The organism is Streptomyces sp. A18, from assembly GCF_059026065.1.
In genome coordinates this window covers 57228-114242 of sequence record NZ_JBWLKL010000025.1, presented here as the reverse complement: position 1 = coordinate 114242, position 57015 = coordinate 57228, and the positions used below count along the sequence as shown (strand labels likewise).

54 protein-coding genes and 1 tRNA gene (2 of these 55 running past the window's edge) are annotated in these 57015 nt (G+C 69.6%); 38 read left to right on the top strand and 17 right to left on the bottom strand.

Annotated features, from left to right (window positions below; all coding sequences use genetic code 11):
- Positions 1-911: the 3' portion of a HAMP domain-containing sensor histidine kinase gene (locus tag AC5P1C_RS30280; protein WP_493869122.1), read on the top strand. Its footprint begins 70 nt before the window's first position; only the last 911 of its 981 coding nucleotides appear in the window; the start codon falls outside the window, past its left edge; its stop codon occupies positions 909-911.
- Complete coding sequence (locus AC5P1C_RS30275) at positions 908-1579, top strand: response regulator (protein WP_493869121.1); 672 nt, start codon at positions 908-910, stop codon at positions 1577-1579. Before AC5P1C_RS30280 ends, AC5P1C_RS30275 begins: the two co-directional genes overlap by 4 nt.
- Before the next feature lie 110 nt (positions 1580-1689).
- Here the strand turns inward: AC5P1C_RS30275 and AC5P1C_RS30270 are convergent.
- A tRNA-Arg gene (locus tag AC5P1C_RS30270) sits at positions 1690-1761 on the bottom strand.
- A gap of 176 nt (positions 1762-1937) precedes the next feature.
- Here AC5P1C_RS30270 and AC5P1C_RS30265 point away from each other — a divergent pair.
- The 25 genes from AC5P1C_RS30265 to AC5P1C_RS30145 all read left to right on the top strand — a co-directional run bounded on the left by AC5P1C_RS30265 (position 1938) and on the right by AC5P1C_RS30145 (position 28091).
- The gene (locus tag AC5P1C_RS30265) at positions 1938-2462 is read left to right on the top strand and encodes a response regulator (RefSeq protein ID WP_493869120.1); all 525 of its coding nucleotides are present in this window, start codon (positions 1938-1940) and stop codon (positions 2460-2462) included.
- Positions 2463-2695: 233 nt separating this feature from the next.
- Entirely contained in the window at positions 2696-3817 is a 1122-nt protein-coding gene (gene nrtL / locus AC5P1C_RS30260; RefSeq protein WP_493869119.1) for an ArgS-related anticodon-binding protein NrtL, read from the top strand.
- 44 nt (positions 3818-3861) lie between these two features.
- On the top strand, positions 3862-5253 hold the full coding sequence (gene lysA / locus AC5P1C_RS30255) for a diaminopimelate decarboxylase (RefSeq protein ID WP_493869118.1): 1392 nt from the start codon (positions 3862-3864) through the stop codon (positions 5251-5253).
- Between the two features lie 137 nt (positions 5254-5390).
- On the top strand, positions 5391-6683 hold the full coding sequence (locus AC5P1C_RS30250; protein ID WP_493869117.1) for a homoserine dehydrogenase: 1293 nt from the start codon (positions 5391-5393) through the stop codon (positions 6681-6683).
- 6 nt (positions 6684-6689) lie between these two features.
- Positions 6690-7748 (top strand): threonine synthase, encoded by a 1059-nt coding sequence (gene thrC / locus AC5P1C_RS30245; protein WP_493869116.1) that lies wholly within the window; start codon positions 6690-6692, stop codon positions 7746-7748.
- Positions 7749-8036: 288 nt separating this feature from the next.
- On the top strand, positions 8037-8954 hold the full coding sequence (gene thrB / locus AC5P1C_RS30240; protein WP_493869115.1) for a homoserine kinase: 918 nt from the start codon (positions 8037-8039) through the stop codon (positions 8952-8954).
- A 372-nt stretch (positions 8955-9326) separates the two neighbouring features.
- Positions 9327-11381, top strand: a complete 2055-nt coding sequence (gene rho / locus AC5P1C_RS30235) for a transcription termination factor Rho (RefSeq protein ID WP_493869114.1) — start codon at positions 9327-9329, stop codon at positions 11379-11381.
- A 311-nt stretch (positions 11382-11692) separates the two neighbouring features.
- Entirely contained in the window at positions 11693-12814 is a 1122-nt protein-coding gene (locus tag AC5P1C_RS30230) for an LCP family protein (protein ID WP_493869113.1), read from the top strand.
- A gap of 148 nt (positions 12815-12962) precedes the next feature.
- Positions 12963-13181, top strand: a complete 219-nt coding sequence (gene rpmE / locus AC5P1C_RS30225) for a 50S ribosomal protein L31 (protein ID WP_361833600.1) — start codon at positions 12963-12965, stop codon at positions 13179-13181.
- 135 nt (positions 13182-13316) lie between these two features.
- On the top strand, positions 13317-14393 hold the full coding sequence (gene prfA / locus AC5P1C_RS30220) for a peptide chain release factor 1 (RefSeq protein ID WP_493869112.1): 1077 nt from the start codon (positions 13317-13319) through the stop codon (positions 14391-14393).
- A 36-nt stretch (positions 14394-14429) separates the two neighbouring features.
- The gene (prmC, locus tag AC5P1C_RS30215) at positions 14430-15275 is read left to right on the top strand and encodes a peptide chain release factor N(5)-glutamine methyltransferase (protein WP_493869111.1); all 846 of its coding nucleotides are present in this window, start codon (positions 14430-14432) and stop codon (positions 15273-15275) included.
- Between the two features lie 46 nt (positions 15276-15321).
- Positions 15322-15969, top strand: coding sequence for an L-threonylcarbamoyladenylate synthase (locus AC5P1C_RS30210; protein WP_493869110.1), 648 nt, complete (start codon positions 15322-15324; stop codon positions 15967-15969).
- The gene (locus tag AC5P1C_RS30205) at positions 15966-16607 is read left to right on the top strand and encodes an arsenate reductase/protein-tyrosine-phosphatase family protein (protein WP_493869109.1); all 642 of its coding nucleotides are present in this window, start codon (positions 15966-15968) and stop codon (positions 16605-16607) included. Before AC5P1C_RS30210 ends, AC5P1C_RS30205 begins: the two co-directional genes overlap by 4 nt.
- A 108-nt stretch (positions 16608-16715) precedes the next feature.
- Positions 16716-17996 (top strand): serine hydroxymethyltransferase, encoded by a 1281-nt coding sequence (gene glyA, locus AC5P1C_RS30200; protein ID WP_493869108.1) that lies wholly within the window; start codon positions 16716-16718, stop codon positions 17994-17996.
- Positions 17997-18126: 130 nt separating this feature from the next.
- Complete coding sequence (locus AC5P1C_RS30195) at positions 18127-19449, top strand: MraY family glycosyltransferase (RefSeq protein WP_493869107.1); 1323 nt, start codon at positions 18127-18129, stop codon at positions 19447-19449.
- 260 nt (positions 19450-19709) lie between these two features.
- Positions 19710-20147: a Cg1360 family ATP-synthase-associated protein gene (locus AC5P1C_RS30190; protein WP_493869106.1), complete on the top strand. Its 438-nt coding sequence runs from the start codon at positions 19710-19712 to the stop codon at positions 20145-20147.
- Positions 20148-20375: 228 nt separating this feature from the next.
- Positions 20376-21194, top strand: coding sequence for a F0F1 ATP synthase subunit A (atpB, locus tag AC5P1C_RS30185; RefSeq protein WP_493869105.1), 819 nt, complete (start codon positions 20376-20378; stop codon positions 21192-21194).
- Between the two features lie 73 nt (positions 21195-21267).
- Entirely contained in the window at positions 21268-21513 is a 246-nt protein-coding gene (gene atpE / locus AC5P1C_RS30180) for an ATP synthase F0 subunit C (protein WP_016643250.1), read from the top strand.
- Positions 21514-21554: 41 nt separating this feature from the next.
- A complete protein-coding gene (locus AC5P1C_RS30175) occupies positions 21555-22103 on the top strand; it encodes a F0F1 ATP synthase subunit B (RefSeq protein ID WP_493869104.1) in 549 nt (182 codons plus the stop codon).
- Positions 22100-22921, top strand: a complete 822-nt coding sequence (locus tag AC5P1C_RS30170; protein WP_493869103.1) for a F0F1 ATP synthase subunit delta — start codon at positions 22100-22102, stop codon at positions 22919-22921. Before AC5P1C_RS30175 ends, AC5P1C_RS30170 begins: the two co-directional genes overlap by 4 nt.
- A 127-nt stretch (positions 22922-23048) precedes the next feature.
- Positions 23049-24647: a F0F1 ATP synthase subunit alpha gene (gene atpA / locus AC5P1C_RS30165; RefSeq protein WP_493869102.1), complete on the top strand. Its 1599-nt coding sequence runs from the start codon at positions 23049-23051 to the stop codon at positions 24645-24647.
- Positions 24648-24667: 20 nt separating this feature from the next.
- A complete protein-coding gene (locus tag AC5P1C_RS30160; RefSeq protein WP_493869101.1) occupies positions 24668-25585 on the top strand; it encodes a F0F1 ATP synthase subunit gamma in 918 nt (305 codons plus the stop codon).
- Complete coding sequence (gene atpD, locus AC5P1C_RS30155; RefSeq protein WP_493869100.1) at positions 25585-27027, top strand: F0F1 ATP synthase subunit beta; 1443 nt, start codon at positions 25585-25587, stop codon at positions 27025-27027. The genes AC5P1C_RS30160 and atpD overlap by 1 nt, the downstream gene beginning before the upstream one ends.
- Positions 27028-27136: 109 nt before the next feature.
- Entirely contained in the window at positions 27137-27511 is a 375-nt protein-coding gene (locus tag AC5P1C_RS30150) for a F0F1 ATP synthase subunit epsilon (RefSeq protein WP_160507238.1), read from the top strand.
- Between the two features lie 130 nt (positions 27512-27641).
- Positions 27642-28091 (top strand): DUF2550 domain-containing protein, encoded by a 450-nt coding sequence (locus tag AC5P1C_RS30145; RefSeq protein ID WP_135331165.1) that lies wholly within the window; start codon positions 27642-27644, stop codon positions 28089-28091.
- A gap of 73 nt (positions 28092-28164) precedes the next feature.
- Here the strand turns inward: AC5P1C_RS30145 and AC5P1C_RS30140 are convergent, their stop codons facing one another.
- From AC5P1C_RS30140 to AC5P1C_RS30130, 3 genes are all read right to left on the bottom strand, one after another.
- A complete protein-coding gene (locus AC5P1C_RS30140; protein ID WP_493869133.1) occupies positions 28165-30000 on the bottom strand; it encodes a glycosyl hydrolase family 18 protein in 1836 nt (611 codons plus the stop codon).
- A gap of 190 nt (positions 30001-30190) precedes the next feature.
- Positions 30191-30847 carry a response regulator gene (locus AC5P1C_RS30135; protein WP_493869099.1) on the bottom strand — a complete coding sequence of 219 codons (657 nt, stop codon included), beginning with the start codon at positions 30845-30847 and terminating at the stop codon, positions 30191-30193.
- Positions 30844-32034, bottom strand: a complete 1191-nt coding sequence (locus AC5P1C_RS30130) for a sensor histidine kinase (protein WP_493869098.1) — start codon at positions 32032-32034, stop codon at positions 30844-30846. Before AC5P1C_RS30130 ends, AC5P1C_RS30135 begins: the two co-directional genes overlap by 4 nt.
- Positions 32035-32187: 153 nt before the next feature.
- On the opposite strand from AC5P1C_RS30130, the gene AC5P1C_RS30125 reads away from it, so the two are divergent.
- Positions 32188-32763: a hypothetical protein gene (locus AC5P1C_RS30125; protein WP_493869097.1), complete on the top strand. Its 576-nt coding sequence runs from the start codon at positions 32188-32190 to the stop codon at positions 32761-32763.
- Here AC5P1C_RS30125 and AC5P1C_RS30120 read toward each other — a convergent pair.
- Genes AC5P1C_RS30120 through AC5P1C_RS30110 form a run of 3 tightly spaced genes read right to left on the bottom strand, consistent with a single transcriptional unit; the run spans position 32760 to position 34918 of the window.
- On the bottom strand, positions 32760-33332 hold the full coding sequence (locus AC5P1C_RS30120) for a cob(I)yrinic acid a,c-diamide adenosyltransferase (RefSeq protein WP_493869096.1): 573 nt from the start codon (positions 33330-33332) through the stop codon (positions 32760-32762). The two genes, AC5P1C_RS30125 and AC5P1C_RS30120, sit on opposite strands and share 4 nt — an antisense overlap.
- Positions 33333-33345: 13 nt before the next feature.
- Positions 33346-34101 carry an ABC transporter permease gene (locus tag AC5P1C_RS30115; RefSeq protein WP_493869095.1) on the bottom strand — a complete coding sequence of 252 codons (756 nt, stop codon included), beginning with the start codon at positions 34099-34101 and terminating at the stop codon, positions 33346-33348.
- A 34-nt stretch (positions 34102-34135) separates the two neighbouring features.
- On the bottom strand, positions 34136-34918 hold the full coding sequence (locus AC5P1C_RS30110) for an ABC transporter ATP-binding protein (RefSeq protein ID WP_493869094.1): 783 nt from the start codon (positions 34916-34918) through the stop codon (positions 34136-34138).
- 84 nt (positions 34919-35002) lie between these two features.
- On the opposite strand from AC5P1C_RS30110, the gene AC5P1C_RS30105 reads away from it, so the two are divergent.
- The 4 genes from AC5P1C_RS30105 to AC5P1C_RS30090 all read left to right on the top strand — a co-directional run bounded on the left by AC5P1C_RS30105 (position 35003) and on the right by AC5P1C_RS30090 (position 39805).
- Positions 35003-35644 carry a TetR/AcrR family transcriptional regulator gene (locus AC5P1C_RS30105; protein ID WP_493869093.1) on the top strand — a complete coding sequence of 214 codons (642 nt, stop codon included), beginning with the start codon at positions 35003-35005 and terminating at the stop codon, positions 35642-35644.
- A 147-nt stretch (positions 35645-35791) separates the two neighbouring features.
- Complete coding sequence (locus AC5P1C_RS30100; RefSeq protein WP_344530689.1) at positions 35792-36640, top strand: 3-hydroxyacyl-CoA dehydrogenase family protein; 849 nt, start codon at positions 35792-35794, stop codon at positions 36638-36640.
- 163 nt (positions 36641-36803) lie between these two features.
- Positions 36804-37127, top strand: a complete 324-nt coding sequence (locus AC5P1C_RS30095) for an STAS domain-containing protein (protein ID WP_160507247.1) — start codon at positions 36804-36806, stop codon at positions 37125-37127.
- Between the two features lie 215 nt (positions 37128-37342).
- Complete coding sequence (locus AC5P1C_RS30090) at positions 37343-39805, top strand: ATP-binding protein (protein ID WP_493869092.1); 2463 nt, start codon at positions 37343-37345, stop codon at positions 39803-39805.
- An 87-nt stretch (positions 39806-39892) separates the two neighbouring features.
- On the opposite strand, the gene nucS is transcribed toward AC5P1C_RS30090, so the two are convergent.
- Positions 39893-40564, bottom strand: a complete 672-nt coding sequence (gene nucS / locus AC5P1C_RS30085) for an endonuclease NucS (protein ID WP_493869091.1) — start codon at positions 40562-40564, stop codon at positions 39893-39895.
- Between the two features lie 211 nt (positions 40565-40775).
- Here nucS and AC5P1C_RS30080 point away from each other — a divergent pair, with 211 nt between their 5' ends.
- Entirely contained in the window at positions 40776-41168 is a 393-nt protein-coding gene (locus tag AC5P1C_RS30080) for an SCO5389 family protein (RefSeq protein WP_493869090.1), read from the top strand.
- Positions 41169-41238: 70 nt separating this feature from the next.
- On the opposite strand, the gene AC5P1C_RS30075 is transcribed toward AC5P1C_RS30080, so the two are convergent.
- Positions 41239-42291 carry an LLM class flavin-dependent oxidoreductase gene (locus AC5P1C_RS30075; protein WP_493869089.1) on the bottom strand — a complete coding sequence of 351 codons (1053 nt, stop codon included), beginning with the start codon at positions 42289-42291 and terminating at the stop codon, positions 41239-41241.
- 211 nt (positions 42292-42502) lie between these two features.
- Between AC5P1C_RS30075 and AC5P1C_RS30070 the strand changes: the two genes are divergently transcribed.
- Complete coding sequence (locus AC5P1C_RS30070) at positions 42503-42835, top strand: Rv1322 family protein (protein WP_493869088.1); 333 nt, start codon at positions 42503-42505, stop codon at positions 42833-42835.
- Between the two features lie 13 nt (positions 42836-42848).
- Here the strand turns inward: AC5P1C_RS30070 and AC5P1C_RS30065 are convergent, their stop codons facing one another.
- The 7 genes from AC5P1C_RS30065 to mce all read right to left on the bottom strand — a co-directional run bounded on the left by AC5P1C_RS30065 (position 42849) and on the right by mce (position 52777).
- Positions 42849-43685 (bottom strand): ABC transporter permease, encoded by an 837-nt coding sequence (locus AC5P1C_RS30065; RefSeq protein ID WP_493869132.1) that lies wholly within the window; start codon positions 43683-43685, stop codon positions 42849-42851.
- Positions 43686-43810: 125 nt separating this feature from the next.
- Positions 43811-44971: an ABC transporter ATP-binding protein gene (locus AC5P1C_RS30060; protein WP_493869087.1), complete on the bottom strand. Its 1161-nt coding sequence runs from the start codon at positions 44969-44971 to the stop codon at positions 43811-43813.
- Positions 44972-45224: 253 nt separating this feature from the next.
- On the bottom strand, positions 45225-45995 hold the full coding sequence (locus AC5P1C_RS30055; protein ID WP_493869086.1) for an ABC transporter permease: 771 nt from the start codon (positions 45993-45995) through the stop codon (positions 45225-45227).
- A 3-nt stretch (positions 45996-45998) separates the two neighbouring features.
- A complete protein-coding gene (locus AC5P1C_RS30050; protein WP_493869085.1) occupies positions 45999-46988 on the bottom strand; it encodes an ABC transporter ATP-binding protein in 990 nt (329 codons plus the stop codon).
- Between the two features lie 113 nt (positions 46989-47101).
- Positions 47102-48037, bottom strand: coding sequence for a coiled-coil domain-containing protein (locus AC5P1C_RS30045; RefSeq protein ID WP_361833664.1), 936 nt, complete (start codon positions 48035-48037; stop codon positions 47102-47104).
- A gap of 182 nt (positions 48038-48219) precedes the next feature.
- Positions 48220-52104, bottom strand: coding sequence for a polarized growth protein Scy (gene scy / locus AC5P1C_RS30040; RefSeq protein WP_493869084.1), 3885 nt, complete (start codon positions 52102-52104; stop codon positions 48220-48222).
- A gap of 232 nt (positions 52105-52336) precedes the next feature.
- Complete coding sequence (gene mce, locus AC5P1C_RS30035) at positions 52337-52777, bottom strand: methylmalonyl-CoA epimerase (RefSeq protein ID WP_135330222.1); 441 nt, start codon at positions 52775-52777, stop codon at positions 52337-52339.
- A 137-nt stretch (positions 52778-52914) separates the two neighbouring features.
- Between mce and AC5P1C_RS30030 the strand changes: the two genes are divergently transcribed.
- Positions 52915-54117 carry an acetyl-CoA C-acetyltransferase gene (locus AC5P1C_RS30030; protein WP_493869083.1) on the top strand — a complete coding sequence of 401 codons (1203 nt, stop codon included), beginning with the start codon at positions 52915-52917 and terminating at the stop codon, positions 54115-54117.
- Positions 54118-54178: 61 nt separating this feature from the next.
- Entirely contained in the window at positions 54179-55135 is a 957-nt protein-coding gene (gene meaB / locus AC5P1C_RS30025) for a methylmalonyl Co-A mutase-associated GTPase MeaB (RefSeq protein ID WP_493869082.1), read from the top strand.
- Between the two features lie 147 nt (positions 55136-55282).
- Here meaB and AC5P1C_RS30020 read toward each other — a convergent pair whose 3' ends face one another.
- Positions 55283-55996, bottom strand: coding sequence for a PepSY domain-containing protein (locus AC5P1C_RS30020; protein ID WP_493869081.1), 714 nt, complete (start codon positions 55994-55996; stop codon positions 55283-55285).
- Positions 55997-56146: 150 nt separating this feature from the next.
- Between AC5P1C_RS30020 and AC5P1C_RS30015 the strand changes: the two genes are divergently transcribed.
- Both AC5P1C_RS30015 and AC5P1C_RS30010 read left to right on the top strand, forming a co-directional pair.
- Positions 56147-56815, top strand: coding sequence for a response regulator transcription factor (locus tag AC5P1C_RS30015; protein WP_493869080.1), 669 nt, complete (start codon positions 56147-56149; stop codon positions 56813-56815).
- Positions 56812-57015 carry the beginning of a sensor histidine kinase gene (locus tag AC5P1C_RS30010; protein WP_493869079.1) on the top strand. Its footprint extends 1245 nt past the window's final position, so 204 of the gene's 1449 nt are visible here — the first part of the coding sequence; its start codon is at positions 56812-56814; the stop codon falls past the right edge of the window. The genes AC5P1C_RS30015 and AC5P1C_RS30010 overlap by 4 nt, the downstream gene beginning before the upstream one ends.

Below are 57015 nucleotides of genomic sequence, written 5' to 3'. Positions count from 1 at the left end.
GGGCCCCGGTGACCGTCTCCGTGCCGGTGGTCCTGACCGAGGCGGTCATCCTCGTGGCCGGCCTGGCCGTCATGCTGGTCGCCAACGCGGCCCTGCTGCGGATCGGCCTCACCCCGCTCGACCGCCTCACCCGGCTGATGACCACCGTCGACCTGCTGCGCCCCGGCCACCGCCTGCCGGAGCAGGGCGGAGGCGAGACCGCCGAGCTGATCCGCACCTTCAACGCGATGCTCGAACGGCTGGAGCAGGAGCGGGCGGCAAGCAGCGCCCGCGTCCTGCTCGCTCAGGAATCCGAACGACGCCGCATCGCCCAGGAACTCCACGACGAGGTCGGCCAGACCATGACCGCGGTCCTCCTGTCCCTGAAGCGGGCGTCGGACGAGGCGGAAGAACCCCTGCGCGGCGAGCTGCAGCAGGCGCAGGAGATCACCCGGGGGAGCCTGGACGAAGTACGCCGCCTGGTACGCAGACTGCGACCGGGCGTCCTGGACGACCTCGGCCTGATCAGCGCCCTGACGTCCCTGACCACAGAGTTCGCCACGCACGCGGGGCTGCGCGTGACGCGCAGCTTCGACTCGGACCTGCCCCCACTGGACCAACAGACGGAACTGGTCCTCTACCGGGTGGCGCAGGAAGCCCTGACCAACGCGGCCCGCCACGCCGAGGCGACCCGGGTCGACGTGACCCTGCGCCGGGCCGACGGCGCGGTGGTGCTGTCGGTCGCGGACGACGGCCGGGGCACCGGGGTCGCCCACGAGGGGGCGGGCATCAGGGGGATGCGCGAACGGGCACTGTTCATCGGGGCGACGCTGGACGTCACGCCGCGCCCGCAGGCGGGTACGGAGGTCAGGCTGAAGGTGCCGAGGCGTGACCCCAACCACATGAGCACGAACAAAATGAGTGCGAAATGAGTACGACCACTGACACGAGGCCCAGGATCCGCATCCTCCTCGCCGACGACCACGCGCTGGTGCGTCGCGGGGTGCGGCTCATCCTCGACCGCGAGCCGGACCTCGAGGTCGTGGCGGAGGCCGGGGACGGCGCGGAGGCCATCGCCCTGGCGCGCACGCACGAGGTCGACCTGGCGGTCCTGGACATCGCGATGCCCCGGATGACCGGACTGCAGGCGGCACGCGAACTCGCCGCGCTGAAGCCGGGCGTACGCGTACTCATGCTCACGATGCACGACAACGAGCAGTACTTCTTCCAGGCTCTGAAGGCGGGCGCCAGCGGCTACGTCCTGAAGTCGGTGGCCGACCGCGACCTGGTCGCAGCCTGCCGAGCAGCGATGCGAGACGAGCCTTTCCTCTACCCGGGCGCGGTCACCGCGCTGATCCGCAACTACCTGGACCGCGTACGCCAGGGCGAGGAGCCGCCCGACCAGGTACTGACGGCACGCGAGGAGGAGGTCCTCAAATTGGTCGCCGAGGGCCACTCGTCGAAGGAGATCGCCGAGATGCTCTTCATCAGCATCAAAACGGTCCACCGCCACAGAGCGAACCTGCTCCACAAACTGGGCCTGCGCAACCGCTTGGAACTCACACGCTACGCAATCCGAGCGGGCCTCATAGAACCCTGACGCGGTGACCCGGTGACGCATGAGGCGGACGACTGCCCGCGAGGAGATACGCGAAGACCCCGGCCTCAGCGTTTCCGCTGCTGACGGGGTCTTGGACACCCAATACAAGGTGCCCCCGGCAGGATTCGAACCTGCGCACACGGCTCCGGAGGCCGTTGCTCTATCCCCTGAGCTACGGGGGCGTGTCGGCGCGGTTGCCCGGCGACGTGTAGAACCCTACCAGCTCCTAACGGCTCCCCATGAACAGGTATTTCCGCACTCCGTGGCCGTGAGCGCGGGCGCATCCGCACCCTGTGTCCCAGGGGTCACCTTTGGCGCCACGCCGGGCCCCCGGTCGACTCCCCCGCACGGGGCGGAAGTGGGGAAAACCCGGACGCGGTGGCGGGCGCGGACCTACTCTCGAGTTGTGTCAGGCGTGTCCGGCCGCGTGCTTGTTGTGGACGACAACAAGGTCATCCGGCAACTGATCAGGGTCAACCTCGAGCTGGAGGGCTTCGAGGTCGTGACCGCGGCCGATGGTGCCGAATGCCTGGACATGGTGAACCAGGTCAGGCCCGATGTCGTCACGCTCGACGTGGTGATGCCCCGTCTTGACGGGCTCCGTACCGCGGCCCGGCTGCGTTCCGATCCGCGGACCCGGAATCTCCCCATCGTCATCGTCAGTGCCTGCACCCAGTATGAGGTGGAGAGCGGGCTCGAGGTCGGGGTGGACGCGTTCCTCGCCAAGCCCTTCGAACCTGCCGAACTACTGGGCATCGTAAGGCAGTTGATGGAGTTCGGTCGTGACGGAGGTGAGAGCGAGGGTGTGGTCGGGCGCAGTGCCCTCGGCCGTGATCTCGGCGCCACCGGAGAGGCCGAGCGCGCGGGCCGCCCCGGCGGCTGACCCGCGGCCGTCACCACAGCTGTCGGAGCTGTCGGAGCTGTCGGAGCTGTCGGGGCTGTCGGGGCTGTCGGAGCAGTCGGGGCCGTCGGAGCCGCCGACCGGCCCGCCCCGAAAGCCACCTCCCCCTGGAGCTCGGAACCTGGAACCCGGAACCCGTCCCTCCCCGTCCACATCCCGGACCATCGGGGAAACCAGGTCGCGTCCCTACCCCCCTCCTCCCATACGCTTGTCCCGTGACCCCCGTCGAGCTCTCCCGCACCGTGCTGCGCGCCATGCGCCGTGCCGTCGACGACGGCGAGCTCAGTGGCCTCGGTGACCTCGGTGACCTCGGTGACCTCGGTGACGAGGGCGTGGACCGGCGGGTCGTCGTCGAGCGGCCGCGGGCCGGTGGGTGCGGGGACTACGCCACCAACGTCGCCCTTCAGGTCGCCCGTGCCGCCGGGCGGTCACCCCTGCAAGTGGCCGAAGTGCTGTCGCCGCGGCTCGCCGGGGAGCCCGGCATCGCCGCCATCGACATCACCGGGCCCGGCTTCCTCAACATCACCCTCGAACGAGGCGGCCCCTCCGCCGACCTCGTCCGTGACGTCCTCACCCGCGGCGCCGCCTACGGCCACGTCCACCCCGGCACCGGCGAAGCCCACCAGCTCCACTTCCCCCGCGAAGTCCGCGCCGCCGTCATCGCCGACTCCCTGCGCCGCATCCTTCGCTCCCAGGGCGCCCTCGTACGCAACACCTGCGACGAAGCCCCCGACCCCGCCTGGGAAGCCCTGGGCGTCCAGGTCGACGCGTACGGGAAGCCCCCCGCGGAGATGGCGGAGATGGCGGAGATGCACACCCTCCGCCCTGTCCCCGCCCCTGCCGACCCCATCCCCCTCGGCCCCGACGCCGCCCGCTGGGCCCTTCTGCACCCTGCCGCCCATGACCGGCCCCGCATCGGCGACGAGCACCTCGTCCAGCGAGAGGCCAACCCCCTCTTCCGCGTGCGGTACGCCTACTCCCGTACCCGCGCCCTCACGCGCAACGCCGCCGCCCTCGGTTTCCACAGCACCCCCGGCCAGATAGGCGAAGAGGCGCAGACACAGACGCAGGCGGAGGCGCAGGCCCTTCTCGACGCCCTCGCCGATCATCCCCGCGTCCTGGCCGCCGCCGCCCGCCACCGCGCACCCGACCGCCTCGCCCGGCATCTCGTCGTCACCGCCGATGCCTTCCTCGTCTTCCAGGCAAGTGTTCTGCCGCTTGGTGACGAGAAACCCTCGGCCGCCCACCGCGCCCGGCTCGCGCTCGCCGAAGCCGCCGGGACGGTGCTCGCAGGCGGCCTGTCCCTGCTCGGCATCAGTGCCCCCGAGTACGTGTGACACGTGAAGTCAGACGTGAATGAAGTGAGAGAGACGAACGCGACATGAGCCGTTCCGCGCACCCCGCCGGGCCCCGCCACGCCGACGTAGTACCCGAAGGGCACTACACCGCCCCGGCCGCCGACCTGAACTCCCTCGACCCGAAGGTCTGGGCGCAGACCGTCGGGCGCAATGCCGATGGTGTCGTCACCGTCGGCGGGATCGAGGTGACCCGCCTCGCCGAGGAGTTCGGCACCCCCGCCTACTTCCTCGACGAGGCCGACTTCCGCGCCCGCTGCCACGCCTGGCGCGGTGCCTTCGGCTCCGACGCCGACGTCTTCTACGCGGGGAAGGCCTTCCTCTCGCGTGCCGTCGTGCGGTGGCTGCACGAGGAAGGGCTCAATCTCGATGTGTGCAGCGGTGGCGAGCTCGCCACCGCTCTCGCCGCCGGCATGCCCGCCGACCGCATCGCCTTCCACGGCAACAACAAGACCGAGGGCGAGATCGAGCGGGCCATCGAGGCCGGTGTCGGGCGCATCGTGCTCGACTCCTTCCAGGAGATCGTGCGCGTCGCCCACATCGCCGACCGGCTCGGCACCCGCCAGCGCGTGCAGATCCGCGTGACCGTCGGCGTCGAGGCCCACACCCACGAGTTCATCGCCACCGCCCACGAGGACCAGAAGTTCGGTATCGCGCTGGCCGGGGGACAGGCCGCCGAAGCCGTGCGCAGGGCCCTTCAGCTCGACGGGCTCGAGCTCATCGGCGTGCACAGCCACATCGGATCGCAGATCTTCGACATGGCCGGATTCGAGGTCTCCGCGCGACGCGTCGTCCAGCTGCTCGCCGAGATCCGTGACGAGCACGGCGTCGAGCTGCCCGAGATCGACCTCGGCGGCGGGCTCGGCATCGCCTACACCTCCGAGGACGACCCCCGCGAGCCGCACGAGATCGCCAAGGCGCTCGGCGAGATCGTCACGCGCGAGTGTGAGGCCTCAGGCCTGCGCACCCCTCGGATCTCCGTCGAGCCCGGACGGGCCATCGTCGGTCCCACCGCCTTCACGCTGTACGAAGTCGGCACCGTCAAGCCCCTCGAAGGCCTGCGTACGTACGTCTCCGTCGACGGCGGCATGTCCGACAACATCCGTACCGCGCTCTACGACGCCGAGTACAGCGTCGCGCTCGTCTCGCGTGAGTCCGACGCCGAGCCCATGCTCGTCCGCGTCGTCGGCAAGCACTGCGAGAGCGGGGACATCGTGGTGAAGGACGCGTTCCTTCCGGCCGACATCGCGCCCGGCGATCTCATCGCCGTGCCCGCGACCGGCGCGTACTGCCGCTCCATGGCGAGCAACTACAACCACGCCCTCCGCCCGCCGGTCGTCGCCGTGCGGGATGGTGAGGCGCGGGTGATCGTCCGGCGCGAGACGGAGGAGGATCTCCTGCGTCTCGATGTCGGCTGAAGAAAAAACGCCGGGAAACGGCGTCTGGCAGAGTATCGGCCAGTGAAATAGATGTCTCACGATCCGGACCGCGGACGGAAACTGCGATCCGGTGGGCGAGACTGGTCCCACTGTAGATGTATGAGAAGTGAGGTCGGATGATGCGTACGCGTCCGCTGAAGGTGGCGCTGCTGGGCTGTGGGGTTGTCGGCTCAGAGGTGGCGCGCATCATGACGACGCATGCCGACGACCTCACGGCTCGGATCGGCGCCCCGGTGGAGCTCGCCGGGGTGGCCGTCCGCCGCCCCTCGAAGGTGCGTGAGGGAATCGATCCTTCCCTCGTCACCACCGACGCGACCGCACTGGTCAAACGCGGGGACATCGACGTCATCGTCGAGGTCATCGGCGGCATCGAGCCCGCCAAGACCCTCATCACCACCGCCTTCGAGCACGGCGCCTCCGTCGTCTCCGCCAACAAGGCGCTCATCGCGCAGGACGGCGCCGCGCTGCACGCCGCCGCCGAGGAGCACGGCCGGGACCTTTATTACGAGGCCGCCGTCGCCGGTGCCATTCCGCTGATCCGGCCGTTGCGCGAGTCCCTGGTCGGGGACAAGGTGAATCGCGTTCTCGGGATCGTGAACGGAACCACCAACTTCATCCTCGACGCCATGGACACCACCGGTGCCGGGTATCAGGAAGCGCTCGACGAGGCCACCGCGCTCGGGTATGCCGAAGCCGACCCGACCGCCGACGTCGAAGGCTTCGACGCCGCCGCCAAGGCCGCGATCCTCGCCGGCATCGCCTTCCACACGCGCGTGCGTCTCGACGACGTCTACCGCGAGGGCATGACCGAGGTGACCGCCGCCGACTTCGCGTCCGCGAAGCGTATGGGCTGCACCATCAAGCTCCTCGCCATCTGTGAGCGCGCCGCCCACGGCGGGTCCGTCACCGCGCGCGTGCACCCCGCGATGATTCCGCTCAGCCATCCGCTGGCGTCGGTCCGTGAGGCGTACAACGCCGTCTTCGTGGAAGCGGAGGCCGCTGGTCAGCTCATGTTCTACGGGCCCGGCGCGGGTGGCGCCCCCACCGCGTCCGCCGTACTCGGCGACCTCGTCGCCGTCTGCCGGAACAAGCTCGGCGAAGCCACCGGGCCCGGTGAATCCGCGTACACCCAGCTGCCCGTGAGCTCCATGGGCGAGGTCGTCACGCGGTACCACATCAGCCTCGACGTAGCCGACAAGCCGGGTGTCCTCGCCCAGGTCGCGACGGTCTTCGCCGAGCACGGCGTATCGATCGATACGGTCCGTCAGACGGGCAAGGACGGCGAGGCCTCCCTCGTCGTCGTCACCCACCGCGCGCCCGACGCCGCCCTCACCGGCACCGTCGAGGCGCTGCGGAATCTCGACACCGTGCGTGGTGTCGCCAGCATCATGCGGGTTGAAGGGGAGTAAGCAGCAATGACCCACCAATGGCGCGGAATCATCGAGGAGTACCGGGACCGTCTTCCCGTCTCCGACACGACGCCGGTCGTGACGCTCCGCGAGGGCGGCACACCGCTCGTGCCCGCGCAGGTGCTCTCCGAGCGCACGGGCTGCGAGGTGCATCTCAAGGTCGAGGGCGCCAACCCGACCGGGTCCTTCAAGGACCGCGGCATGACGATGGCGATCACGAAGGCCAAGGAGGAGGGCGCCAAGGCCGTCATCTGTGCCTCCACCGGGAACACGTCGGCCTCGGCCGCCGCCTATGCCGTACGTGCGGGAATGGTCTGCGCGGTCCTCGTGCCGCAGGGCAAGATCGCGCTCGGCAAGATGGGCCAGGCGCTCGTCTACGGCTCGAAGATCCTCCAGGTCGACGGCAACTTCGACGACTGCCTGAACCTCGCCCGCGCCCTCTCCGAGAACTACCCGGTGGCGCTGGTCAATTCGGTCAACCCGTTCCGCATCGAGGGCCAGAAGACCGCCGCGTTCGAGATCGTCGACGCGCTCGGTGACGCCCCCGACATCCACGTCCTGCCGGTGGGCAACGCGGGCAACATCACGGCCTATTGGAAGGGCTACAAGGAGTACGCCGCCGACTCGGTCTCGACGCGCACTCCTCGCATGTGGGGCTTCCAGGCTTCCGGTTCCGCGCCCATCGTGCGCGGCGAGATCGTCAAGGACCCGTCGACGATCGCCACCGCGATTCGCATCGGCAACCCCGCGTCGTGGCAGTACGCCCTCGACGCGCGCGACGAGTCGCACGGCTTCATCGACGAGGTGACGGACCGTGAGATCCTGCGCGCCTACAAGCTGTTGGCGTCCCAGGAGGGTGTCTTCGTCGAGCCGGCGTCGGCAGCTTCCGTCGCCGGTCTGCTGAAGGCGGCCGAGCAGGGCAAGGTCGACAAGGGGCAGCGCATCGTCTGCACCGTCACCGGAAACGGCCTCAAGGACCCGGACTGGGCCGTCGCGGGCGCACCGCAGCCGGTCACGGTTCCGGTCGACTCGGCCGCGGCAGCCGAGCGCCTGGGTCTGGCGTAATCGTCCCGCTTCCGGCATAACCATGCCGGTCGGGGATAACCGAAGCTGTACGGCGGGCATAACCGCCTGGAAAACCCGCAACTCCGCATAGGGGGTGCACAGGGGGCTTACGACACGCATCGTGCGCCTCCTGTGCGCCCTATGTCGCCACAGAACCTTCCTTCGATAGGCTGTACCGAACCCGCCCCGCCGCATATGCCGCGGTGCTGCCGCAGAGCGGCCTTCGGGTAGTGCCTCATCACGTGGCAAGTCCTCAAAAGATCGCAGCTCAAGGAGAGTCATCGAGCGATGGCCGGTCCCGCGTTCCGCGCCGCCGCCGTCCGGGTGCGCGTCCCCGCCACCAGCGCCAACCTCGGGCCGGGCTTCGACGCCCTCGGCCTGTCGCTTGGCCTGTACGACGACGTCGTCGTACGGGTGGCCGACACCGGACTGAACATCGACATCGCAGGTGAGGGCAGCGAGACCCTCCCGCGCGACGAGTCGCACCTGCTTGTACGTTCCCTGCGTACCGCCTTCGACCTGCTCGGCGGACAGCCGCGCGGGCTCGAAATCGTCTGCGCCAACCGCATTCCGCACGGCCGGGGCCTCGGCTCCTCGTCCGCCGCCATCTGCGCGGGCATCGTCGCCGCACGCGCCGTGACGATAGGCGGTGACGCCCGGCTCGACGACAACGCCTTGCTGGAGCTCGCCACCGAGATCGAGGGCCACCCGGACAACGTCGCCGCCTGCCTGCTCGGCGGTTTCACGCTCTCCTGGATGGACGGGGGAGCGGCGCGGGCGATCAGGATGGAGCCTGCTGATTCCATCGTTCCGGTGGTTTTCGTACCGGGAAAGCCCGTCCTCACCGAGACGGCGCGCGGACTGCTCCCGCGCACTGTCCCGCACGTGGACGCCGCCGCCAACGCCGGCCGGGCCGCACTGCTCGTCGAGGCCCTGACAAGGCGCCCCGAGCTGCTGCTTCCCGCCACCGAGGACCGGCTCCACCAGGAGTACCGCGCGCCCGCCATGCCGGAGAGCGCCGCCCTGGTGGAACGCCTGCGCGCGGACGGTGTCCCGGCGATGATCTCCGGCGCGGGACCCACGGTCCTCGCGCTGGCCGACGAGAGTGCGGCCGACAAGGTCGCACGCCTTGCGGGAGAGGGCTGGGCGGCCAACCGTCTGGCGCTCGACACGACGGGTGCGAGCGTGCTGCCGCTTGCGCCCTGACACCTGGTAGCCGGATGAGAGAGGGGGAATGTTTGTTGGATCCGGTAGTGTTAACCTCAAGTCTGCACCCGACCCCACCATGGCGAGGTGCTTCGTGTCCCCGTCCGGGACATCCATCCTTCCGGGAGCCTCCCAAACTGCTCTGTGTCCCGCACTGAGCGGTGCCGAGCACGCTCCGGAACCGGCGTGACCGAGCCGAGTGACACCGCACCTCAGTGGCACCTCACCGGGACTCGCCATCACCAGTGAATTCTTCCGCCGCGCGTTGGCGGACCACCGCCCCGGCACGGTCCACACACCACAGGACCTCCGGACAGCACAACCGGTCGCCGAGCCAGACAGGCCGACGTCCGCTCCAGGGAAGGACCCTTCGTGAGCGACACCACCGATCTGATGGGCGTGACTGCCGACACGCCCGCCACGGACGCCTCTGCGGCGCCTGCCACCGGTGCTTCGGCCGGGTCCCGGCGGCGCCGCGGCACCGGCCTCGATGGCATGGTGCTGGCGGAACTGCAGCAGGTCGCATCCGGCCTCGGTATCAAGGGCACCGCGCGGATGCGCAAGAGCCAGCTGATCGAGGTCATCAAGGAGGCGCAGGCCGGAGGCGGTGCCCCCGCCAAGAGTGCCGCGCCGTCCGCGTCCGCCACGGACGCCGAGACCAAGCCCAAGCGACGCGCGACCTCGAAGGCCCGGACGGGCGAGGAGCCCGCGGCGGGCACGGAGAAGGCCCCCAAGGCGAGCAAGGCCGACAAGGCCGAGCAGCCCGCAGGCGGCAAGGCCGACGAGGCCGCCCAGCAGCAGATCGACATCCCGGGCCAGCCCGCGGGTGCCGACAAGGGCGAGCGTCGCCGTCGCCGTGCCACCGCCGACGCGGGGAGCCCCGAGACGATCGCCGCCGAGGCGAAGAGCGAGCCCAAGGCCGAGGCCAAGACGGACGCGCCGTCCGAGGCCAAGGGCGACGGCTCCGGCGACAACAACGCCGAAGGCCGCCGTGACCGCCAGGGCCAGGGCCGCGACCGTCAGGGCCGTGGCCGCGACCGCGACCGCCGTGGCAACAAGGGCGACGACCAGCAGGGCGGCAACCGCCAGCAGGGCGGCGGCCGTCAGGACCGCGGCGACCGCCAGGACCGTCAGCAGCGCGACCAGCGGGACAACGGACCGCAGGACGACTTCGACGACGAGGCGGGTGGCCGCCGTGGCCGCCGTGGCCGTTACCGCGACCGCCGTGGCCGCCGTGGCCGCGACGAGTTCGGTGGCGCCAATGAGCCGCAGGTCGCCGACGACGACGTACTGATCCCTGTCGCGGGCATCCTGGACATCCTCGACAACTACGCGTTCATCCGGACCTCGGGGTACCTCCCCGGCCCGAACGACGTGTACGTGTCGCTCGCCCAGGTCCGCAAGAACGGTCTGCGCAAGGGTGACCACATCACCGGCGCCGTCCGTCAGCCCAAGGACGGCGAGCGCCGCGAGAAGTTCAACGCGCTCGTCCGCCTCGACTCGGCGAACGGCATGGCAGCCGAATCCGGGCGCGGGCGACCGGAGTTCAACAAGCTGACGCCCCTTTACCCGCAGGACCGGCTCCGTCTGGAGACCGACCCGGGCGTGCTCACCACCCGCATCATCGACCTCGTGTCGCCGATCGGTAAGGGCCAGCGAGGCCTGATCGTGGCTCCGCCGAAGACCGGCAAGACCATGATCATGCAGGCGGTCGCCAACGCGATCACCACGAACAGCCCCGAGTGCCACCTGATGGTCGTCCTGGTCGACGAGCGTCCGGAAGAGGTCACCGACATGCAGCGGTCGGTGAAGGGCGAGGTCATCTCCTCGACCTTCGACCGTCCTGCCGAGGACCACACCACGGTCGCCGAGCTGGCCATCGAGCGCGCAAAGCGTCTCGTGGAGCTGGGTCACGACGTGGTCGTGCTGCTCGACTCGATCACCCGCCTGGGCCGTGCGTACAACCTGGCGGCCCCGGCCTCCGGCCGCATCCTGTCCGGTGGTGTCGACTCGACCGCGCTCTACCCGCCGAAGCGCTTCTTCGGTGCGGCGCGCAACATCGAGGACGGCGGCTCGCTGACCATCCTCGCCACCGCGCTCGTCGACACCGGTTCGCGCATGGACGAGGTGATCTTCGAGGAGTTCAAGGGCACCGGCAACATGGAGCTCAAGCTCGACCGGAAGCTCTCCGACAAGCGCATCTTCCCGGCGGTGGACGTCGACGCGTCCTCCACCCGCAAGGAAGAGATCCTGCTCAACAGCGAAGAGCTGGCGATCGTCTGGAAGCTGCGCCGGGTGCTGCACGCGCTCGACTCGCAGCAGGCCATCGAGCTGCTTCTCGACAAGATGAAGCAGACGAAGTCGAACGCCGAGTTCCTCATGCAGATCGCGAAGACGACGCCGACGCCGGGCAACGGCAACGACTAGTCCTCGCGCGACGCGCGCACGCAAAGGGCCGCCCCCGTCACACGACGGGGGCGGCCCTTTGCGCTGAATGACCTTGGCCACAGACCTAAGAGATTCTCACGGTCACGGGCAGTAGCCCCACGAGGGAAAAAACCGCAGGTGAGAAGCTCGAAAGGCGGGGCAGGAGTGCACGATGCGTCACAAGCGCACGCCGGGGCGCCCACAAACCGCTGTGCAACCCTTCTTTCGGTTTCGACGTCTGACAAGTGACGACAAACCGCGCCTGACCCTGAAAGCAGGGGGTACCCGACCCGACGAGGACTGAGGAGCACATGACCGACGAGAGCGCATCCGCGGATACGACACCGAAGCGCGCCCGGGGCGGTGGCGGTCGGCGTCGCAAGCCGCGCGACAAGCGCCGCAAGGTCCTCGTCGTCACCGCGTGGACCGCGGCATCGGTGGTCGTCCTCGGCGGTGCGGGCCTCGGCTTCGTGTACTTCAAGCTCAACGGCAACATCAAGGGCGTCGACATCAACGCGGCGCTCGGCACGGACCGCCCCAAGGACGTCGACAACGGCTCGCAGGACATCCTCGTCCTCGGCTCCGACTCCCGCTCCGGCGACAACGCCAAGTACGGCAAGGACGAGGGCGGCGCCCGCTCGGACACGGCGATGGTCGTGCACGTGAACAAGGGCCACAAGACGGCCAGCGTCGTCTCGATACCCCGCGACACCCTCATAACCCGGCCCGACTGCACGACCGAGGACGGTCAGGAGCAGCCGGGCGCACAGCGGCAGATGTTCAACACGGCGTACGAGGTCGGCGGCCCCGCCTGTGCCGTCAAGACCGTCGAGAAGATGTCCGGCATCCGGATGGACCACTACGTAGAGGTCGACTTCTCCGGCTTCAAGAAGCTCATCAACACCCTCGGTGGCGTCGAGATCACCACCAAGAAGGCCATCAACGACAAAGACAGCCATCTGAATCTCGAGGCCGGCACGCACCAGCTCACCGGTGAGCAGGCCCTCGGCCTGGTCCGCACCCGGCACGGCGTCGGCGACGGCAGCGACCTCGGCCGCATCCAGCTGCAGCAGGCCTTCATCAAGGCCCTGATCAACCAGGTCAAGGACGTCGGAGTCTTCAGCAACCCGAAGAAGCTCTACGACCTCGCGAACGACGCGACGAGCGCCATCACCACCGACTCGGACCTGAACGACGTCAAGAGCCTCGCGGGCTTCGCGAGCGGCCTCAAGGGCATCGGCGCGGGCGACATGAAGATGGTCACCCTGCCCATCCAGTACGACCCCGCGGACCCCAACCGCGTCCTTCCCCTGGAGAAGGCCGACCGGCAGGTCTGGGCGGCGCTCAAGGCCGACAAGCCGATACCCAAGTCCGCCACGGAGGAGTCCGCGGGCGACAAGGGCGACGCAAGCGATGTCGTGACCAGCAACTAGCGGAGTTAGTAGTCCGCCGGGAATAGAACGGAACCCACCCCGGTTTGGGCAGATGCGACCAGTCCTGGCAGACTGGTTCGTCGGCCCCGGTTCACGTACGAGCAATCCGCGCGTACGACCCGGCGCCCTCCCGAATCTAGGAGACACCTTGAAGCGCGACATCCACCCCGAGTACTTCGAGACCCAGGTCAGCTGCACCTGTGGCGCGGAGTTCACCACCCGCAGCACGATCGCCAGCGGCACCGTCCGTGCCGAGGTCTGCTCCGAGTGCCACCCGTTCTACACGGGCAAGCAGAAGATCCTCGACACCGGTGGCCGCGTGGCCCGCTTCGAGGCCCGCTTCGGCAAGGCTGCCGCCAACAAGTAGCGAGCCACTGCGCCGGTCTTCGGCCGCCCTCGGGAGAGGGCGGTTGGGACCGGCGCTTTGCCGTCTGATCGCAGCAGCCACCTTCGCGTAGAACCCTTGCGCAGTACCTTCGCGTAGAAAACTCAGGAGACCCCGATGTTCGAGGCGGTCGAGGAACTGATCGGCGAGCACGCCGATCTGGAGACAAAGCTCGCGGACCCCTCGGTCCACGCCGACCAGGCCAACGCGCGCAAGCTCAACAAGCGCTACGCCGAGCTGACCCCGATCGTCTCGACGTACCGCGCCTGGAAGCAGACCGGCGAGGACATCACGACGGCCCGTGAACTGGCCGCGGAGGACCCGGAGTTCGCCGCGGAGGTCAAGGACCTGGAGAAGCAGCGCGAGGAGATCACCGAGAAGCTGCGGCTTCTTCTGGTGCCCCGCGACCCCAGCGACGACAAGGACGTCATCCTCGAGGTCAAGGCGGGCGCGGGCGGCGACGAGTCGGCGCTCTTCGCCGGCGACCTCCTGCGCATGTATCTGCGGTACGCGGAGCGCGTGGGCTGGAAGACCGAGATCATCGACGCCACCGAGTCCGAGCTCGGCGGCTACAAGGACGTCCAGGTCGCCGTGAAGACCAAGGGCGGCAACGGCGCGACCGAGCCGGGACAGGGCGTCTGGGCGCGACTGAAGTACGAGGGCGGCGTGCACCGCGTGCAGCGCGTGCCCTCGACCGAGTCGCAGGGCCGGATCCACACCTCCGCGGCCGGTGTCCTGGTGACGCCCGAGGCCGAGGAGGTCGACGTGGAGATCCACGCCAACGACCTGCGCATCGACGTCTACCGCTCGTCGGGCCCCGGCGGCCAGTCCGTCAACACCACCGACTCCGCGGTGCGCATCACGCACCTGCCCACCGGCGTCGTGGCCTCCTGCCAGAACGAGAAGAGCCAGCTGCAGAACAAGGAGCAGGCGATGCGTATTCTGCGCTCCAGGCTCCTTGCCGCGGCTCAGGAGGAAGCGGAGAGCAAGGCCGCGGACGCCCGTCGCAGCCAGGTCCGCACCGTCGACCGCTCAGAGAAGATCCGGACGTACAACTTCCCGGAAAACCGGATCTCGGACCACCGTGTCGGCTTCAAGGCGTACAACTTGGACCAGGTGCTCGACGGAGACCTCGACGCGGTCATCCAGGCCTGCGTCGACGCGGACTCCGCGGCCAAGCTCGCGGCAGCTTAAGCACCCGACAACCGCACTGCCCCCCGGAGGACCAGCGTGAACCTGCTGCTCGCGGAAGTGGCCCAGGCCACCCAGCGGCTGGCCGACGCCGGCGTGCCCTCGCCGCGCAACGACGCGGAGGAGCTCGCCGCCTTCGTGCACGGCGTCAAGCGGGGCGAGCTGCACTCCGTCAAGGACTCTGACTTCGACGCCCGCTACTGGGAGACGATCGCGCGCCGCGAGGCCCGCGAACCGCTCCAGCACATCACCGGGCGCGCCTTCTTCCGCTACCTCGAACTGCAGGTCGGGCCCGGCGTCTTCGTGCCGCGGCCGGAGACCGAGTCGGTCGTCGGGTGGGCCATAGACGCGGTGCGCGCGATGGACGTCGTCGAGCCGCTCATCGTCGACCTCTGTACGGGGTCCGGCGCCATCGCCCTGGCCATGGCGCAGGAGGTCCCGCGCTCGCGCGTGCACGCCGTGGAGCTCTCCGAGGACGCCCTGAAGTGGACGCGGAAGAACGTCGAGGGGTCCAGGGTCAAGCTCTCCCAGGGCGACGCGCGTGACGCCCTCCCGGAGCTGGACGGCCAGGTCGACCTCCTCGTCTCGAACCCGCCGTACATCCCGCTCACGGAGTGGGAGTACGTCGCTCCGGAAGCCCGGGACTACGACCCGGAACTGTCGCTCTTCTCCGGCGAGGACGGCCTCGACCTGATCCGCGGCATCGAGCGCACCGCACACCGCCTCCTGCGGCCCGGCGGCGTCGTCGTCATCGAGCACGCCGACACCCAGGGCGGCCAGGTGCCGTGGATCTTCACCGAGGAGCGTGGCTGGGCCGACGCGGCCGACCACCCCGACCTCAACAACCGGCCGAGGTTCGCGACCGCCCGCAAGGCGATGCCGTGAGCACCACCACTTCAAGTCAGCAGTACGTGTACGAGGAGGCCCGCTGATGGCACGGCGATACGACACCAACGACGCGACCGACCGTACGACCGGTCTGCGCGAGGCCGCTTCGGCCGTCCGCCGTGGCGAGCTGGTCGTCCTGCCCACCGACACCGTCTACGGCATCGGTGCCGACGCCTTCACGCCGGAGGCCTGCGCCGACCTGCTCGACGCCAAGGGCCGTGGCCGCAACATGCCGACCCCGGTCCTCATCGGCTCGCCGAACACGCTGCACGGCCTGGTCACCGACTTCTCCGAGTCGGCCTGGGAGCTCGTCGACGCCTTCTGGCCCGGCGCGCTGACCCTGGTCGCCAAGCAGCAGCCGTCGCTCCAGTGGGACCTCGGGGACACCCGTGGGACCGTCGCGATCCGGATGCCGCTGCACCCCGTGGCCATCGAACTGCTCACCGAGGTCGGCCCCATGGCCGTCTCGTCGGCGAACCTCACCGGACACCCCGCTCCGGAGGACTGTGACGCCGCGCAGGAGATGCTCGGCGACTCCGTCTCCGTGTACCTGGACGGCGGCAAGACGCCGGGCATCGTCCCCTCCTCGATCGTGGACGTCACCGGCCAGGTGCCGGTGCTGCTGCGCGCGGGCGCCCTGGACGCGGAGGAGCTCCGCAAGGTGGTACCCGACCTCGAGGTGGCGAATTGACAGCCCCTGAGACGGGGCGTGGCATAGCGGCTTATCCCGATTCGTTCCGCATCCTCCACGTCAGCACCGGAAATGTGTGCCGCTCGCCCATCACCGAGCGGCTGACCAGGCATGCCCTGGCCGACCGCCTGGGCGATCCCTTCACCGGCGGCCTGATCGTGGAGAGCGCGGGCACGTGGGGGCACGAGGGCGCCCCCATGGAGACCAACGCCGAGACGGTGCTCGCGGACTTCGGCGCGGACGCCTCCGGCTTCATGGGGCGCGAACTCCTCGACGACCACGTCATCCGCGCCGACCTCGTCCTGACGGCGACCCGGGACCACCGGGCGCAGGTCATCTCGATGGGCCACTCGGCGGGGCTGCGCACCTTCACACTCAAAGAGTTCACCCGCCTCGTACGGGCCATAGACCCGGCGACGCTGCCCGATGTCGACGGCGGCGTGGTGGCGCGGGCGCGCGCCCTGGTGCGGGCCGCCGCGGCCCTGCGGGGCTGGCTCCTGGCGCCCACGGCAGAGGCGGACGAGGTATACGACCCCTACGGCGCGCCGCTGCCCTTCTTCCGCTCGGTGGGCGACGAGATCAACGAAGCACTCGACCCGGTGGTGACGGCGCTGACGGGCGTACGGGCCAAGGCCTGAGCCTTTCTCCCCGACGCCGGTGAAAGATCCGGTCCGACGCCGCGCGTGCACCGTGTGGCAGGCCTACATTGGAGGGACCCTCACCCCTCGCGAGGCCCGGAGCCCAAGATGCCGGTCAGCACCGCACCCACCGCCGCCCCGACGGCGCCCGCTGACTTCGCCGCGCTCCGCCGCGCGGACCCCCAGATGGCGGAGGTCCTGCTGGCCGAGCAGGATCGCCAGGCGTCATCCCTCCAGCTCATCGCCGCCGAGAACTTCACCTCGCCGGCGGTCCTCGCCGCCCTGGGCTCCCCGCTCGCCAACAAGTACGCCGAGGGCTACCCCGGCGCCCGCCACCACGGCGGCTGCGAGCTGGTCGACGTCGCCGAGCGCATCGCCATCGACCGCGCCACGGCCCTCTTCGGCGCCGAGCACGCCAATGTGCAGCCCCACTCAGGATCCTCCGCCGTCCTCGCCGCGTACGCCGCGCTGCTGCGCCCCGGCGACACGGTCCTTGCCATGGGCCTGCCGTACGGCGGCCACCTCACGCACGGCTCGCCCGCGAACTTCTCCGGGCGCTGGTTCGACTTCGTGGGCTACGGCGTCGACCCGGAGAGCGGCCTCATCGACTACGACCAGGTCCGCGTCCTGGCCCGCTCGCACAAGCCCAAGGCGATCGTCTGCGGCTCCATCGCCTACCCCCGGCACATCGACTACGCGGCCTTCCGCGACATCGCCGACGACGTCGGCGCGTACCTCATCGCCGACGCGGCCCACCCGATCGGCCTGATCGCCGGGGGAGCGGCCCCGAGCCCCGTGCCGTACGCCGACGTCGTCTGCGCCACGACCCACAAGGTGCTCCGCGGCCCGCGCGGCGGCCTGATCCTGTGCGGGTCCGAGCTCGCGTCACGTATCGACCGGGCCGTGTTCCCCTTCACCCAGGGCGGCGCGCAGATGCACACGATCGCCGCCAAGGCCGTCGCGTTCGGCGAGGCGGAGACCCCCGCCTTCACCGCGTACGCCCATCAGGTCGTCGCCAACGCCCGCATCCTGGCCCAGACCCTGGCCGCCGCGGGCTGCGCGATCAGCACCGGCGGCACGGACACGCACCTGATCCTCGTCGACCCGGCGCCCCTGGGCATCGACGCGCACACGGCCCGCGGCAGACTCGCCGCCTGCGGCCTCGTCCTCGACACCTGCGCCCTGCCCTACGCCGACGGCCGCGGCCTGCGGCTCGGCACCGCGGCCGTCAGCAGCCAGGGCATGGGCGACGCGGAGATGGTGCGGATCGCGGGCTTCTTCGCGGATGCGCTGCGTGACGACTCCCAGGACCCGAAGGGCACGAGGGACTCGAAAGTACGAGAGGAAGTGCGTGAACTGGTGGGCAGATTTCCGCCGTATACGGCCTAGGTCGGGGTAGCAGCGTCAGAGGAAGGCGCGTACTCGTGCAACCATCGTCGCTACCCGTAAGTCCCCAACCGTATGCACGCAGAGCTAGGGTGTGGGGCTGAGATGGCCAGCGATACCTGTGGGGAAGCCCGTGCGTGAATACCTGCTGACGCTCTGCATCACGGCCGCGGTGACTTACCTGCTGACCGGCCCGGTGCGGAAGTTCGCGATCGTGGCCGGCGCCATGCCGGAGATCCGCGCTCGCGACGTGCACCGGGAGCCGACGCCCCGGCTCGGCGGTATCGCGATGTTCTTCGGGTTGTGCGCCGGTCTGCTCGTCGCCGATCACCTGCCGAATCTGAACGACGTCTTCGAGCGGTCCAACGAACCGCGCGCCCTGCTCTCAGGTGCCGCGCTGATCTGGCTGATCGGCGTCCTCGACGACAAGTTCGAGATCGACGCCCTGATCAAGCTGGGCGGCCAGATGATCGCGGCCGGCGTCATGGTCCTCCAGGGCCTGACGATCCTGTGGATCCCGGTGCCGGGCTACGGCATGGTCCTCCTGGACCAGGGCCAGGGCACGCTCCTGACGGTCGCGCTCGTCGTCATCACCATCAACGCCGTGAACTTCGTCGACGGCCTCGACGGCCTCGCCGCGGGCATGGTCTGCATCGCGGCCACGGCGTTCTTCCTCTACGCCTACCGCATCTGGTACGGCTACGGCATCGAGGCCGCGGCCCCCGCGACGCTCTTCGCCGCGATCCTCATCGGCATGTGCCTGGGATTCCTACCGCACAACATCCATCCCGCCCGCATCTTCATGGGGGACTCGGGCTCGATGCTGATCGGCCTGGTGCTCGCGGCGGGTGCGATTTCCGCCACAGGTCAGATCGACGGCGACGCCCTGAGCCTGAACTTCGGAGGCACCCGCGATGCCACGCACGCGATGCTCCCGGTCTTCATCCCGCTCCTGATGCCGCTGACGATCATCGCGATCCCGTTCGCCGACCTGGTCCTCGCCATCGTCCGGCGTACGTGGAACGGCAAGTCCCCGTTCGCCGCCGACCGCGGCCACCTCCACCACCGTCTCCTGGAGATCGGCCACTCCCACAGCCGTGCGGTCCTGATCATGTACTTCTGGTCGGCGCTGATCGGCTTCGGCACGGTGGCCTACTCGGTCCACTCGGCCAGCATGTGGATCCTGCTCCTCATCGTCGCCCTGAGCGCGGTGGGCCTCGTGCTGCTCATGCTGCCGCGGTTCACGCCGCACATCCCGGGCTGGGCCGAGTCCTTCGTGCCGCCGCGCTATCGGCGGCGCGGGAGGGCCGCCGCTGACGCCGCGGCGGAGGCGACGGGGGAGACGGATGTGGCGGGGGACGACCGTCCTCCGGTCGAGTCAGACGTCAACGGGGCGACGGCGGTTGGCACCCGCTCGCGCCCGGAGGATCGGCGCAAGGCCGGTTCGTCGACCTGACCGCCACCGTCAAACTCGCCCAATACCAGACAAGTTGCCGCGCCGCGTGCACATACGCGCGGATTAACTCTCATGTGTGACGGCGAGCACACCTAGCAGGTAAAGACCTCATCAAATAGTTTGTGATACCGTTCACGAAACCAGGGAATAGAGCCGAAGGACCGTAGTGCGACGGTCCATTGGCCCGAGGGACACTCTCGACCCCGGACTACGCTCGTCCATGACGACACCCTGCCCCCATCAGTTAGCGGAGCGCCGCCATGCCGTCTCAAGACACCCGAACTCTTCTCCAGTCCGCTGTGCCCACTGCCGCCGTCGGTGCGATCGTCGCCGTGGTGAGTGGTGTGGTCGCGGGTGGCAAGGGAGCTCTCGGCGCTGTCATCGGCACCGTGGTCGTCATTGCTTTCATGGGACTCGGCATGTTCGTCCTGCAGCGGACGGCGAAGTCACTTCCGCAGCTGTTCCAGGCGATGGGCATGATGCTCTATGTCGCCCAGCTTCTGCTGCTCCTCATCTTCATGAGCCTGTTCAAGGACACCACGCTCTTCAACCCCAAGGCCTTCGCCGTCGCGCTCGTCGCGGGGACGATTACGTGGATGGCCGCACAGGCCCGTGCGCACATGAAGGCCAAGATCCTTTACGTGGAACCCGACTCCGAGCAGAAGGACAAGCCGGAGAAGTCGGGGTCCTCGACGTGAAGGGTAGGGCCGGGATAAATGCGCGTTCGAGATGCTGCTATCGTCCGGTGCCAACTGCGGCACTGCTGGCGCGGGCATCTGAGCTGACGCCTGCACGATCGCGAGGCTCGATGCCTGAACGCCGCGCCCACATCCGAAACACCAGTCTGGTGCCGAACCGCGGCTGCGCGCCGCGCCGACACGACAACGAGGTTGCCGTACCTATGCGTCACGCCGAAGGAGCCCGCGGTGAGTGCTGACCAAACTGAGCTCGCCTTTGACTGGAGCTGTCGGATCATGTCCGACAACGGGTGCGGCTTCCCGGCTCCGGGCCTGCACTCGTTCCTCTTCAAGCCGATCGCCACCGTCGGTGGGTTTGAGTTCAACAAGGTGATGCTGCTTGCCTTGATCACGACTCTTGTCGTGATCACCTTCTTCTACGCGGCGTTCGGCAAGGCCAAGGTCGTTCCGGGCAAGCTGCAGATGATGGGCGAGGCCGGCTACGACTTCGTACGCCGCGGGATCGTCTACGAGACGATGGGCAAGAAGGACGGCGAGAAGTACGTCCCGCTCATGGTGTCGCTGTTCTTCTTCATCTGGATCATGAACATCTGGTCCGTGATTCCGCTGGCCCAGTTCCCGGTCGCGTCGATCTTCGCGTACCCGGTGGTGCTCGCGCTCATCGTGTACCTGATCTGGGTGCCGCTCACCTTCAAGAAGCACGGCTTCGTCGGTGGCTGGAAGAACATCACGGGCTACGACAACTCGCTCGGCCCGATCAAGTGGCTCGTGTCGTTCATCGAGTTCTTCTCGAACCTGCTGGTGCGCCCGTTCACGCACGCGGTGCGACTGTTCGCCAACATGTTCGCCGGTCACCTGATGCTGGTGATGTTCACCGTCGCCTCCTGGTACCTGCTGAACAGCTTCATGATCCCGGCCGCCGGTGTCTCCTTCGTGATGACGATGGCCATGATCCTCTTCGAACTCTTCGTGCAGGCCGTTCAGGCGTACGTCTTCGTGCTGCTTGCCTGCTCGTACATTCAGGGCGCTCTCGCCGAGCACCACTGAGCCCCTGTCAGCAACCCCCTAAGCGCCCGGTGGCCAACCCCCACCGGTCCATGAAAGAGAAGGAAGTAACGGCATGTCCGCGACTCTCGAGCTCGCCGCCCTCCAGGGTGACATCAAGGCCCTCGGCTCCATCGGCTACGGTCTCGCCGCGATCGGTCCCGGCATCGGTGTTGGCATCGTCTTCGGTAAGGGCACCGAGGCGCTGGCCCGTCAGCCTGAAGCCGCTGGCCTGATCCGTGCCAACCAGATCCTTGGTTTCGCCTTCTGTGAGGCGCTCGCCCTCATCGGCATCGTCATGCCGTTCGTCTACGGCTCCTGATCGCCCAAGACGATTAGCCCCGTTCGACGAAAGGCAATGATGTGATCGCCAACCTGGTACAGCTGGCGGCCGAGGAAGAGCAGAACCCGCTCATTCCGCCCGGCCCCGAGCTGCTCGTCGGCGCCATCGCCTTCGCCATCGTCTTCTTCTTCTTCTGGAAGAAGCTCCTCCCGAACATCAACAAGGTTCTGGAAGAGCGCCGGGAGGCGATCGAAGGCGGTATCGAGAAGGCCGAGGCCGCTCAGACCGAGGCCCAGAGCGTGCTTGAGCAGTACAAGGCTCAGCTCGCCGAGGCACGGCACGAGGCCGCGCGTCTGCGCCAGGAGGCGCAGGAGCAGGGCGCCACGCTCATCGCTGAGATGCGCGCCGAAGGCCAGCGGCAGCGCGAGGAGATCGTCGCCGCCGGTCACACGCAGCTCGCTGCCGACCGCAAGGCCGCCGCGCAGTCGCTGCGTCAGGACGTGGGCCAGCTGGCCACCGACCTGGCCGGCAAGCTCGTCGGTGAGTCCCTCGAGGACTCGGCACGGCAGAGCCGCACCATCGACCGTTTCCTCGACGAGCTCGAGGAGAAGGCCGAGGCTGCTCGATGACAGCCCACGGAGCTAGCCGCGAGGCCCTGGCCGCCGCGCGCGAGCGTCTTGACGCGCTGACCGACAACACGTCGGTCGACGCCAAGCAGCTCGCGGACGAGCTGGCCTCGGTCACCGCGCTGTTCAACCGCGAAGTCTCGCTGCGCCGGGTCCTGACCGACCCGTCGCAGTCCGGCGAGGCCAAGGCCGAGCTCGCCGGGCGGCTGCTCGGCGGGCAGGTGGGCGGCGAGACCGCTGACCTGGTGGCCGGCCTGGTCCGCTCGCGCTGGTCGCAGTCGCGTGACCTGGTGGACTCCCTCGAGGAGCTCACCAACCTCGCCGAGCTGACCGGTGCGCAGAAGTCCGGCGCGCTGGACGACGTCGAGGACGAGCTGTTCCGGTTCGGCCGGATCGTCGCCTCGGACACCGGACTCCGGTCCGCGCTGACCGACCGCGCCGCCTCGGGTGCCGCCAAGAGCGAGCTGCTGCGCAGCCTGCTCGGGGGCAGGGCCAACGAGGTCACGGAGCGGCTCGTCGAGCGCCTCGTGACCGCGCCCCGTGGACGTAGCCTGGAAGCGGGACTCGAGTCCCTCTCCAAGCTGGCCGCGGACCGCCGGGACCGGATGGTCGCAGTGGTCACTTCGGCTGTGCCGCTCTCGGACCAGCAGAAGCAGCGCCTCGGTGCCGCCCTCGCGAAGGTCTACGGCCGCCAGATGCACCTGAACCTCGACGTGGACCCCGAGGTCCTCGGCGGGATCACGGTGCAGGTCGGCGACGAGATCATCAACGGCAGCATCGCGGACCGCCTCGAGGACGCACACCGCCGCATGGCGCGCTAGAACTAACGCAAAACGTTGTAATTACGGCCCTAGTTGGGCCGTGCAGAGGATTCACCTCTTACTTGGGGGGAGTCCCCAGACCCCCAAAGTGAAACTTCGGGCCCAACAAGGAGAGCAGGGAACCCAGATGGCGGAGCTCACGATCCGGCCGGAGGAGATCCGGGACGCACTGGAGAACTTTGTCCAGGCGTACAAGCCGGACGCGGCCTCGCGCGAGGAGGTCGGTTCGGTCACCGTTGCCGGTGACGGCATCGCGAAGGTCGAGGGCCTCCCCTCGGCCATGGCCAACGAGCTGCTGAAGTTCGAGGACGGCACCCTCGGTCTCGCCCTCAACCTTGAGGAGCGCGAGATCGGCGCCGTCGTACTCGGCGAGTTCAGCGGCATCGAAGAGGGCCAGCCGGTCACCCGTACCGGCGAGGTCCTGTCCGTCGCGGTGGGCGAGGGCTACCTCGGCCGCGTCGTCGACCCGCTCGGCACCCCGATCGACGGTCTCGGCGAGATCGAGACGTCCGGACGCCGCGCCCTCGAGCTGCAGGCCCCCACGGTCATGGACCGCAAGTCGGTGCACGAGCCGATGGAGACCGGCTACAAGGCCGTCGACGCGATGACCCCGATCGGCCGTGGCCAGCGTCAGCTGATCATTGGTGACCGCCAGACGGGCAAGACCGCCCTGGCCGTCGACACGATCATCAACCAGCGCGACAACTGGCGCTCGGGCGACGTGAACAAGCAGGTGCGCTGCATCTACGTCGCCGTCGGTCAGAAGGGCTCCACCATCGCCTCCGTGCGCGGTGCCCTCGAAGAGGCCGGCGCGCTCGAGTACACGACCATCGTCGCCGCCCCGGCGTCCGACCCGGCGGGCTTCAAGTACCTGGCGCCCTACACCGGCTCGGCCATCGGCCAGCAGTGGATGTACGAGGGCAAGCACGTCCTCATCATCTTCGACGACCTCTCGAAGCAGGCCGACGCCTACCGCGCCGTGTCCCTGCTGCTCCGCCGCCCGCCGGGGCGCGAGGCCTACCCGGGTGACGTCTTCTACCTGCACTCGCGTCTGCTCGAGCGCTGCGCGAAGCTCTCGGACGAGATGGGCAAGGGCTCGATGACGGGTCTCCCGATCGTCGAGACCAAGGCGAACGACGTGTCGGCGTTCATTCCGACCAACGTCATCTCCATCACCGACGGTCAGTGCTTCCTGGAGTCCGACCTGTTCAACGCCGGTCAGCGTCCGGCCCTGAACGTCGGTATCTCGGTCTCCCGTGTCGGTGGCTCCGCCCAGCACAAGGCGATCCGCCAGGTGTCGGGACGTCTCCGCGTGGACCTCGCCCAGTTCCGTGAGCTCGAGGCGTTCGCCGCCTTCGGTTCCGACCTGGACGCCGCGTCGAAGGCCTCCCTCGAGCGTGGTCAGCGCATGGTCGAGCTGCTCAAGCAGGCTCAGTACCAGCCGATGGCCACCGAGGACCAGGTCATCTCCATCTGGGCCGGCACCACGGGCCGCATGGACGAGGTACCGGTCGCCGACATCCGGCGCTTCGAGCGCGAGCTGCTCGACTACCTGCACCGCAAGGAGCAGGGCCTGATGACCTCCATCAAGGAGGGCGGCAAGATGTCCGACGACACGATCACGGCCATCACCGACGCCGTCGCCGAGTTCAAGAAGCAGTTCGAGACCTCGGACGGCAAGCTGCTCGGCGAGGACGCTCCGGCTGCCGTCGACGCGTCCAAGTGACGACGGAAGGGACCTGACTCATGGGAGCCCAGCTCCGGGTCTACAAGCGTCGCATCAAATCCGTCACCGCGACCAAGAAGATCACCAAGGCGATGGAGATGATCGCCGCCTCGCGTGTCGTCAAGGCACAGCGCAAGGTGACCGCCTCCACTCCGTACGCGACCGAGCTCACGCGCGCGGTCACCGCGGTGGCCACGGGTGCCAACGACAAGCACCCGCTGACCACCGAGGCCGAGGCTCCGACCCGGGCCGCTGTCCTGCTCCTCTCGAGCGACCGCGGTCTGGCCGGCGCCTTCAACTCCAACGCCATCAAGGGTGCGGAGAAGCTCACCAAGAAGTTGCAGGACGAGGGCAAGGAGGTCGACACGTACATCGTCGGCCGCCGTGGCATCGCGCACTACAACTTCCGTGAGCGGAAGATCGCCGGGCAGTGGACGGGCTTCACGGATGCCCCTTCCTACGCGGATGCCAAGGAGATCGCCGCACCCCTGATCGAGGCCATCGAGACGGACACGGCCGAGGGCGGCGTGGATGAACTCCACATCGTCTACACCGAGTTCATCTCGATGATGACGCAGGAAGCAACCGATGACCGGCTGCTCCCGCTCAGCCTCGACAAGGTCGCCGAGGAGGCGGGTCAGACGGACGAGGCCCGCCCGCTGTACGACTTCGAGCCGTCGGCGGAGGACGTCCTGGACGCTCTGCTGCCGCGCTACGTCGAGAGCCGTATCTACAACGCGCTGCTCCAGTCGGCTGCTTCCAAGCACGCCGCCACGCGCCGCGCGATGAAGTCGGCGACCGACAACGCGGGTGACCTGATCAACGCTCTCACCCGTTCTGCCAACGCGGCCCGCCAGGCCGAAATCACCCAGGAAATCAGCGAGATCGTCGGTGGCTCCAGTGCCCTGGCCGACGCTTCTGCGGGGAGTGACAAGTAATGACGACCACTGTTGATACGGCCGTTGCCACGGGCCGCGTCGCCCGGGTGATCGGCCCGGTCGTCGACGTGGAGTTCCCCGTCGACGCCATGCCGGAGATCTACAACGCCCTTCACGTCGAGGTGGCCGACCCGGCCAAGGACGGCGAGCTGAAGACGCTGACGCTCGAGGTCGCCCAGCACCTCGGCGACGGCATCGTCCGCGCGATCTCGATGCAGCCCACCGACGGTCTGGTCCGCCAGGCCGCGGTGACCGACACGGGCAGCGGTATCACCGTCCCGGTCGGTGACATCACCAAGGGCAAGGTGTTCAACACCCTCGGTGCGATCCTGAACCACCCCGAGGCCGAGGCCGACGTCACCGAGCGCTGGCCGATCCACCGCAAGGCCCCGGCCTTCGACCAGCTCGAGTCCAAGACCGAGATGTTCGAGACCGGCCTGAAGGTCGTCGACCTTCTCACCCCGTACGTCAAGGGTGGAAAGATCGGTCTGTTCGGTGGAGCGGGCGTCGGCAAGACCGTCCTCATCCAGGAAATGATCATGCGTGTGGCCAAGCTGCACGAGGGCGTTTCCGTGTTCGCCGGTGTCGGCGAGCGCACGCGTGAGGGCAACGACCTCATCGACGAGATGGAAGAGTCGGGCGTTCTGGACAAGACCGCCCTGGTCTTCGGCCAGATGGACGAGCCGCCGGGCACGCGTCTGCGCGTCGCCCTGGCCGGTCTGACCATGGCGGAGTACTTCCGCGATGTGCAGAAGCAGGACGTGCTGTTCTTCATCGACAACATCTTCCGCTTCACGCAGGCCGGTTCCGAGGTCTCGACCCTGCTCGGCCGTATGCCCTCCGCGGTGGGCTACCAGCCGAACCTGGCCGACGAGATGGGCCTCCTCCAGGAGCGCATCACCTCGACGCGTGGTCACTCGATCACCTCGATGCAGGCGATCTACGTCCCCGCGGACGACCTCACCGACCCGGCCCCGGCCACGACCTTCGCGCACCTCGACGCGACGACCGTGCTGTCGCGTCCGATCTCGGAGAAGGGCATCTACCCGGCGGTGGACCCGCTGGACTCGACGTCCCGCATCCTGGACCCGCGCTACATCGCGCAGGACCACTACGACGCCGCCATGCGCGTCAAGGGAATCCTGCAGAAGTACAAGGACCTCCAGGACATCATCGCGATCCTCGGCATCGACGAGCTCAGCGAAGAGGACAAGCTGGTCGTTCAGCGCGCCCGTCGTGTCGAGCGCTTCCTGTCGCAGAACACGCACGCCGCCAAGCAGTTCACCGGTCTCGACGGTTCGGACGTGCCGCTCGACGAGTCGATCGCGGCGTTCAACGCGATCATCGACGGCGACTACGACCACTTCCCCGAGCAGGCGTTCTTCATGTGCGGTGGCATCGAGGACCTGAAGGCGAAGGCCAAGGAGCTCGGCGTCTCCTGAGTCCGTGACTCACGGGAGGGGTGGGCGAGTCCCGCCCCTCCCGGTACGCCCACTAGAATTTGACCCAACACCCGGCGAAGCCGCCGGGTGGTGACCCGAGGAGCCACCCTTGGCTGCTGAGCTGCATGTCGAGCTGGTCGCCGCGGACCGCAGTGTCTGGTCCGGCGAGGCCACCCTGGTCGTCGCGCGCACCACGTCCGGCGACATCGGCGTCATGCCCGGTCACCAGCCGCTTCTGGGCGTGCTGGAGTCGGGCCCGGTGACCATTCGTACGAGCGACGGCAACACCGTCGTCGCCGCCGTCCACGGAGGATTCATCTCCTTCGCGGACAACAAGCTGTCACTGCTTGCTGAGATCGTCGAGCTGTCGGACGAGATCGATGTCCAGCGTGCGGAGCGGGCGCTCGAGCGCGCGAAGTCGGAGGCCGACGCCTCCGCCGAGCGTCGCGCGGACGTCCGACTGCGGGCGGTGTCGTCGCGCTGAAACCGGCGCGACGGCGTTTGACGTGACTCAGCCGCGGCCAGGTCCGGAGCAATCCGGACCGGGTCGCGGCTGAGGCGATGCGGGTGCAATTCTGTTGGTCCGTTACGAAGAGGCGAGGAGGTCGGTGCCGATGATCCTCACTCTGCTCGTGTGCGGACTCGTATTGGTCGCGCTGGTGTTGGTGGGGCTCTTCGTCTTCGGACTGCGGCGCCGGCTCATCCAGCGCTCCGGCGGCACCTTCGACTGCAGCCTGCGCTGGAACGCCCCGGAGAAGGGCGACACCTCGGGCAAAGGCTGGGGGTACGGGGTCGCCCGTTACAACGGCGACCGGATCGAGTGGTACCGCGTCTTCTCGTACGCTCCCCGGCCCCGCCGGGTTCTTGAGCGCTCGGCCATCGAGGTCGTGGACCGTCGCGCACCGGACGGCGAGGAGGAGCTGGCGCTGCTCTCGGACGCGATCGTCCTCGGCTGTCTGCACCGCGGCGTCCGCCTGGAGCTGGCGATGGGCGAGGACGCACTGACGGGTTTCCTGGCGTGGCTTGAGGCGGCGCCTCCGGGGCAACGGGTCAACGTGGCGTAGGTGCCCGAAGGCATGAAGAAGCCGGGGAGAACGGGGGGCGTACCCGTTCTCCCCGGCTTCGTCTTGGGGCGAGTTACTTCAGGCCGTCATTGATGGCGGACACCAACTCACCGTTGGTGGTATCCCCGCTGAACTCCCAGAAGAACGCGCCTCCCAGGCCCTGCTGCTTCGACCAGGCCATCTTGCTCTTGACCGTCGCCGGGGTGTCGTACGACCACCAGTTGTTGCCGCAGTGGGCGTAGGCCGTACCGGCGATGGTGCCGTTGGCGGGGCAGGAGTTCTTGAGGACCTTGTAGTCCTCGATGCCCGCTTCGTACGTGCCCTGCGCGGCGCCCGTAGCCGTGCCGCCGGGCTCCTTCTGCGTGACCCCGGTCCAGCCCCGCCCGTAGAAGCCGATGCCGAGCAGCAGCTTGGCCGCGGGCACGCCCTTCGCCTTCAGCTTCGTGATCGCGTCGGCGGAGTTGAAGCCCGCCTGCGGGATGCCGGGGTAGGAGGTGAGGGGCGAGTGCGGGGCCGTCGGGCCCTTGGCCGCCCATGCGCCGAAGAAGTCGTACGTCATCACGTTGTACCAGTCGGCGTACTGCGAAGCGCCGCCGTAGTCGGCCGCGTCGATCTTGCCGCCGTCGGAGCCGTCGGCGGTGATCGCGGCGGTGACCAGGGCGTCCTTGCCGAACTCGGTGCGGAACGCCTGCATCATGTTCTTCATCGCTGCCGGGCCGCTGGTGTCGCAGGTCAGGCCGCAGGCGTTGGGGTACTCCCAGTCCAGGTCGATGCCGTCGAAGACGTCGGCCCAGCGCGGGTCCTCCACCAGGTCGTGGCAGGACTTGGCGAAGGCGGCCGGGTTCTTCATCGCGTCGGTGAAGCCGCCGGACCAGGTCCAGCCGCCGAAGGACCAGAGGACCTTGAGGTCAGGGTGCTTGGCCTTGAGCTTGCGCAGCTGGTTGAAGTTGCCGCGCAGGGGCTGGTCCCAGGTGTCGGCCTTGCCGTCGACGGACTGTTCCGCGGTGTACGCCTTGTCGTAGTCGGCGTAGGCGTCGCCGATGGTGCACTTGCCGCCCTGGACGTTGCCGAAGGCGTAGTTGATGTGCGTGATCTTGGAGGCGGAGGCCGAGGTGTCGATGTTCTTCACGTGGTAGTTGCGGCCGTAGACGCCCCACTGGGTGAAGTAGCCGAGCTTGACCTTGTCACCGGGGCCGGGGCCCGGGTCGGTGCCGCCCGTCGTGTGCACCTTGACGGCGCCGGACGCCGGTCCCGTCTGGTCCGCGGTGTCGCGGGCCTGGACCGTGTACGAGTAGTCGGTGCCCGCGGTGAGGCCGCTGTCGGCGTACGAAGTCCCGGTCACCGTCGCGACCTTGGAGCCGTCCCGAAGGACGTCGTAGTTCTTGACGCCCTTGTCGTCGGTGGCCGCCTTCCAGGCGAGCTTCACCGAGGTGTTGGTGATGTCGGACGCGGTGGGAGTGCCGGGTGCCGACGGCGGGTTGTCGCCCGGGACGCTGCCGCCGTCACAACTGCCGCCGTTGATGAGGCAGTTGGCGGGAGAGCCGGGTCCCGAGCCGTTGAACCCGAAGGAGACGGAGGCGCCGGGGGCGAGCGTCCCGTTCCAGCCGAGGTTCTTGGCGGTCCAGCGGTTGCCGGAGTTGGTGACGGTGGCGTCCCAGGCGGAGGTCACCTTCGTGCCGGTGGGGAAGTCCCACTCGACGTTCCAGGAGCTGATGGCGGTGGTGCCGGTGTTCTTGACGGTCCACTTGCCCTCGAAGCCGCTGCCCCAGTCCTGGGTCTTGGCGTACGTGGCGGTGGCCGCGGGGGCTGCTTCCGGCGCGGCTTCGGCGGGGCCGCCGAGCGCGACCAAGGTGGCGAGCGGGAGCAGCAGGGTGGTGAAGCCTGCCACGGCTCTGTGTCTGAAGCGCAAGGTGCGCAAGGTGTGCTCCTCGGGTGAGATCCGGGGGTCATAGGGGTGGAACCCTGCGCCGCCCGTGAGCACGTGGAACACGTGGGGGAGTGCTCACCGCAGTGCGGTGAGAATAGAAAGGTCTGGACCAGCGGTCAAGAGGTCTGAACCATTGGCCGGATCGCGTCGGTCGGGTGCACCGAAGCCGGGCTCATACACCCAACTCCTGTGCGAGTACGGCCGCTTGGACCCTGCTGCGCAGCTCCAGCTTTGCGAGCAGTCGGCTGACGTGCGTCTTCACCGTCGCCTCCGCCATGTCCAGACGGACCGCGATCTCCGCGTTCGACAGTCCTTCGCCGAGGCGGGCGAGCACCTCGCGCTCGCGGCGGGTGAGGGTGTCGAGGATGGCGGGATCGGGCCCGTTCTCGCGGCGCGCGGGGTTCATGGTCCTCGGGGCCGCGAACTCGGCGATCAGCCGCCGGGTGACGGCCGGGGCGATCAGGCCTTCGCCGCGGCCGACGGCACGGACCGCCTCCAGGAGGTCCTTGGCCTCGGTGTTCTTCAGGAGGAAGCCGGAGGCACCCGCGCGCAGCGCGCCGAAGACGTACTCGTCCAGGTCGAAGGTGGTCAGGACGAGCACGTCCGAGAGCCCTTCCGTGACGACCTGACGGGTCGCGGAGACCCCGTCGAGGCGCGGCATCTGGATGTCCATGAGCACCAGATCGGGCCTCAGTTCACGGGCGAGCGCCACCGCCTCCTCGCCGTCCGACGCCTCGCCGACCACCTCGATGTCCGGCGCGCTGCGCAGGATCAGGACGAGCCCCGCCCGTACGGCGGACTGGTCCTCGGCGACGAGCACTCGGATCACGGGGAAGCTCCTTGGTCTGCGGGGGCGACGGGAAGGGTGGCACGGACGTCCCAGACCTTGCCGTCCGCGGTGCTCTCGGGGCCCGACTCGAAGGTGCCGCCGAGTAGTTCGGTGCGTTCGCGCATGCCGACGAGACCGGCTCCGGAGCCGGGGGCGCGGGGTCCGGCGGGGGAGCCGTAAGGGCTGGTCACGTGGACGTCGAGGGAGCGGGGGCGCTGGGTGAGCGTCACCGTGACCAGGCCGGGCGACGCGTGCTTGAGGGCGTTGGTCAGGGACTCCTGGACGATGCGGTACGCCGCGAGTTCGACGGGCGCGGGGAGCACCGGGCCCTCCGGGTCGCGAGCGTCGTCGAGGATGACGTCCAGGCCATTGGTGCGGGCGTTGTCGATCAGGGCCCCGAGGCCGTCCAGGGTGGGCGCGACCGTCGGCTCCCGGTCGTCGCCGGCGTCCCGCAGGATCCCGATGAGGCGGCGCATCTCGGCCAGGCCCTCGACGCTGTTCTCGCGGATGACGGCGAGGGCGTCGCGAGTGGTCCTGGGGTCGTCCAGGGAGAGTGCGGCCGTGGAGTGGATGGCGATCGCCGAGAGGTGGTTGGCGACCATGTCGTGCAGCTCGCGGGCCATGCGGGAGCGTTCGGCGATGACGGCCTGTACACGGTCCATCTCGGCGAGCAGCGCGGTCTGTTCGGCCCGCAGCTTGGCCGCGGCGGCGGCCTCGCGGTGGTTGCGAACCAGGACGCCGGTGGCCGCGGGACCGAACGAGACGATGCCGCTCGCCACGCCGATGAGCACCGCTTCCGGCTCCTGCCACCACGCGAGCAGGCCGACCGTCAGGACCACCGTGATCGCGCCGGTGGTGAGCGGGATGCGGCGGGCCGAGGCCGGTGTGCCGTAGACGACGGCCGCGTACACGATGTCCGTGAACATCAGGACCGACGCGAGGTTGCCCGCCGTGAACTGGTCGAAGGCCAGCGCGAGCGTGGCGATGGTCAGGGCGGTCCGCGGCATGCTCTGGCGCAGCAGCTCGACTCCGCCCAGGACGAGGAGCGGGACCAGCGACCAGTTGAGGCCGAGCAGCCGGTCCGTCTGCATGGGCAGCCCGAGCCCCCACAGCGCGAGCCCGGCGAGCACGCTGCCCACGGCGATCTGTACGTCGACGCGGTGCGGTCGGGGGAGGGGCAGGGCCATGCCTCCATCCAACACGGCGCGCCGGGGCAGTGCCTGATCCTGAGGGAGGAACCGCGCGCTACATCGAAGGATGCAGTCCAGCTTCGTCACTGACGACGATGATCCGCGGCCGGTCCGCCGGGAGCCTGGAAAGGTGACCGAGAGGAGCGAACCGTGATCGTCACGCTGATCATCATCTGTGAGGTCGGATTCTGGGTGCTGCTGGCCGGCGGCCTGGCCCTGCGCTACGCGGCGAAGATGCCGCGCGCGAGCGTCGCCGTACTGCTCTGCGAGCCGATCCTGGAGGTCGTCCTCTTCGTCGTCACCGCGATCGACCTGAAGAACGGGGCGGAACCGGACTGGAAGCACGGCCTGGCGGCCGTCTACATCGGCTACTCCATCGCCCTCGGCCACTACACGATCAAGTGGGTCGACGTCCGCGTCGCCCACCGCTTCGCGGGCGGCCCGCCGCCCTCGACCCCCAAGTACGGCATGCCCCGCGCCCTCCACGAGTGGAAACTCGCAGCGCGCTGGATCCTGGCGGGCCTGATCGCGATGGCGCTGCTTCAGGGTGCGATCTGGTACGTGGGCGGCGACGGGGACATCGGCTCGCTGCGGATGTGGCAGCAGAAGATGCTGTGGCTGATCGGCATCAACGTGATCATCGCCGGGGGGTACACGGTCTTCCCGAAGAAGGCGCCGCCGGTGGAGAGCGCGAAGGAGCGGCCGGGCTTCCTGAGCAAGCTCTAACGCTCGCCGCCGGGCACCCACAGCACGTCTCCGACCTCCTTGTTCGCAGTCCGGGCCAGGATGAACAGGAGGTCGGACAGGCGGTTCAGATAGGTCGCCGTCAGGGCATTCATCGCCGCGCCGTGCACCTCAAGGGCCGCCCAGGTCGACCGCTCCGCCCGCCGCACCACCGTGCACGCCTGGTGCAGCAGCGCCGCGCCCGGCGTGCCGCCCGGCAGGATGAAGCTGCGCAGCTTCTCCAGCTGCTCGTTGAAGCGGTCGCAGTCCGCCTCCAGCTTGTCGATGTAGAACTGCTCGACGCGCAGCGGCGGGTACTCCGGGTTCTCGGCGACCGGCGTCGACAGGTCGGCGCCCACGTCGAAGAGGTCGTTCTGGACCCGGACCAGGACCTTCACGACCGCTTCGTCGAGCTCGCCGAGGGCGATCGCCGTGCCGATGACCGCGTTGGCCTCGTTGGCGTCGGCGTACGCCGAGATCCGCAGATCGGTCTTGGCGGTCCGGCTCATGTCACCGAGGGCCGTCGTGCCCTGGTCGCCGGTCCGGGTGTAGATGCGCGTCAGATTGACCATGAGGTCAGCCTAGTTACGCACCGGCCTTCCGGAAGACACGTGTGCCCACCGTCACGGACCCGAGCGTGAGCACGCCCGCCATCAGGACGCCGTACAGCATCGCCGTACTCGCGTACTCGCCCACATAGGCCGCCCGCACCGCGTCCACGAGATAGCGGAACGGCATGAAGTGCGAGAGCACGTCAAGCCAGCCCGGCGCGAGCGCCATCGGGAGCATCAGGCCGGAGAGCAGCATCGAGGGCATGCTGACCGCGTTGATCACGGGTCCGAACTCGTGCGGCTTGGAGACGAGCAGCGCGAGCGCGTACGAGAGCGACGCGAGGACGACGGTCAGGACCCCCACGAACGCGAACCCGATGAGGATGCCGGCGAGCGGCGCCCGCAGCCCCATCACCACGGCGGCGAGGACCAGCAGGACCGCCTGGAAGACGAAGAGCACGGCATCGCGGAGCACCCGCCCCAGAAGGAGCGCGAGCCGGCTGACCGGCGTCACCCGCATCCGCTCCACGACGCCGGACTGCTTCTCGATGATGATCGCGAATCCGCTGTACGAGGCGCCGAACAGGCCGAGTTGGAGCAACAGACCCGGCACGAGCACCTGCCAGGAGTCGCCGCGCGAGCCGAGCGGCAGGTCGGTCAGGAGCGGGCCGAAGAAGAGCAGGTAGAGCAGCGGCATCAGGACGCCGAAGAGGATCTGGAACTTGGAGCGCAGGGTCTGGCGGGCGTACCGCCCGAAGATCAGCGCGGTGTCGGAGAGGAACGCAGACATGTGAGGTCCTTGAGTTTTGTGCGGCTCGGGGGATTCAGACGGCGACGGGAGCCGTGTCCTTGGGTGCGAGGTCGCGCCCGGTGACGGCCAGGAACGTGTCCTGGAGCGAGGCGTCGAGGGAGCCGCCGTACCGGAGCTTGAGCGCGCTCGGCGTGCCCTCGGCGACCACGACGCCCTTGTCGATGACGACCAGGCGGTCGCAGAGCGCGTCGGCCTCGTCGAGGTAGTGCGTGGTCAGGACGACGGTGGTGCCGTGGTCGTCGCGCAGCCGCCGCACCAGGGCCCACAGGTCGGCCCTGCTGCCCGGGTCGAGCCCGGTGGTCGGCTCGTCGAGGAAGAGCACCTCGGGCCGGTGCATGAGTCCCATGGCGATGTCCAGGCGTCGCCGCTGGCCGCCGGAGAGGGCCGCGCACGTGCGGTCCAGGAGGTCGGCGAGGCCGAGATCGTCCGCCAACTCCACTGCTCGGAGAGCCGATTGAGGCTTCGTCAGGCGGTAGAGGCGACCCTGGGTGACCAGTTCCTCCCGTACGGAGATGTTCGGGTCGACGCCGCCGGACTGGGCCACGTACCCGATCTTGTGTCGGACGGCGGCCGGATCGCGGGCCAGGTCGAGGCCCGCGACGGTGGCGGCGCCGCCGGTGGGGGTCAGGAGCGTGGTGAGCATGCGCAGCGTCGTCGTCTTGCCCGCGCCGTTCGGTCCGAGGAAGCCGAGGATCTCGCCGGGGGCGACGGTCAGGTCGATGCCGCGGACGGCCTCGACGGTGCCGCGCTTGGTCCGGAAGGTCTGGGTGAGCCCCGCCGTGCTGATGATTGCCATGGCGACCACAAAAACAGAGTCTCTTAAATTTTGCAATGACACCAAGTTTTCAGTCGCCCTAGCCAGTGGTCGTAGGGTGGAGCCATGGCTGAAGGACTCAGGGAGCGCAAGAAGCGGCAGACCAAGCAGCGGATCTCGGACATCGCGACGGGGCTGTTCCTGGAGCACGGCTTCGGCACGGTGACCGTCGCGGACGTCGCGGAAGCCGCGGACGTCTCCGTGAACACCGTCTACAACTACTTCCCGGCCAAGGAGGACCTCTTCCTCGACCGGGGCGAGGCCGTCGTCGACCGTCTCTCCGGGTACGTACGCGGCCGTCGCGAGGGGGAGTCCGCCGCCGCCGCGGTCCTGCGCGCCCTGCGTACGGACGTGGAGGGCGTGTCGCCGCACGTCGGCCTCTTCACGGGCTGGGCCGACTTCATGAAGGTCATCACCGAGGCCCACCCCCTGCGCTCCCGGCTCTGGGAGATCCAGCAGCAGGCGCTCGGTCACCTCACGAAGACCCTCGCCGATGAGGCGGACGCCGCCGACGGCGACCCGATGCCCGGCCTGATCGCCGGTCAGCTCTCCTGGGTCCACAGCACGCTCATGGCGTGGATCGGCGACGAGATGGTCAAGGGCCGCAAGCCTGCCGAAGTGTCCCGGGATGCCCTCGTGCTGCTCGACGAGATGGAGGACCTGCTCGGCGAGAAGGTCCTCAACTACGCGGTGCGCGGCGCCGAATGAGGCGTACCAGTGTGATGTCCGTCATTCGAGACGTGACGCGCATCTCTTCGCGGCCACCTCGGCGCTCACGACCGCTAATGTCCGCCGGAAGGGCAAACGTAAACAGCGTGTAAGCCAGGCGTGATAAGCGGTAGGGGAGTCGGAACAGTGGCACGGAAGCTCGCCGTCATCGGAGCCGGACTCATGGGGTCCGGCATCGCTCAGGTCTCGGCCCAGGCGGGCTGGGACGTCGTCCTGCGCGACGTCACCGATGAGGCCCTGACCCGTGGCACCGACGGGATCAAGGCGTCGTACGACAAGTTCGTGAGCAAGGGCAAGCTCGCCGCCGATGACGCCGAGGCGGCGCTCGGGCGCATCACGACGAGCACCGACATGGACGCCGTCGCCGACGCGGACATCGTCGTCGAGGCCGTCTTCGAGAAGCTCGAGGTCAAGCACGAGATCTTCCGTACGCTCGACAAGATCGTGCGCGAGGACGCCGTGCTCGCGTCGAACACCTCCGCCATCCCGATCACGAAGATCGCGGCCGTGACGGAGCGTCCGGAGCGGGTCGTGGGCGCGCACTTCTTCTCGCCGGTGCCGATGATGCAGCTGTGCGAACTCGTGCGCGGCTACAAGACCAGCGACGAAACCCTCGCCCGCACGCGGGAGTTCGCCGAGTCCGTCGGCAAGACCTGCATCGTCGTGAACCGCGATGTCGCCGGCTTTGTGACGACCCGTCTGATCTCGGCGCTCGTCGTCGAGGCCGCCAAGCTCTACGAGTCGGGCGTCGCCACCGCCGAGGACATCGACATCGCCTGCAAGCTCGGCTTCGGGCACGCCATGGGACCGCTCGCGACCGCCGACCTGACGGGCGTCGACATCCTGCTGCACGCCACGAGCAACATCTACACGGAGTCCCAGGACGAGAAGTTCGCCCCGCCCGAGCTGATGCGCCGGATGGTTGACGCCGGTGACATCGGCCGCAAGAGCGGGCAGGGGTTCTACAAGCACTGACGTCTGCTCCCTCCCTCGCGGGGTCACCCCTCGGAGTGAATTCGGTATCGGTTCGCTCACAGACGGCAACTTCCTTGCCCGTGCGGCAGTCAGTTGCAGTGACATACGCAGACGCCTTACGGAACAGACGTCACAGGAAACTCAGCACTCTCGGGGAGCGCATATGCACATCAGGGGCGACCAGGCCCAGCTGGTCGTCGGGGGACGCCTCGACGTACGCAGCGCGGCGGACGCCCGAACGGTCCTGCACTCGGCCGTCGACGACGGAGCCGGTGACCTGGTGCTCGACCTGTCCGAACTCGACTCGTGGGACGCCACGGGACTCGGCGTCATCATGGGCGCGCACCGGCGCGCGGGACGATGCGGGCGCCGGCTCGTGCTGCGCAGTGTGCCGCCCCAGATGCAGCGCCTGCTCGTGGCCACCCGGCTGCACAGGATTCTTGCCATCGAGGGTGGCATCGGGGTGGAATCACTGCCCCGTGTGTGAGACACCTCTCGCGCACAATCCTCACGAGACTGTGACGTCTCGGACGGCGCGGTACCCCGCCCGTTCGGAGATACTGAGCGAAGGTCTAGGGTTCGGTCGCCCACCGTCATGACGAAGACAGACGCCCGAGCGGGGGCACCGGACCAGAAGCGACAGCGCAGTGTGCACAAGGCCGGAGGGGGCTGTGTACACGACGCATCTGGGGGGCTTTGACCATGGACCCGATGAACCGGGGACCGGAAGAGTACGGCCATGACGGCATCAACGACGACGATTCGGCGCGTCCCGTGCGGCCACCGCGCGATCCTCTGACACCGGACATCGGGCAGCCCGCGCCCACGCTCGCCCGCACCGTCCAGCTCGTCTCGGGCGACTTCCTGCTCACCGTGAACCCGGTCGACGGCAGCGAGATCGAGCCCTGCCCGCCGGGCGAGCGGCCCGCACGCCCCGTCAAGCGCACCGCCGCCGAGCGTGCCGAGCTGCGCCGGGCGTCGGCGCCGCCCATGCCACCGGGGCCCGCACTGCCCCGGCTGCCGCTCCTGGAGCGGCAGGAGGAGCGCGAGCGGCTCGTGCGCCTGGTCGCACGCGGGCGCTCGGTGCGGCTCACGGGTCCCGCGGGCTCGGGGCGCACGGCCCTCCTGGGCGCCGTAGCCGAGGACTGCGCGGACCTCGCACCGGACGGCGTCATCCGGCTCTCCGGGTACCACAAGACGCCCGCCGACCTGCTCCAGGACCTCTTCGGCGCGGTCTACAACGCACCGTTGCACCGCCCCGACCGTGCCCTGCTGCTCGAACTCGTCCACGAGATCGGCGCCGTCGTCGTCCTGGACGACGTGGAGTTCGGCGCGGCCGCTCTGGAGGAGCTGCTCGACGCCACACCCGAGTGCGCCTTCCTCATCTCCGCGACCCCCGACGTCGCGGCGCCGTCGCCCGACTCGCACCTCGAAGAGGTCTTCCTCGGCGGCCTGGGCCGCAGCGGCAGCCTCGAACTCCTGGAGCGCGCCGTCGGCCGCGTCCTCAACGACGACGAGGCCAACTGGGCGGGCGACCTGTGGTTCGAGTCGGAGGGCCTGCCCCTGCGCTTCGTCCAGGCGGGTGCCCTGCTGCGCCAGCGCGACCAACTGCGCGCCGACCCGAACGCCTTCGACGAGTACGGCTACTTCACCGACGCCCCGGTCGACGCGCCCTTCGGCGCCGAGGGCCACGAAGTACCGCTGCCCTCGCTCGCGGACGGCGCGGCGCCCGCCGCGCTGCTCGCCTCCCGCCTGAGCCCGTCGGCGCGCACGACCCTGCGGTTCGCCGTCGCGCTCGGCGGCGAGCTGCCGCACCAGGCGCATCTGCCCGCCCTCGTGGGGGACACCCACGCGGACGCGGCCCTCGCCGAGCTGGTCTCCACGGCGCTCGTCACGGCGGTCGGCGCGCACTACCGGCTGGCCGCCGGGGTGCGGACGCAGTTGGAGGCCGCCGGGTACGCGGACGACTCCGCGGAGCGCGCGCAGAGCGCCGCCCAGCACTACGCCTGGTGGGCGGGGCACCCCTCGGTGGGCCCGGAGCGGGTCGTGGCCGAGGCGGACGCGGTGCTCGCGGCGCTGGGCGTCCTGGTGGCGGGACAGTCCGCTTCGGGCGCGTCCGTCGCCGGTGAGGAGAGCGCCGCCGTGCTGCTCGCCCGCACCGTGGCGCCTGCCTTCGCGGGAGGGCTCGACTGGGGCGCCTGGGAGCGTGCCCTGCGGGCGGGCCAGGAGGCGGCGCGGACCGCGGGTGAGGTCGCCGAAGAGGCGTACTTCCACCATGAGCTCGGCATCCTCGCGCTCTGCGGCGGCTCGCTCGACCGTGCCCGCGTCGAGCTGGAGGCCTCCATCGGCCTGCGCGGCGCGCTCGCCGACAAGCGGGGCATGATCGCGGGCCGCAGGGCCCTCGCCCTGGTCGCCGACCGCTCGGGCAACGTGCTGCACGGCGGAAGCACGGCAGCGGGCGAAGAAGTGCCCGACGCCCGCTACGAGGAGTCGGCATCGCCCCCCGGTGGCGTGCCCGCGGCGTTCGCGCTGCCCACACCGCCTCCGGAGCCCGAGACCCTGGTCACGCGCAAGGCCGCCCCGGCGGCGAGCGTGGGCGGCCCGGCACCGACGCGCCGCTCCATCGTGAACGGCACCCGGCGCAACCTCGTGGCGGCGGGCGCGGGAGCCCTCCTGGCCGCCGTGCTCGGCACGGTGGTGACCCTCGGCGCGACGTCCGACGGCAACGACAATCCGCCCGACAAGGTCAAGACGGAGCAGTCGGCGAGCGAGGACCAGGACGACGACGGCCTGACCGCCGACAAGCCGGCGAAGGACTCGACGAGCCGCCCGGACGACGGCACGGGCGAGGTCCCCGGAGCCGAGGACGGGACGCCGAGCGAGAGCGAGAGCGGCGAACCGTCGGACGAGCCGAGCGACAGCGGCAAGCCGACCGACGACGACTCGGGCAAGCCGACCGACGAGCCGACGACGAAGCCGCCGACGACCAAGCCGCCCACGACGAAGCCGCCGACCACGAAGCCGCCCACGACGAAGCCGCCGACCACCCCGCCGCCGACGACGGACCCGCCGACCACGAGTCCGACGCCGGACCCGCCGTCGTCCCCGGACACCTCGGACTCGGCTGGCGGCTCAGCGAGCGGCAGCGCGTCCGGCACGTCGTGACGGCCTGAGGCACGTACGGAAAGTGAGGGCCGGGTCCACAGGACCCGGCCCTCACTCGCGTACGGGAACTCCCGCGTACCAGAACTCCTAGAACAGCCGCAGCTTGTCGTCCTCGATGCCGCGCATCGCGTTGTAGTCCAGGACGGCGCAGCCGATGCCCCGGTCCGTGGCGAGCACGCGGGCCTGCGGCTTGATCTCCTGCGCGGCGAAGATGCCCTTGACGGGGGCCAGGTGCGGGTCGCGGTTCAACAGCTCGAGGTAGCGGGTGAGTTGCTCGACACCGTCGATCTCGCCGCGCCGCTTGATCTCGACGGCGACGGTCTGCCCGTCGGCGTCGCGGCAGAGGATGTCCACCGGGCCGATCGCCGTCATGTACTCGCGCCGGATCAGTGAGTAGCCGTCTCCGAGCGTCTCGATCCGGTCGGCGAGCAGCTCCTGAAGGTGTGCTTCCACGCCGTCCTTGATGAGGCCGGGATCGACGCCCAATTCGTGCGAGGAATCGTGCAGGATCTCTTCCATCGTGATGATGAGTTTCTCGCCCGCCTTGTTCACGACGGTCCAGACACCCGCCTCGTCTCCCGTCCCCTCCTTCAAGGTGCAGGGCGGGGACATCCAGTTGAGGGGTTTGTAGGCCCGGTCGTCCGCGTGGATCGAGACACTGCCGTCCGCCTTCACAAGGATCAGGCGGGGGGCCGACGGGAGATGGGCTGTGAGCCTGCCCGCGTAATCCACGGAGCATCGGGCAATGACGAGACGCATGGGGCGCAACGCTACTCGACCCCAGGTGGTCCGCGCGATTCCTCCGGCGATGACCTGTTCGATCCTGGCCGGTTATGTTCCCAATCTCCTGGTGCAGCGCGGGTCCGATGCTTACCGTATAAGCAGGAGGTCGCCGTGCATGCACGCTGCGTGTGCGGGCTCCTGCCCTGTCCGGAAGCCCCCGCTCCCCGGGGGTGCGAGAGGAGAACCCATGTCGCTCGACGTCTCACCGGCACTGTTGGAACAGGCCGAGCGAGGCGAGGTCGATGAAGCGGAATTCGTCGACTGCGTCCGGACCTCCCTGCCTTACGCATGGGAGATGATCAGCTCCCTGGTGGCCCAGCTGAAGGTTGACGGCGGCGAATTCGCCGACAACCAGACGCCGCCGCCCAACGAGCAGGCACGCGGCCAGCTCCTGCGGGCGCTCGCGAGCGACGCGATTCGCGGCGCTCTGCAGCGGCACTTCGGAGTGCGCCTGGCATTCCAGAACTGCCACCGCGTCGCCGTGTTCCCGCTCGACGCGTCCGTGGACGACAGGCTGGCCCGGTTCACCTCGATCCGAGGCCAGCTGCTCAACCAGTCGCCCCAACTGCGGGACTGCTGACACCTTTTGCTGCCGCTCCGTACGCGGGAGGTGTACTAGTACCGGAGCGGCAGCTCCCCGCCCCAGCGGCTCAGCCGAGCTGGGGCAGCACTTCGGCACCGAGCCTTCGGACGTTCTCCTCCGTCGTCGCCAGATCGCCCGAGCCCTCGACAAGCAGCGCGAAGCGTGTGATCCCCGTGCGCTCCGAGGTCGCCGCGATCCGGTCGGCGCACACCTGCGGCGTGCCCACCGGATGGATTCCGCAGAGCAGTTCCGTGTACGCGAGAGGGTCCCGCATGGACCGCGCCCGGCCGTCGACCGTGACATGTGCGTCGAGCCCCTGCTTGAGCCACCCCGGCATCGCCTTCTGCAGCGTCTCCGCCGCGTCCAGACGGCGGTCCGCGATCTGCGCGACCCCGGCGGAGACGTGCGACGCCCGGTGGACCTCCTCCGGCGTACGCCCCGCTGCGCGCGCGTGCCTGCGCCACAACGCCACCATTTCGGCCTTCTCCTCGTCACCGACGTGCATGCCGAGCAGCATCGGCAGACCGCGCTCCGCGGCAAGCCGCACGCTGGACGGCGAGGTGCAGGCGACGACCACCTCGGGGCCTTCGGCCAGCTCCTCGGTGCTCGCGCCCGAGCCGGTCAGCGCCTCCTGCGGCCGTGGCACCACGGCGACCTCGCGGAAGGCGAAGCGGCCGGCGTCGCTCGCGACCCGGGGCTCGGTCAGCCACCGCAGCAGCAGGTCGAGCGATTCCGGGAAGCCCTTCTCGTACGCGTCGAGACCGGACCCGAAGACCTCCAGGTCCACCCACGGCCCGCCGCGCCCCACGCCCAGCGAGAATCGCCCGCCGGACGTCAGGTGCAGCAGCGCCGCCTGTTCGCCCAGGGCGACCGGGTGCACGGTCGGCAGGACGCTCACGGCGGTGCCGACCCGGATGCGCCGCGTACGCCCGAGAAGGAGCGCGGCGAGGGTCACGGCGGACGGACACGTGCCGTACGGCACGAAGTGGTGTTCGGCGAGCCAGACCGAGTCCAGGCCCGCCTCCTCGGCCACCTCGGCGGACCGCACCGCACGGTGCAGTGCCTCCCCCTGCCCCTGTCCGGGGAACTGGGCGGCCAGAACAAAACTACCTACACGCATCGCACTCCTGCCTCCTTGGCGCCGACGCGGGCACTCCCCCTACGGGCAACAACGCATGACACGTGCCAAAGGCACGGCTTGGCATGAAGATTGACGGATTTTCTGCGAAATGCAGGGGGGATCTGTGGGGGTTGGTGATGTACGCCTACCCGGGTGCACGCCGCGTAGGCTGGTCACACCCCTGGCCCCCGTACATCCCGTGAGGTGTCCCGTGTCCCCGCGTCGCAACCGCCCGAAGGGCGCCGGAGAAGACAGCCCGCGCACGGACGGGGGCCCGACGGGCCGTTACGGCGGCTTCCAGTCCACCGAGAGCTGGCAGGGCGAGCAGTGGAGCCTGCGCCACGTCGCGGGTGCGAGCGCGGCCGGCAAGAGCTACCGCTGCCCCGGCTGCGACCAGGAGATCCCCTCAGGCGTCGCGCACGTGGTGGCCTGGCCCGAGCACTCGGGCGTGGACGAGCGGCGGCACTGGCACAAGGCCTGCTGGAACGCGAAGGACCGCCGCACCACGCGGGTGCAGCGGTCCCGTAACGCGCCGAGGTACTGAGACCCCAGGGCGGCTACACGTCGCGCTTCTCCAGCAGCGCGAAGGCGCCGACGATCGCGGCCACCGTCACGCCGACGAGCAGCAGCAGCTGCGAGGTGCCGCCGCCCGTCCCGTCGATATCGAAGATCTTGGCGAGGGAGTTGATGGCGTTGTAGTCCATCATCTTCTCGCCCAGCGGGCGCGTGCCCTCGGAGATCATCAGGAACACGGGCAGGATCGCGGGCACCAGGACCACGCCGAGCATCGCGGTGATCGCGCCCGCCGAGTGGCGCAGCATCGAACCCGCGGCGAGCGCGAGGACGCCCAGGAGCGAGACGTAGAGCCCGCCCTTGAGGACCGTGCCCGACCAGTCGACGTCACCCGATTCGGGGCCGCTGTGCATGCCCGACGTCATCAGGCCCACGAGCAGGACGGAGCCCGCCGAGACGACGAAGGCGATCACGAAGAAGATCAGGATCTTGGCGGCGAGCACGCGATAGCGCTGCGGGGACGCCGTGAACGTCGTACGGATCATGCCCGTGCCGTACTCCGACGACGTCACGAGGACGCCCAGCGTGATCAGGCAGATCTGGCCGAGCACGAGACCGAAGAACGCCGGGATCGTGAACGGCACGTCCGCGTAGTCGCGGTCCTCCGTGTTCGCGGCGACGAGCAGGCCGATGCCGACGACCAGGACGAAGAAGACGCCGAGCGTCCACACCGTCGAGCGGACCGACTTGATCTTCGTCCACTCGGACGTGAGGGCGTTGCCGAGGTGGGTCTTCTTGACCGGGATCGGCGAGGTGTAGGCGTTGTTCATCGCCTGCTGCCAGGCGGAGGGCGGCGCGGGAGCGGCCGGCGGGGGAGCCATCGGGGCGCCCATCGGAGCACCCATCGGGGCGCCCTGCGGCATCGGGGCGCCCTGCGGGGGAGCGCCTGCCTGTGCGTACGCCTGCTGCTGGGGCTGCGCCTGCGGCTGCGGAGTCGGAGGCGTGGTCATCGGGCATCCTCGTTGTTGTTGACGCTCTTGGTCATCTCAGGTGCGGGGGCGGCCGCGTACGGGTTCGGCGCGTCCTGCGGCGGGCCCTGCGGAGCACCCTGCGGCATCGCGAACGGCTGACCGCCCTGCTGGGGCGGTGGCGGCGCGTACCACCCGGGCTGGCCCTGTCCGGCCACCGGCATCGGCTGCTGCGGCATCGCGCCCGGCGGCAGCTGCTGCTGGAGTCCCGCGCGCTGGTCGACCGTCGAGCGGTAGTCGACGGCGCCCTGCGTCATCCGCATGTACGCCTCTTCCAGCGAGGCCTGGTGCGGGGAGAGCTCCCACACGCGGACGTCGGCGCCGTGCGCGAGGTCGCTGATGCGGGGGAGCGGGAGGCCGGTCACGCGCAGCGCGCCGTCCTGCTCGGGCATGACCTGGCCGCCCGCCTCGGTCAGCGCGGCGGACAGTTTCTCGCGCTGCTGCGGATCGGTGTCCGGCGTACGCACCCGGGCGAAGTCCGCGGAGTTGTGCGAGATGAAGTCCTTGACGCTCATGTCCGCGAGCAGCTGCCCGCGGCCGATCACGATCAGGTGCTCGGCGGTGAGCGCCATCTCGCTCATGAGGTGCGAGGAGACGAAGACGGTGCGCCCCTCGGCGGCGAGGGTCTTCATCAGGTTCCTGACCCAGAGGATGCCCTCGGGGTCGAGGCCGTTGACCGGCTCGTCGAAGAGCAGCACCTGCGGGTCGCCGAGCAGGGCGGCGGCGATGCCCAGGCGCTGGCCCATGCCGAGCGAGAAGCCCTTGGAGCGCTTCTTCGCCACCTCCTGGAGGCCCACGACGCCGAGCACCTCGTCGACCCGGCGGGCCGGGATGCCGGAGAGCTGCGCGAGGCACAGGAGGTGGTTGCGCGCGTGCCTGCCGCCGTGCACCGCCTTGGCGTCGAGCAGCGCGCCGACCTGGCGGGGGGCGTTGGGGAGCTTGCGGTACGGGTAGCCGCCGATCGTCACCTGGCCCGTGGTGGGTTGGTCGAGCCCGAGGATCATGCGCATGGTCGTCGACTTGCCGGAGCCGTTGGGGCCCAGGAAGCCGGTGACCGTGCCGGGTCGCACCTGAAAGGAAAGGTTGTACACGGCTGTCTTGGCGCCGTAGCGCTTCGTCAGGCCGACTGCCTCGATCATTCTCCGCACCCATCGAATGGTTCAGGACGTCGGGGCACACGCCCCCGTAAGGGTTAGGAGGATAACGGGGAGCTGACGGTTCCAGCCAAGACCGCGCAAAAACTCTCTCGGTCAGAGGAAGCGCCAGGGGACCTGCTCGGCATCAGCGCCCCTCAAGGGGCGCGGGGAACGGCGCGGTCGGCCCCCACCGGCCCGCGGGTCCGTCAGGCCCGCCACCCACCCGCCCGGGGGGCCTCGCGCATCCGGCGAAGCGTCACGCGTCCCGCTTCTTCAGCAGCGCGTAGCCGCCGATCAGTGCCACCACGACCCACACCAGCATGATCCCGAGCCCGCCCCATGGCCCGTACGGAGTGTCGTCGTCCAGCGGCGACTTCACCTGCATGATCTTGCTTCCCGCCTGGTCGGGGAGGAAACGGCCGATCTTCTTCGTCGCCGAGACGTTGCCCAGGATGCTGGAGATGAGGAAGAAGAACGGCATCAGGATGCCGAGGGACAGCATCGGACTGCGCAGCATCGTCGCGACGCCCATCGAGAACATCGCGATGAGCGTCATGTAGAGCCCGCCGCCGATCACCGCGCGCAGGACGCCGGGATCACCGATCGCGGCCTTGTGCTCGCCGAGCATCGCCTGCCCCACGAAGAACGCGATGAAGCTCGTGACGAGGCCCACCACCAGACAGAGCGCGGTGGCGACCGCGACCTTGCTCGCCATGAAGCTCGCGCGCTGCGGGACCGCGGAGAGCGAGGTGCGGATCATGCCGGTGCTGTACTCGTTCGAGACGACGAGCACTCCGAAGACGATCATCGCGAGCTGGCCGAGGCTCATACCGGCGAAGCTGGTGTAGGTCGGGTCGAAGACCCTGCGGTCCTGGGCGTTGAGGTTGTCGTAGTCGTTCTTCGCCAGGATGCTGATCAGCAGCCCGAGCCCGACCGTGACGACCACGGCGAGACCCAGCGTCCACACGGTCGACGAGACCGAGCGGATCTTGGTCCACTCCGACTTCAGTACCTGTGTCGCCGCCATCGCTCAGGACCCCCTCTTCTGCTGCCAGCTCTCGCCCCAGCCGGCGGCCTGCCCGGGAGGCGGCGGGGCGGCGCCGGGGCCCTGGTGGTCGGCGTGCGCGTGATACTCCACCGACTCCGCGGTGAGCTGCATGAAGGCTTCTTCGAGTGAGGCCCGCTGGGGGCTCAGCTCATGGAGTACGAGCTGATGGCGGGCGGCGAGTTCGCCGAGGTCCTCCGCGCCGGTGCCGTCGACCTCCAGGGTGCCGCCGCCGGCCTCGACCGCGGTGATGCCCTCTTGGCGCAGCATGTCGAGGAGGCGCTCGCGCTGCGGGGAACGCAGCCGGACGTACGAGCGCGAGTTCTGGTGGATGAAGTCCGCCATGGAGGTGTCGGCGAGGAGCCGGCCCTGCCCGATGACGACGAGGTGGTCGGCGGTCAGCGCCATTTCACTCATCAGGTGGGAGGAGACGAAGACCGTACGGCCCTGCGAGGCGAGGGTCTTCATCAGGTTCCGGATCCAGTGGATGCCCTCGGGGTCGAGGCCGTTGACGGGCTCGTCGAACATCAGGATCTCGGGGTCGCCCAGCAACGCGCCCGCGATGCCGAGCCGTTGGCCCATGCCGAGCGAGAAGCCCTTGGCCTTCTTCTTGGCGACCTGGGTCAGGCCCACGGTGTCGAGGACCTCGTGGACGCGGGCCCGCGGGATGCCGTTGCTCTGCGCGAGGCAGAGGAGGTGGTTGAAGGCGCTGCGCCCGCCGTGCATGGCCTTGGCGTCGAGCAGGGCGCCGATGTACTTCAGCGGGTCCTTCAGCTGGGCGTACCGCTTGCCGTCGATCCGTGCGGCACCCGCCGTGGGGTTGTCGAGCCCGAGCATCATCCGCATCGTCGTGGACTTGCCCGCGCCGTTCGGCCCGAGGAATCCGGTGACGATGCCAGGCCGCACGGTGAAGGTGAGGTTGTTGACGGCCAGTTTCTCGCCGTACCGCTTGGTCAGCCCCTCGAGCTCGATCATGCGGCCACGCTAAAACGGGACGGGGCCCCTTGCCACCGGAGCGGCAGGGGCCCCGTCAGGGGCGTGGGGAACTGCGCGACCAGCCGGAGCGGGCCCGCAGATTCCCTACAACCTCAACGCGTCTGCTGCGCGGGCACCCCACGAGAGACGGGCTCGTCGTCGGCGGGCGTACCCGCGGCGGCCACGGCCGCACCCGTGAGCGTGGCCAGCATCTCGCGCACGTTGGTGAGCTGAGCGTTGATGCTGTCGCGACGGTTCGTCAGAGCGGCGAGCTCCCGCTCGGATTCCGAACGGATCCGGTCGGCCTTGGCATTCGCGTCGGCCACGATGTCCTCAGCCTGACGCTGAGCGGTCTCAACAGTCTGGCGCGCGCGACGCTCCGCGTCGGTCCGCAGCTTCTCCGCCTCCAGGCGGAGCTGCTCGGCCCGGTGCTCGATCTCCGCGAGGCGCTTCTCGGCCTTGGCCTGACGCGAGGCCAGGTCACGCTCCGACTGCTCGCGGCGCTTGGCGAGGTTCGTCTCGAAGTCGGCCGCGGCCTGGGCGGCCTTGGCGCGGGTCTCCTCGAAGAGAGCGTCCGCCTCCTCGCGCTTCTGCTGGGCGTCCTTCTGCGCCTCGCTGCGCAGCGTGCCCGCCTCGCCCTTGGCCTTCTCGACGATCCGGACGCCCTCGTCCTCCGCCTTGGCCTTGCGCTCGGCCGCGAACGACTCGGCGTCGTTGCGCACCTGCTGGGCCGCCGACTCGGCGAGCTCGCGGTGCTGCTCGGCTGCGCGACGGGCCTCCTCGCGCAGGTCCTTCGCCTCCTCCTCGGCGAGGCGGAGGATCTTCTCGACACGGGCGCCGAGGCCCGCGTACGACGGTTCGGCGTCGGCTACCTGCGCCTGCGCGTTCTGCGTCTCGAGGTGCAGCTCCTCAATGCGCTTTTCCAGAGCAGTGATACGAGCAAGAGCGCTGTCACGGTCGGAGACGAGCTTGGAGATACGTTCGTCCACCTGAGCGCGGTCGTACCCACGCCGCACAAGCTCGAAGCCGTAGGGGGAAGTGTCGCTCATGGGGTTCCTGTCGAATGAGACCGGTGAGGTGATAGAGGGAATCCTAGGGGTCCAAGCGGCGTGTCATCGAGCAGATGCCCGTTTGATCTGGAGAATGACACCCCTTTTGAGTGGCTAACTGCCAGAGCACTTGCCAGCGACAGTGCCGAAGGTCCTTACAAAGCACGCGAGATGTTCTTTGGCTAGCCCTCAGACGGCTTGCCACCCGATCGAGTTGACCCAGCCGCCGCACCGGCCTTGACGCCACCGTCCTTCGTACCGGCGACCGGAGGGGCCTCAAACGATTCCAACGCCTCCAGCACGTCCTGGACACGGGAAATCTCGGCGTTGATGTCCTCCCGGCGCCGGACGAGGACTTCGAGTTCGCGTTTGCCCTCGTCAACCGTCCGCTCGGCCTCGGCCTGCGCCTCCGCCTTGACGCGCTCGGCATCGCGCACCAGCTCGGCGACCTTCGTCTCGGCCTCCTTGAGCAGCGCCTCGGCCCGCTTCACGGCGGAGATACGGACCTTGCCGGCCTCGGAACTCGCGTCCGACACCAGCTCCTTGGCCGTCGCCTCCGCCTCGGCCCGCTGCTCCTCCGCGGCCTTCACCAGCGCGTCACACCGCTCGCCCGCGGACTTCATCGCCTCGGCCGACTCGCGGCGCGCACGCTCGTGCAGCTCCTCGATCTCGGCGGTGAGGCGGTCGCGCTGCTCCTCGGAGCGCTCCCTTATCGCCGTCGCGTCCCTGCGGGCACCGACGAGCAGTTCGTCCGCGTCCGTACGGGCCTTCTCCACCAGGGAGTTGCCCTCGACCGTCGCCTCGGAGACGAGGCGGTCGGCCTCCGTGCGTGCGGCGCCCACCATCGTGTCGGCCTGCGCCTCCGCCTCCGTGGTCGCCTTGAGCGCCTTCTCCTGGGCGTCGCTGGTCAGCTTCTCGGCCTCGGCTGCCGCCTCCGTGATGAGCGTGTCGACCTGCTCGGCCGCCTCCGAGCGGCGCTTGTTGGCCGCCTGGCGCGCGTCGTCCTGGGTCCGCTCGGCCTCGTCCCGCGCCTGCGAGGTGAGCCGCTCGGCCTCGGCTGCCGCCTCCGCCTTGACGCGCTCGGCGTCCGACCGGATGCGCTCGGCGTGCTGCTGGGCCGAGCCGACCGTCTCTGCGGCGTCCGCGCGAAGCCGCTCGGCGTCGCCCGTCGCGTCCGAGATGAGCTTCTCGGCCTTGGCCACCGACTCCGAACGCACCCGCTCGGCCTCGGCGTTCGTCTCCGCCTGCAGCCGCTCGGCCTCCGCGATCGTCTCGTTCCGCAGCCGCTCCGCCTCGCTGCGCGCCTCGCCGATCAGCTGGTCGGCCTGGCTCGCCGCGTCGCTGCGGATGCGGTTGGCGTCCTCGCGGGCGTCGGCACGCGTACGGGACGCGTCCTGCTCGGCCGACGCGATCGCGTCCGACGCTTCCGTACGCGAGCGCTGGGCGTACTCGGAAGCGTCCGAGCGCAGCCGCTCGGCCTCCGCGATCGCCTCCGAAACGGTGCGCTCGGCAAGAGACTTGGCGGCCTCGCTCTCCGCGTTCGCCTCGCGCCGGACGCGGCCCGCGTCCTCGGTGGCACGCTCCCGCTCGGCGTACGCGTCGGCGCGGACGCGGTCCGCCTCCTCCTGCGCCTCGGTCCTCGTGCGCTCCGCCGCGTGCTCGGCGGCGCTGCGCAGGCCGGCGACCTCTTCCTGAGCCGACTCGTGCAGGCCGGCCACGGCGTCCCGTACGGACTGGGCGGTCTGCTCGGCGCTGGAGACCATCTCGGTCGCCCTGCGGTCGGCCTCCTCGACCAGGCGGACGGCCTCGGCCTGTGCCTCGTCGACCCGCTTGCGGGCGGACGCGAGGAGCTCCTCGCTCTGCTCGCGGGCCCGCTCACGCTCCTGGTCGGCCTCGCCGCGCGCGGAGCTGAGGGTCTCCTCGGCCTCCCTGCGCCGCCTCGCGGCCTCCTCCTGGGCGCCCGACAGCGCCTCGGCGGCCTCCGCGCCCACCCGCTCGGCGGCGGCTGCGGCCTCCGAGCGCAGACGGTCGGCGGACTCCTGGGCCTCGGTCTTGAGCCGCTCGGCCTCGGCGGCGGCGTCCGAACGCAGCCGCACGGCCACGTTCTCGCCCTCGGCGCGCGCCTGCGAGGCGTCCGCGGCGGCCTCGGTGCGCAGCCGCTCGGCCTCGGTCTCGGCCTGCGACTGCAGGGTGCGGATCCGCTCGGCGGACTCCGCGCGAAGTCGGTCCGTCTCCTCCGAGGCCTCCTTGCGCAGCCGCTCGGCCTCCGCACGGGCGTCGGTCAGCGCCTGCTCGGCGGCGGCGACTCGCTCCTCGGCCTCCGTGTGCAGGCGCGTCAGCTCGTCGGCGGCCTCGGCCTGGCGTGCCGCTATGGCCCGCTCGGTCTCCTCGTGCAGGGCACGCGCGGCGGCCTCGGCCTCGGTCTTCGTGCCCTCGGCCTGCTCGGCGGCCTCCTCGCGGTGCCGCTCGGCCTCCGCGCGGGTGCGCTCCAGGGTCTCCTCGGCCTGTTTGCGCAGGGTCGTGGCGCGCTCGATGGCCTCGGTGCGCACGCGCTCGCTGTCGGCGGTCGCCACCGCCTTCAGCTCGTCGGCGTCGGCCTTCGCCTTGGCGAGCAGCTCCTCGGCGGACTTGGCCGCCTCCTCGATCTGCTGGACGGCCTCGCGCCGCGCCTCGCCGCGGATCCGCTCACCCTCGGTGACCGCGTCGGCCCGCAGCTGCTCGGCCTCGCCGCGCAGCCTGCGCGCCTCCTCCTGCAGCTCGACGGTCTTGGCGCGGTACTCCTTGGTGTCGTCCTTCGCCGTGCCCTTGAGCTCCTCGGCGATGTCGTGCGCCTCGGCGCGCAGCCGGTCCGCCTCGGCCTCGGCCTCGGCGCGGATCCGCTCGGCCTCCTCGGTGGCGGACTTCGTCGTCTCCTTGGCGTCCTTGGAGGCCTTGTCGAGTACGTCCTCCGCGGTGCGGGCAGCCTTGGCGAGCTCGCCGGCGGTCTCCTCGGCGGTGATCGTGCGCGCCTTCTCGGCGGCATCCTTGACCAGCTGCTCGGCCTCGGCGCGGGCGTCGGCCACGAGCTGCTCGGCCTCGGCCTTCGTCGCCTCGGCCTCCTTCGTGGCCTCGCCGACCAGCCGGGCGACCTGCTCCTTGGCGGTGCGCGTGCGCTGTTCGTTGGCGCCCTCGGCCGCCGAGAGCTGCTTGGACGCGGACTCCTTGGCCTCGGCGAGGACCTTCTCCGCCTCGGTGCGCGCCTCGCGCAGAGCCGTTTCGGCCTCCGTCATGCGCTGCTCGGCGGCACGGGCGGCCTCGGTGGCCTGGCGGCGCGCCTGCTCGGACTCGGTGGCCGTGGTGGAGCGCAGCTGCTCCGCGTGGTCGGTGGCCTCCTGCGCCTGCGTGGACGCGGCGTTCAGGAGGCGCTCGGCGTCCGTGCGGGCCCGGCGCAGCGTCGCCTCGGCCTCGGCGCGTGCGGACTCGGCGTCGCTCGACAGGCGCTGGCGGGCCTCCTCGGCGATGCGCTCGGCCTCGGCGCGGGCCGCGGTCAGGGCCTGATCGGCCTCGGTGCGCGACTCGTCGAGCAGGCGGCGCGCCTGCTGTTCCGTACGCGCCCTCAGCTGCTCGGCCCACGCCACGTTCTCGTTGACGTGCGACTCGACGGTCTGGCGGCGCTCGGACAGCTCCTGGTCCAGCTGCTGACGGCGTGACACCGCCTCGGAGTGCAGCTCGGACTGGAGCCTGGCCTGCTGCTCGGCGTGCTCCTGGAGGATCCGCTGGGTCTGCGCACGGGCGTCGCGCAGCTCCCGCTCGGCGTCCTGGCGGAGCTGGTCGGCCTGGATCTGGGCGTTGCGGAGCAACTGCTCGGCTTGGTAGCCGATGTCCGCGCCGTCGTAGGCAGGGCGGGACGCGAGGTTGCGGCGCGCCTCGTGCAGCTTGGCGCGCAACACCTCGACTTGATAGCCGAGATCTTCGGCGTGCTGAACAGCCTTCTCTCGCTCGGTCTTCAGCCGGTCCATCTCGGCCTCGAACCGCGAAAGATGGTCCGTCTCAGCCCGCGAGCTCTCTTGGCGTTCGTAGCCCCGCACTGCGCGGTCCCATCCGTCCCCTGGTCGCAAGTCTCTTCGTACGAGCCCTGTCCATCCGCCGAACGGGGCCCACGGGGAATGGTGTCAGATCAACAGCAGAGCATGGGCTGCTGCCCCGACGCTCGTCCCCCGAAACCCGGACCCCGGCAAGCGGCCGCCCAGCGTACGGACGACCGGCCGCCCGATACTTCGGACGGCCGCCCCCAACCCTACCGGCCCAAGTATGCGGAGGTCAGTGCTCCGGGGACTCCTGAGCTGCCGAGGTGACGAGTTCGGTCAGTACGCCGTGGCAGTCCTTGGGGTGCAGGAAGGTGATGCGGGAACCCATGGACCCGATTCGGGGCTCCTCATAAAGGACGCGTACGCCCTTGTCCTTGATGGCGGCGGCGTCGCCGTCCACGTCCGCGGTGCCGAAAGCGATGTGGTGCACGCCCTCGCCGTTCTTGGCCAGCCACTTGCCCACGGCGGAGTCGTCGCGAGTGGGTTCGAGGAGCTGCAGGTAGGAAGCGCCGCCGTCACTCGTCTCATTGATCTTGAGCATGGCCTCGCGCACGCCCTGCTCCTCATTGACTTCGGTGTGGAACACCGTGAAGCCGTACGTCTCCCGGTAGAACTCGACGGTCTTGTCGAGGTCGAAACAGGCGATCCCGATGTGATCGATTCGCGTCAGCATGTCTATAAGTCCAGCCCTTCCGGCGCTGATTACGCAACGTGCGCGCGATCACACCGAACGCCCGATGACGCACGGCGTACCGCTCAGTACATTCAAGTAAACCCTCATTAACTCCTCCTCCCAAGGGGCCGTGGCACATGTCTGGAACGACCGGTACCACCTCAGTGATCGTCGCGGGCGCCCGAACGCCCATGGGCCGCCTGCTCGGCTCCCTGAAATCCTTCTCCGGCGCCGACCTGGGTGGCTTCGCGATCAAGGCAGCGCTCGACCGCGCCGGGATCGGCGGCGACCAGGTGCAGTACGTGATCATGGGGCAGGTCCTCACGGCCGGGGCAGGGCAGATCCCGGCACGTCAGGCCGCCGTCAAGGCGGGCATCCCCATGAACGTCCCCGCGCTCACCGTCAACAAGGTGTGCCTCTCCGGGCTCGACTCGATCGCGCTCGCCGACCAGCTGATCCGCGCGGGCGAGTTCGACATCGTGGTCGCCGGCGGCCAGGAATCGATGACGAACGCCCCGCACCTCCTGCCCAAGTCGCGCGAGGGCTACAAGTACGGCGCCATCGAGATGCTCGACTCCATGGCGTACGACGGCCTGACCGACTCCTTCGAGAACATCGCCATGGGCGAGTCCACGGAGAAGCACAACACCCGCCTGGGCATCGCGCGCGCCGAGCAGGACGAGATCGCCGCCGGCTCCCACCAGCGCGCCGCCGCCGCCCAGAAGAACGGCATCTTCGAGGCCGAGATCACCCCGGTCGAGATCCCGCAGCGCAAGGGCGACCCGGTCCTGTTCTCCAAGGACGAGGGCATCCGGGCCGAGACGACGGCGGAGTCGCTGGGCAAGCTCCGCCCCGCCTTCACCAAGGACGGCACGATCACGGCGGGCACGTCCTCGCAGATCTCGGACGGCGCCGCGGCGGTCGTCGTCATGTCGAAGGCCAAGGCCGAGGAGCTCGGCCTGCACTGGATCGCGGAGATCGGGGCACACGGCAACGTAGCGGGCCCGGACAACTCGCTCCAGTCGCAGCCGTCGAACGCGATCCAGCACGCCCTGAAGAAGGAGGGCCTGGACGTCGCGGACCTCGACCTGATCGAGATCAACGAAGCCTTCGCCGCGGTCGCCGTGCAGTCAATGAAGGACCTCGGGGTGTCCTCGGAAAAGGTGAACGTCAACGGCGGAGCCATCGCCCTCGGTCACCCGATCGGGATGTCCGGCGCGCGCCTCGTACTGCACCTCGCCCTTGAGCTCAAGCGCCGGGGCGGCGGCGTGGGCGCCGCCGCGCTGTGCGGTGGCGGCGGGCAGGGTGACGCGCTGATCGTGAAGGTGGCGAAGGCCTGACGCGTTTTCGCGCGTGAATGTCTTCCCGTCTAGCAAACGTCTTGGAACGGAGCTGTCTGACATGCAGGACGTCCCCTCCCTGGTGGCACAGGCCCGCGAGGGCAGGCCACGGGCCGTGGCCCGGCTGATCTCACTGGTCGAGGGGGCGTCGCCGCAGCTCCGCGAGGTCATGGCGGCGCTGGCTCCGCTGGCGGGCCACGCGTACGTGGTGGGCCTCACGGGATCTCCCGGTGTCGGCAAGTCGACATCGACGTCTGCGCTCGTCTCCGCCTACCGCAGGGCGGGCAAGCGGGTCGGCGTCCTGGCCGTCGACCCCTCGTCCCCCTTCTCCGGGGGCGCGCTGCTCGGCGACCGGGTCCGGATGTCGGAGCACGCATCAGACCCCGGGGTCTACATCCGCTCCATGGCGACGCGCGGCCACCTCGGCGGCCTCGCGTGGTCGGCGCCGCAGGCGATCCGGGTCCTGGACGCGGCGGGCTGCGACGTGATCCTGGTCGAGACGGTCGGCGTGGGCCAGTCCGAGGTGGAGATCGCCTCGCAGGCGGACACATCGGTGGTGCTGCTCGCCCCCGGCATGGGCGACGGGATCCAGGCGGCGAAGGCCGGAATCCTGGAGATCGGCGACGTGTACGTCGTCAACAAGGCGGATCGGGACGGCGCGGACGCCACCGCGCGCGAGCTGAACCACATGCTGGGGCTCGGCGAGTCCCGCGCCGCGGGGGACTGGCGCCCGCCCATCGTGAAGACGGTGGCGGCGCGGGGCGAGGGGATCGACGAGGTCGTCGAGGCCCTGGAGAAGCACCGGGCGTGGATGGAGGAGCGGGGGGTCCTGGCGGACCGCAGGGCGGCGAGGGCGGCGCGGGAGGTCGAGACGATCGCGGTCACGGCCCTGCGGGAACGCATCGCGGATCTGCACGGGGACGCGCGGCTGTCGGCGCTGGCGGAGCGGATCGTCGCCGGGGAGCTTGATCCCTACGCGGCGGCGGACGAACTGGTGGCCAGCTTGACCGCGGGCTGAGGCGGTGGGCTGCCGGGAGTGCTGCTTCCGGTGGCCCGGCGGCCGAACGAGCCGCCGCGCAGCGGCGGTTCAGGAGCCCGTGGCCCGGACATGAGCCGGCCCCGCAGGGAATCCTGCGGGGCCGGCTTCCCGGGGGACGGGGGTCAATTAGTCGTCGGAGCCGTCAGCGTCGTCGTCGGAGTCCTGGCTGTCCGACTTGTCCGCGGTGACCTTGCCCGACTGCAGGTCGACCTTCCAGTCGGACTCCGCACCCTTGGCACCGGAGGTCTCCGCCTCCCAGGCCTTCGCCGTGCCGTCGTCGTCCAGGTCCACGGACGTGACCGTGCCCTTGGCGGCGGCGGCCTTCGCTGCGTCCTCCGCCGTGGTGGACGCACCCTTCAGGGCGGCGGCCACGCGGCTCGCGTCGTCGGCGTCGTCGCCGTCCTCGTCCTGCTCGGTGTGCGAGCCGAGGACCTTGCCGGTGCCCGGGTCGACCTGCACGCTGTACCAGGTGCTGCCCTTGCCGAGCACGTCGACGTCCCAGACCAGGCCGCCGTTGTCCTCGTCGTCCAGCTCGGCGGAGACCGCCGTGCCGGACTTCTCGGCCAGCGCCGCCTTGATCGCGTCGGCGGCCGTCACCTTGGCGGCCTTCGCCTCGGCGGTGTTCTCCTTGGCGTCGTCCCGGTCGTCCCGGTCGTCGTACCGATCGTCGTCACGGTCGCTGTCGCTGTCGTTGTCCCGGTCGTGGTCCTTCAGCTGGACGCTCGACTTCTTTGCCGCGGCCGACGAGTCGTCGTCACCGTTGGCGGCCAGCGCTGTCGCCGTGCCGCCCCCGACCAGGGCCATGGCGGCGACGGTGGCGATGACGATGTTGCGCTTCATAAGGGGTTCCTCCCGAGACGGTGGCTGTGCTGCCCGTGGGCCGGGCGGCTGCCGTTCGCTTTCGACAAGGACCAATCTGGCCGAGCGATGCTGAAGCCAGCCTGAAGCCGCCTGAAGAACTCTTCAGGTTGGCTCTGCGACCCTGAACGCATGCGCCTGTTGATCGTGGAGGACGAAAAGCGGCTCGCCCTGTCGCTGGCCAAGGGCCTGACGGCCGAGGGCTACGCCGTGGACGTCGTGCACGACGGCATCGACGGACTGCACCGGGCGAGCGAGGGAACGTACGACCTGGTCATCCTCGACATCATGCTGCCCGGCATGAACGGCTACCGGGTCTGCTCCACCCTCCGCGCCGCGGGACACGACGTACCGATCCTGATGCTCACGGCCAAGGACGGTGAGTACGACGAGGCCGAGGGGCTCGACACGGGCGCCGACGACTATCTGACGAAGCCCTTCTCGTACGTCGTGCTCGTGGCCCGGGTGAAGGCGCTCCTGCGCCGCCGCGGCAACGTGGGGCCGTCCCCCGTCCACACCCTCGGCGATCTCAAGGTGGACACCGCGGCGCGCCGTGTCTTCCGCGGCGAGGACCAGGAAGTGACGCTCACGGCCAAGGAGTTCGCGGTCCTGGAGCAGCTCGTCCTGCGGGCGGGCGAGGTGGTCTCCAAGGGCGACATCCTCGAGCACGTCTGGGACTTCGCCTACGAGGGCGACCCCAACATCGTCGAGGTGTACATCAGCGCCCTGCGGCGCAAGCTCGGTGCTCCGCTGATCAAGACGGTGCGCGGCGCCGGATACCGCCTGGAGACCCCCCGATGAAGCGCTTCTTCAGCTCAGTACGCGCCCGCGCCACGCTCGGGGCCAGCCTCGTCGTGGCCGTCGCGCTGGTCGCCGCGGGCGCCGCCGTGCTGCTCTCGCTGCGCGCGAATCTGACCGACCAGGCCGGCGGCCAGGCCGAGTCCGCCGCTCGCGGGGTCGCCTCGCAGCTCGCCGCGGGCACGGCGTACGACCAACTGGAC

Coding starts and splice junctions, on each gene's coding strand:
- AC5P1C_RS30275 (WP_493869121.1), top strand. CDS start 908: ATGAGTACGACCACTGACACGAGGCCCAGGATCCGCATCCTCCTCGCC.
- lysA (WP_493869118.1), top strand. CDS start 3,862: ATGAGCCGTTCCGCGCACCCCGCCGGGCCCCGCCACGCCGACGTAGTA.
- AC5P1C_RS30250 (WP_493869117.1), top strand. CDS start 5,391: ATGATGCGTACGCGTCCGCTGAAGGTGGCGCTGCTGGGCTGTGGGGTT.
- thrC (WP_493869116.1), top strand. CDS start 6,690: ATGACCCACCAATGGCGCGGAATCATCGAGGAGTACCGGGACCGTCTT.
- thrB (WP_493869115.1), top strand. CDS start 8,037: ATGGCCGGTCCCGCGTTCCGCGCCGCCGCCGTCCGGGTGCGCGTCCCC.
- AC5P1C_RS30230 (WP_493869113.1), top strand. CDS start 11,693: ATGACCGACGAGAGCGCATCCGCGGATACGACACCGAAGCGCGCCCGG.
- prfA (WP_493869112.1), top strand. CDS start 13,317: ATGTTCGAGGCGGTCGAGGAACTGATCGGCGAGCACGCCGATCTGGAG.
- AC5P1C_RS30210 (WP_493869110.1), top strand. CDS start 15,322: ATGGCACGGCGATACGACACCAACGACGCGACCGACCGTACGACCGGT.
- glyA (WP_493869108.1), top strand. CDS start 16,716: ATGCCGGTCAGCACCGCACCCACCGCCGCCCCGACGGCGCCCGCTGAC.
- AC5P1C_RS30190 (WP_493869106.1), top strand. CDS start 19,710: ATGCCGTCTCAAGACACCCGAACTCTTCTCCAGTCCGCTGTGCCCACT.
- atpE (WP_016643250.1), top strand. CDS start 21,268: ATGTCCGCGACTCTCGAGCTCGCCGCCCTCCAGGGTGACATCAAGGCC.
- AC5P1C_RS30170 (WP_493869103.1), top strand. CDS start 22,100: ATGACAGCCCACGGAGCTAGCCGCGAGGCCCTGGCCGCCGCGCGCGAG.
- atpA (WP_493869102.1), top strand. CDS start 23,049: ATGGCGGAGCTCACGATCCGGCCGGAGGAGATCCGGGACGCACTGGAG.
- AC5P1C_RS30160 (WP_493869101.1), top strand. CDS start 24,668: ATGGGAGCCCAGCTCCGGGTCTACAAGCGTCGCATCAAATCCGTCACC.
- atpD (WP_493869100.1), top strand. CDS start 25,585: ATGACGACCACTGTTGATACGGCCGTTGCCACGGGCCGCGTCGCCCGG.
- AC5P1C_RS30145 (WP_135331165.1), top strand. CDS start 27,642: ATGATCCTCACTCTGCTCGTGTGCGGACTCGTATTGGTCGCGCTGGTG.
- AC5P1C_RS30130 (WP_493869098.1), bottom strand. CDS start 32,034: ATGGCCCTGCCCCTCCCCCGACCGCACCGCGTCGACGTACAGATCGCC.
- AC5P1C_RS30120 (WP_493869096.1), bottom strand. CDS start 33,332: ATGGTCAATCTGACGCGCATCTACACCCGGACCGGCGACCAGGGCACG.
- AC5P1C_RS30115 (WP_493869095.1), bottom strand. CDS start 34,101: ATGTCTGCGTTCCTCTCCGACACCGCGCTGATCTTCGGGCGGTACGCC.
- AC5P1C_RS30110 (WP_493869094.1), bottom strand. CDS start 34,918: ATGGCAATCATCAGCACGGCGGGGCTCACCCAGACCTTCCGGACCAAG.
- AC5P1C_RS30105 (WP_493869093.1), top strand. CDS start 35,003: ATGGCTGAAGGACTCAGGGAGCGCAAGAAGCGGCAGACCAAGCAGCGG.
- AC5P1C_RS30095 (WP_160507247.1), top strand. CDS start 36,804: ATGCACATCAGGGGCGACCAGGCCCAGCTGGTCGTCGGGGGACGCCTC.
- AC5P1C_RS30090 (WP_493869092.1), top strand. CDS start 37,343: ATGGACCCGATGAACCGGGGACCGGAAGAGTACGGCCATGACGGCATC.
- nucS (WP_493869091.1), bottom strand. CDS start 40,564: ATGCGTCTCGTCATTGCCCGATGCTCCGTGGATTACGCGGGCAGGCTC.
- AC5P1C_RS30080 (WP_493869090.1), top strand. CDS start 40,776: ATGTCGCTCGACGTCTCACCGGCACTGTTGGAACAGGCCGAGCGAGGC.
- AC5P1C_RS30075 (WP_493869089.1), bottom strand. CDS start 42,291: ATGCGTGTAGGTAGTTTTGTTCTGGCCGCCCAGTTCCCCGGACAGGGG.
- AC5P1C_RS30065 (WP_493869132.1), bottom strand. CDS start 43,685: ATGGCTCCCCCGCCGGCCGCTCCCGCGCCGCCCTCCGCCTGGCAGCAG.
- AC5P1C_RS30060 (WP_493869087.1), bottom strand. CDS start 44,971: ATGATCGAGGCAGTCGGCCTGACGAAGCGCTACGGCGCCAAGACAGCC.
- AC5P1C_RS30055 (WP_493869086.1), bottom strand. CDS start 45,995: ATGGCGGCGACACAGGTACTGAAGTCGGAGTGGACCAAGATCCGCTCG.
- AC5P1C_RS30050 (WP_493869085.1), bottom strand. CDS start 46,988: ATGATCGAGCTCGAGGGGCTGACCAAGCGGTACGGCGAGAAACTGGCC.
- AC5P1C_RS30045 (WP_361833664.1), bottom strand. CDS start 48,037: ATGAGCGACACTTCCCCCTACGGCTTCGAGCTTGTGCGGCGTGGGTAC.
- mce (WP_135330222.1), bottom strand. CDS start 52,777: ATGCTGACGCGAATCGATCACATCGGGATCGCCTGTTTCGACCTCGAC.
- AC5P1C_RS30030 (WP_493869083.1), top strand. CDS start 52,915: ATGTCTGGAACGACCGGTACCACCTCAGTGATCGTCGCGGGCGCCCGA.
- meaB (WP_493869082.1), top strand. CDS start 54,179: ATGCAGGACGTCCCCTCCCTGGTGGCACAGGCCCGCGAGGGCAGGCCA.
- AC5P1C_RS30020 (WP_493869081.1), bottom strand. CDS start 55,996: ATGAAGCGCAACATCGTCATCGCCACCGTCGCCGCCATGGCCCTGGTC.
- AC5P1C_RS30015 (WP_493869080.1), top strand. CDS start 56,147: ATGCGCCTGTTGATCGTGGAGGACGAAAAGCGGCTCGCCCTGTCGCTG.